The sequence below is a fragment of the Aquamicrobium sp. NLF2-7 genome (assembly GCF_022359935.1).
GTDB classification, from domain to species: Bacteria; Pseudomonadota; Alphaproteobacteria; order Rhizobiales; family Rhizobiaceae; genus Mesorhizobium; species Mesorhizobium lusatiense.
In genome coordinates this window covers 2687577-2743438 of record NZ_JAKSED010000001.1, presented here as the reverse complement: position 1 = coordinate 2743438, position 55862 = coordinate 2687577, and the positions used below count along the sequence as shown (strand labels likewise).

Genomic DNA, 55862 nt, shown 5'->3' with positions numbered 1-55862 from the left:
TTGCTTCTGCGCCAAGTGCGGAGGCGCAATGACGTTGCGCACCGGACGGGGCAGCGCGGGCACGACATATCGCTACTACACCTGCTCGACGAAGGCCCGGCAGGGCAAGACCGGCTGCAAGGGCCGCACGATCCCGATGGACAAGCTGGACCATACGGTTGCCGATTATATCGGGGATCGCCTGCTCCTGCCCAAGCGGTTGGAAACCGTCCTTGCCAGCGTCATCGACCGCCGACAGGAACGCACCGAGCGCCGCCGCGAGCATCTTGCCGAGCTTCAAAGGCGAATCACGGAAGCCGACCAGCGGCTCGGTCGTCTCTTTGACGCCATCGAAGCCGGCATGGTGGACAAGGACGACGCCATGGCAAAGGAACGCATGGTGAGCCTCAAGGCATTGCGGGATCAAGCCGCCGCCGACGCGGAGCGCACGCAGTTCGCGCTCGATAGTTCAGGCAATCAGGGCGTCACACCCGATATGCTCAAGGGGTTTGCCCGCAAAGCCCGTGAACGGATCAGGCTCGACGATGGCGGCTACCGCCGCGACCATCTACGCGCGCTGGCGCAGCGTGTCGAGGTTGCCGACGACGAGGTTCGCATCATGGGATCGAAGTCGGAACTGCTGCGAACGCTGGTCGCCGCTTCAAGCGTAGAAACGGCGGTATTCGGCGTTCATAGTTCTGTTCTGAAATGGCGCGCCCGAAAGGATTCGAACCTCTGACCCCCAGATTCGTAGTCTGGTGCTCTATCCAGCTGAGCTACGGGCGCGCGTCAGGTCGCCTGGGCAACCTGGCGGCTGGCTTTAAGAACCGGCCGCGAACGTGCCGCTTCACTAGCGGCTGATTCCGGGAATTGCAAGCCGGCATTTCAAAGTTTCTTCACATCGCCCACAGCACCGGAAGTTCGCCGCGTTTCAGCCACGCTTGCGTGCACCTTCGACTGTGCGACTGAAGGGCAGCGGGCGATCGGTGATGGTTATGGCAAAGGTGGTGTGGCCGCTTTCGCTGGCGACCAGCTCCAGAACACCGCCATGGGCACGCACCAGCTCATGCGCGATCGCAAGGCCGAGCCCGGTGCCGCCCTGCCGCGCACCACCCCGGAAAGCAGAGAACAGATTTTCCCGCGCCCTGGGCGGCAGACCGGGACCGGTGTCACTCACCATGATACGGCAGACGCCGCCCTGCCGTTCGGCCGACACAGTCAGCCGCTGCACATTGATGCGTTCGGCCTCGGCGATCATGGCCTGTACCGCGTTGCGGACAAGATTCGTCAGCACGCGGAAAAGCTGGTCCGGATCCGCGTCGATCTCGAATCCGGATGGCACGGCGTTGACGAAATCCACGCCACTGTCGGCTCCTGCGATGTCACGAAGATCCTCCACCAGCGGATGCAGGTTGACCAGACGGCGCGCCGGCAGCGGCTCCTGGGTGCGGCCATAGGCAAGCACGCCTTCCGAATAGGACACCGCGCGGTCCAGCGCCCGCAACAGCCGCGGCGTGAAGGACTGCACCGTCGGGTCCTTCGACATGCTCAGACGGTCGGAGATGAGCTGGGCGGAGGCCAGCATGTTGCGCATGTCGTGATTGATCTTGGAAACGGCAAGGCCGAGATCGGCCAGATGGCGGCGCTCGGCCAGCATCTTCTGCAGTCTTTCCTGCATGTGGGACAGCTCGCGTTCGGCAAAGCCGATCTCGTCGGCACGCGCGGCCGGGGTGATGACGCGCGCCGGATCATCGGGGGCTGCCGAGAAGTCCAGCATGGATTGGGCGAGCCTGCGCATCGGGCGCACCATGATGCGGTCCATGGCCGCATAGACGAGCATCGCCGCAAACACCGAGATCAGCAGCGACAGCAGGGCAACATTGCGCGCATAGGTGAGCATGGCCGCGCGCAGGGCGTTGTCCGGCATGATCAGCTCGAATTCGCGGGCATCGTCGCCGGCCGGCCCATAGACGCGCAGCATGCGGTCCCCGCCATTCAGCAACGTGTCCAGCGCCCCGGCGATTTCTCCGAACATGCCCACATTCGCCATGTCGATATGGGTGTCGACCTCCGGCGGCATGTCGGCCACCACCAGAAGGCGCGACACGCCGCCATCGCTGACGGCGATGGCCCGTGCCCCGATGGCCGTCAACACGTCATCCTGTGCCTCGCGCGACAAATCGGCCGGATCGCCCTGCACGAGCACGATGGAAACGGCCGCAGCCGTTGCCAGCCGATCCCGCAGCCAGCTGACGCGATAGCTGGCCACGGAAGGTAGAAAGATGAGAGTTTCCGCCAGCAGCACGAAAACGACCGTCAGCAGCAGCAGCTTGGTGGATAGCCCGCGCGCGAGCGGAACCGCATGCCGTGCCGACATCGGTTCGTCCTGCCCGCTTTGCAGGTTCTCAGTCATCCGTCTCCACATTCAGCGGCTCTGCGGCCACCTTCTCATCATAGTCGAACCCGTCGCCCTTGTCTGTGCTCCGGCATGGCCGGAAAGAGTGATGCGCCGCAAAGCCCTGCTGATTGACTCGATGGCCCCCAGTCCATATAAGCCGCTCACGCTCGGGCCTGCACTCCCGGCGCAACCTTGGTTGTGCGTGCAGGCCGGGCATAGCTCCTGTCTTAACCATGACAGAATCAAGAAGGGCCGCACACCGCGGTATTAAATAAATGAAGCGTACCTACCAACCCTCCAAGCTCGTTCGCAAGCGCCGCCACGGCTTCCGTGCCCGTATGGCCACCAATGGTGGTCGTGCCGTCATTGCTGCCCGCCGCAATCGTGGTCGCAAGCGGCTGAGCGCCTGACGGAAGCGAGTTCGTTGCCCGGCGACTGTAAGCCTTCGGGACCGCAGCCCGGGCGGCTTCTCAAGCGTGCGGAATTTCTGGCCGTGCGGCGTGGTGAAAAGCGCCGTGGACGGTTTTTTCTCGTTGAGGTTCTCGATCGGGGCGATACTGCTGCGCCGCGCGTCGGTTACACCGTTACGAAGAAAGTCGGCAATGCCGTCATACGCAATCGCGTCAGACGGCGGCTGAAAGAAGCCGTGCGCACCCATGCCGCACATGACATGACGTGCGGCAATGATTATGTGATCGTCGGCCGCCTGGATGCGCTCGGCGCGCCATTCGACCAACTCAAGGCCGAACTTTCCCGGCGGATCCGCGGATCACGATAGGGTTCATGATGGAACACAATCGCAATTTCTTCATCACCATTGCGCTGTCAGTGCTGATTCTGGTGCTCTGGCAGGTCTTCTATATGAACCCGCGCATCGAGCAGCAGCGCGAGGCGGCTCAGATCGAGCAGGCCCGGCAGGAGCAGGCGCAACAGAGCGCCGACGTGCCCACGCCCGGCCAGACCTCTGGTCAGGCTTCCCCCGGACAAGGAGCCATTCCCGGCGCCGGCGGCACCGAGGGGCTGGCGGCACCCGCCGGACGCGAGCAGGCGCTGGCCGGCACCCCGCGCGTCAGGATCGAGACGCCCAGCGTGGAAGGCTCGATCAATCTGACCGGCGGACGCCTCGACGATCTCAAGCTCAAGGATTACCGCGAGACGGTCGACAGGAATTCGCCCGAGATCGAGCTGCTCAATCCCGCCGCTCTGCCCAATGGCTACTATGCCGAGCTTGGTTTCGTCGGCAATGAGGCAACCGGCTCCGTGCCGGGACCGCAGACCGTGTGGACGGCACCGGAAGGTGCCTCGCTGACACCGGCCACGCCCGTCACGCTCACCTACACGAACGAAAAGGGCCTTGTCTTCAAGCGCACCTATTCGATCGACGCTCACTACATGTTCACGGTGTCGGACACCGTGGAAAACAGCGGCGCCAGCGACATCACCCTGTTCAGCTACGGACGCGTGACCCGCTTCGACAAGCCGACCACCGCCTCGATCTACGTTCTGCATGAAGGCCTGATCGGCGTGACCGGCACCGAAGGGTTGCAGGAGCACAAATATTCCGCCGTCGAGGACGACAAGCAGTACACGCCCGGAAAGTCCAGCGACGGCTGGCTTGGCATCACCGACAAGTACTGGGCGGTTACGCTCGTTCCCACGGCAAAGCAGCCCTTCCAGCCGCGCTTCGCCTATTTCGAGGATGGCCGGCCGCGCTATCAGGCGGACTTCCTCAGCGATGCGATTCCGGTTGCCGCTGGCCAGTCGGCCACGGTCGAATCGATGGTCTTCGCCGGCGCCAAGGAAGTCGAGACCATCAACGCCTATGAGGAAGAGCGCAGCATCCGCCGCTTCGACCTGCTCATCGACTGGGGCTGGTTCCACTTCATCACCAAGCCGATGTTCTGGCTGATCGACACGCTCTACAAGATGCTCGGCAATTTCGGTCTGGCGATCCTCGCCACCACCGTCGTCGTCAAGCTCATCTTCTTCCCGCTGGCCAACAAGTCCTACGCCTCGATGGCCAATATGAAGAAGGTGCAGCCCAGGATGACGGAGATCCGCGAAAAATACGCGGATGACCGGATGAAGCAGCAGCAGGCGATGATGGAGCTCTACAAGACGGAGAAGATCAATCCGATCGCCGGCTGCTGGCCGGTGCTGATCCAGATTCCGGTGTTCTTCGCGCTCTACAAGGTGCTCTACATCACCATCGAAATGCGCCACGCGCCATTCTTCGGCTGGATTCACGATCTGGCGGCACCCGATCCAACCTCGCTGTTCAACCTGTTCGGCCTGTTGCCCTATACGGTTCCCGCCATGCTGCATATCGGCATCTGGCCGCTGCTGATGGGCGTGACCATGTTCCTGCAGATGCGCATGAACCCGGCTCCGCCGGACCCGACGCAGGCCATGATCTTCAACTGGATGCCCGTCATCTTCACCTTCATGATGGCAGGTTTCCCCGCAGGTCTGGTCATCTACTGGGCATGGAACAACCTGCTCTCGATCCTCCAGCAGGCGCTGATCATGAAGCGTCAGGGAGTGAAGATCGAATTGTGGGACAATCTGGCAGCGTTGTTCCGCAAGAAGCCCAAACCGGCGGAGTAGACCAGTCTGGCAAGATGAGATCAGGGCCCCGTTTTCGGGGCCCTTTCTTTTTGCGCGGTGCCAGTGCGCCTTGCCGTCACTGGAAAGGTCGTCCTATACGGGGTAGGTCTATCCTGGGTGCCGCAGAAGCCTTTTACGGTCCGGATGCATCGCAAAGAGCAGATATGAGATTCAGCAAGGACATCGCCGACCTTTGCAAGGAGCATGGTCTTCGACTGACGGGACCGCGCAAGGTCATCATGCAGGTTCTGGCCGAATCGACGGATCATCCGGATGCAGTGGAACTGCATCGTCGCGTCAGCGAGATCAGTCCCGGCGTCGCGATCGCCACTGTCTATCGCACGCTGTCCCTGCTGGAAGAAAAGGGCGTTCTGGAGAAGCATACTTTCGGCGACGGCCGTGCGCGCTTTGAAACAGCCGATCAGGACCATCATGACCACCTGATCAACGTCGAGACTGGTGACGTGATCGAGTTCCGCTCCGATGAGATTGAAAGGCTGCAGGATGAGATCGCCCGGCAGCACGGTTTCGACATAGTCAGTCACAGGCTGGAAATCTATGTGCGCCCTTCAAAGAAGGCGCGCAAGGGAACCGGCAAGGCTCCCTGAGCGGCCTGAGGCCCTTCTCACCATCATGTTTGCTTCAGTCGCCGGGCACGAAATGTGTCCGCCAGCGAGACGGCACCGTTCGGGCATGGGATCGTCTTTCTTGTCGCACCCCTGAAAACGACGCTTGCGCTTATCCCGATTTCTAGTTTAGAATAATTCTAAATTCGGATACCAAAGCTCAACTTTAAATCCGACTGAAATACCGAAAGAAGGAGATACCCCATGGCCCAGTCCGTTTCGTGCAATAGCTGCGCTTATTACGAAGACCACATCGCCAACAGCACCAAGGTTGCCGAGAATGCCGGCCTGTGCCGCTTCAACCCGCCGGTGACGCAGCCCGAGCCGAACGCACGCGGCCTGTGGCCGGTGGTTACGGCCAGCGACTGGTGCGGCCATTTCTCCACCGAGACCCGCAACTGATTTCGGCGGGCTTCGTAAGCTTTCCACTCAAACGGCGCTTCGGCGCCGTTTTTGTTTTTTTGGAGAACGCATAAAAAAAGGCCGGACCTAAAGGCCCGGCCAAGCATGGAAAGTTAAAACCTTCCAGAGGGGAACGTGCCGGGCGCAATGGGAGGAGAACACCCGACACACCGCCCAGATAGGACTAGCCGGTTCCCGGTTCAAGTGTTTGTCTACGCTTTTTATATAATAAATTGCCGCACCTGTGGAATTTCTTGTTCCGCCACGTGAAATTCATGCTGGCGCACGGTTGTTTGGCGCGGGTCCGATCACCTTCCGCAAGGGAATATGGAAGTCCGGATGCACCGCATTGTTGCGGAACGAGACGCCCGGCCAGACCGGAAAGGACGAAAAGCCCCGGGTCGCACACGCCCTGCCGGAGATTGCCTCAGGCAACGGGCGCGCTGGAGCCTTGTCCTACACGTGAAGATGAAAAGATCTGGCGCGCCGTCAAAGCAGATATGGTGCTGAAGATGGCGCCGGAGAAAATCGGCTTGTCAAAGCGGCTTCAGGACGGCCGGGAAAACACATAGGCAACACCGACCAGCATCAGCGATGCCACCGCCACCATGAGAAGCGGGCCGGGATTGCTACCCAGCCAGAACAGAAGGAAGCCTAAGCTGCTGCCGGCGAGCGACATAAACTTGGCTTTGCGCGGTATGGCGCGGCGCACCCGCCACTCGCGAAGCGTGGGTCCGAAGCGCGGGTGATCGAGAAGCCAGAGTTCCAGCCGCCGCGACGATTTCGCAAAACACGCCGCCGCCAGAATGAGGAACGGCGTGGTCGGCAGCACTGGAAGGAACGCTCCGACAAAGCCCAGCGCCACAAAGAAAAGCCCAAGGGCGAGGAACAGGCCGCGCATCGGTGCCGAAACCGCTGTTGGTTCGCTGCTTTGTGTCTCGTCCGGCAAACTCATGTCGCGCTCATCTCCGGCAGGGAAATGCGCTTTGTCGGCCTGGGTTGCAACGGGCGATGTCATTGGTTGCGTCCTCGGTCTTCCCTGCACCACGTTCCCGCCATGTCGTGAGGACAACTGGCGGCAGTCGATGCTTTTCGGGCCGAACATCGGTCAGGAACGTTTCGCAATCAAGTGGACAAATCAGCTCAAGATTGAACCGATACCGGATCACCTGACATGTCGTCTGCGGGCGACACCGCCTATCGTTCCGGCCGCGTCCCGGAAACGGGAAGTTTTAGCCGGCGGGGCGCTCGTCGGCGATGATCTTGCCGTCATTCGGCAGGCTATCGGGTGGCACGATTTCCACCCTGCCCTTCATCTTGGTCGATGCCTGCAAAGCCTGCTCGAGAATTGCCGGCAATTCCGTGGCCGCCTCCCCGGCTTCTGCCTTCAGCACCATGTGGTCCTGCTCCGCCTCGCGCGTCACCACCAGCCGCAGCCGCCCGAGTTCAGGGTATTTTTTCGCGATCGCGGCGATCTGGGCCGGGTCGACGAACATGCCCTTGACCTTGGTGCGCTGGTCGGCGCGTCCCATCCAGCCGGCCAGCCGCTGGTTGGTGCGGCCGCACGGGCTCACGCCCGGCACAATGCGGGAAAGGTCCCCTGTACCGAAGCGCAACAGCGGATATTCAGCGCTGAGCCGCGTCACCACAACCTCGCCCACCTCGCCCTCGGCCACCGCCTCGTCGGTGCCGGGGCGCACGATCTCCACGATCAGCCCTTCATTGACGACAAGGCCCGAGCGCGCGGACGTCTCATAGGCGATGACACCAAGCTCTGCGCTGGCATAGGCCTGATAGGCATCGACGCCGCGTCCCGCCACCTCCTGTTGCAGGGACGGCGGAAAGGCTGCCCCCGAAACCAGAGCGCGCTTTATGGGGTTTTCGATGCCGGCTTCGGCGATCCTGTCGAGCAGGATCTTGAGAAAGTCGGGCGTGCCGACATAGCCGGACGGCCGCAAGGCGGCGATCGCCTCGATCTGCTGCTCGGTGTTGCCGACACCGGCTGGAATGACCGCGCAGCCCAGCGCATGGGCACCCGATTCCATGATGTAGCCACCCGGCGTGAGGTGATAGCTGAACGCGTTGTGGACGATGTCCTCGCTGCGGATGCCGGCGGCGAACAGCGCGCGCGCCGAACCCCACCAGTCCTTGCCATGGCCTTCCGGATCGAAGATCGGGCCCGGCGAGACCAGCAGCCGTTTCAGCCTGCCGGCGGAAATGGACGTGAGCCCGGCAAAGGGCGGCGCCTTGGCCTGCAAGGCAACAAGATCGCCCTTGCGGATCACCGGCACGCTCTGCAGCGCCTGCCTGTCCGCAATCGCGTCAATAGATATGCCATCCAGTTGCTGCCGCAGGGCGGGCGTTGTCTCGACCACGCCGGCAAGCAAGGTGTGCAGCGCCCCGAACAGGGCTTTTTCACGAACTTCCGGAGCCCGGGTTTCCTCGGCATCGAAATGTGCAGGCATGGGGGACATCGCCTTTCTGACGGCTTCTCTGACAGGGCCTGTGGGATCGGGCCCTGTGCGACTGGTATCGGCTGCTCAGCTCAGCCAGCGCTTGCGGCGCTTGTAGCTCTTGACGTCGCGGAACGACTTACGCCCCTCGCCGCCAATGCCGAGGTAGAATTCCTTGACGTCTTCATTGTCGCGCAACGCATCGGCAGCACCGTCCATGACGATGCGTCCGGTTTCCAGGATGTAGCCATAGGTGGCGTATTTCAACGCCATGTTGGTGTTCTGCTCGGCTACGAGAAACGACACGCCCTGCTTTGTGTTGAGGTCCTTCACGATCTCGAAGATTTCGTCGACCACCTGCGGGGCAAGACCCATGGACGGCTCGTCGAGCAGGATCATCTTCGGCCGGCTCATCATGGCGCGGCCGATGGCGCACATCTGCTGCTCGCCGCCGGAGGTGTAACCGGCCATCGAATTGCGCCGCTGCTTCAGGCGCGGGAAATAGTTGTAGATCATCTCCAGATCGTCGCGCACTGCGGCCCGGCCGTCGCGGCGGGTGAAGGCTCCGGTCAGCAGGTTTTCCTCAATGCTGAGATGGCCGAAGCAGTGGCGGCCCTCCATCACCTGGATGCAGCCGCGCCGCACCAGCTCATTGGGGCTGAGCTTGTCGATGCGCTCGCCATCGAATTCGATCGAGCCCTTCGTCACCTCCCCGCGCTCGGAATGGAGCAGGTTGGAGATGGCCTTGAGCGTCGTCGTCTTGCCGGCGCCGTTGGCGCCCAGAATGGCGACGATTCCGCCTTTCGGCACGGTCAGCGACACGCCTTTCAGCACGAGAATGACGTGGTCGTAGATGACCTCGATGTTGTTGACCGACAGGATCGGCGGCGCCGGATCCGGTTGACGGGAAACAGTATCGGCAGCGGCAGGTTCAGACATGGGTCAGCTCCGGATTGGGGCCCTTCCCCCGACTGGCTGGGCTGGCTGGCGGGGGAAGGGAAGCTGGCAAAAGCGTGAGCCTTACGAGGCGTCGCAGGCCTCGGTGCGCTCCGGCCATGGCGCGTTCTTCTCGGCGTAGGACTTCGCATCCTCGTCGAGCAGCGGAATGACCTTGTCGCTCATCGGCGCGATGTAATCGGTCACCTTCTCGAATGCGGTGCCGTTCCAGCTCTGCACGAAGTTGGACTGATGGCCGTTGTGGTCGTTGCAGGATAGCTTCAGCGGCTGGGTGAAGCCTTCAAGACCGATCTCCTTGAGGCGCGCCTCGTCGATGTTGAGGTTCTCCAGACCACGGCGTACATCCTCGCCGGTCACCACCTTGTTGCCCGTCACCTCCTGCGCGGTACGGATGGCCTCGGCGATCAGCATGGAGTTGTAGACACCGCGGTTGTACAGCACCTGCCCGACCTTGGCCTTGTCCGAGACCTGGCTCTTGCCCGCATCGACGACATATTTCTGGATGTCCTGGATAAGCGGGAAATCCGTGCCGGCGGCATGCCAGTTCAGCGTCTTGAAGCCCTTGGCGCCATCGCCGGCGCCGCGCACGTCATCCTCGCCCGGCCACCACACGGAGATGAACTTCTCCATCGGGAAGTTGGTCTTCACCGCTTCCTTGACGGCGGTGGAGTTGAGCGCGCCCCAGCCGAACAGGATCATGTAGTCGGGCCGGTCGCGGCGCACGCTCAGCCACTGCGACGACTGGTTCTGCATGTCGGCGGCAGCCACCGGATAGAGCTTGGCCTCGAAGCCGAGTTCCTTCGACAGCTGTTCGATGAGCGGCAGCGGCTCGCGCCCGAAGCTGGCGTCGAGATAGATGTAGCCGATCTTCTTGCCCTTGAGCTTGTCGACGCCGCCGCCTTCCTGATCGGCGATGTAGTTCAGGATCTGCGTGAAGCCGTCCCAGTAGGTCGCCGGCGGGTTGAAGATCCACGGGAAGACGTCGCCCTTGGCCGAGGCCGACAGGCCATAGGCCATGGACAGCACCGGGATCTTGTCGACACCGGCCTTCTGGATCAGCGGCAGCGTGATGCCGGTGGACCATGGATTGACCATGACAGGCTTCTTCGGCTTCACGGCCTCGTAGCATTCGAGGCCCTTCTTGGTATCATAGCCGGTCTCGCATTCCTCGATCACCAGCTTGACGCCGCCGATGCCGCCATCACGCTCGTTGAGCATGGTGAGATAGTCGTGCATGCCGTCGGCGATCGGCGCGCCCGAGCCGGCGAAGGCTCCGGTGCGATAGGTGAACAGCGGCACGTAGATCGAATCTTCTGCGTTGGCCGCCTCGATGGCCGGCATGGCCAGCATCGATGCGGCTGAAAGTGCCAGTATCATTTTTTTCAGTGACATTTTCATTCTCCTCCGGTTTCCACTCCCACCACGTGCACCGCCCCTCAGTAAGGGAACGGCCACACGCGAAGCTTCTGTTTTGTTATCTGCCAGAGCCGGGCCAGTCCGTGCGGCTCGACGATGAGGAAGAAGATGATGAGCCCGCCGACGATCAGATAGGTCAGGTGCTCGACAGTGGCCGCAGCCACCGGCAACCCCAGCGATTCCGGCAGGGCGCGGATGACGATCGGCAATATGTGGATCAGCGCAGCGCCCATGAAGGAGCCGATCAGGGAGCCCAGACCACCGATGATGACCATGAACAGCAGCAGGAACGACAGCTTGATGTCGAACGCGGATGGCTCCGCAGCACTCAGCCACAGGAACACCATCAGAGCGCCCGCCACGCCGCAGTAGAAGGACGAGACGGCGAAGGCGAGCAGCTTGGCCGGCAACAGACGGATGCCCATGAGCTGGGCGGCAATATCCATGTCGCGCACGGCCATCCATGTGCGCCCGATGCGTCCATGGACGATGTTGGAGGCAATCAGCGTCATCACCACCACGACGCCCAGCACCACGTAATAGCGGTTGACCGGGGTGGCCATCGGCCCGGTGATGGCGATGCCGAACAGGGTGCGGCCCGACACCTCGATGGCGCCCGACGGATTGTAATTGTAGAGCCAGGCCACACGCACGAAGCACCATTGCAGGAAGAACTGCGCGGCAAGCGTAGCAACGGCGAGATAGAACCCCTTGATGCGCAGCGACGGCAGGCCGAACAGAACGCCGATGCCGGCCGAAAAGAAGCCCGAGCACAGGATCCACACCAGAATGTTCACCTGCGGGAACAGCGTGGAAAGCTTGTAGGTGGCATAGGCGCCCACGCCCATGAAGCCGGCCGTGCCGAGCGACAAAAGCCCGGTATAGCCGACGAGGATGTTCAGCCCGATCGCACCGAGGGACAGGATCAGGAACGGGATCATCACCGAAGCGAGCAGGAACTCGCTGCCGAACATGGGGATCAGGACAAAGGCGATGGCCATGATGATGGCGAGGCCGTAGCGGTCCTGAAGGATCGGGAAGACTGCGGAGTCTGCCGCGTAGCTTTGCTTGAACTGGCCGGTTTCGCGATAGAACATCGTGTCAGATCCGTTCGATTATCTTGTCGCCGAACAGGCCCTGCGGCCGGTACAGCAGGAACACCAGGGCGATCACATAGGCGAGCCAGCTCTCGATGCCGCCGCCGAGCAGCGGGCCCCAGTAGAACTCGCCGAGCTTCTCGCCGATGCCGATGATGAGCCCGCCGACGATGGCGCCGGGCACCGAGGTGAAACCGCCGAGCACGAGAACCGGCAGCGCCTTCAGCGCCACGATCTCCAGCGCGAAGGAGACGTCCGAGCGCGCGCCCCACATGATGCCGGTGACCAGCGCCACGAGACCAGCGGCGAACCACACGATCACCCAGATCTGGTTGAGCGAAATACCGACCGAAAGGGCCGCCTTGTGGCTGTCGGCAACGGCACGCAAGGCACGGCCGATGCGCGTCTTCTGGAAGAACAGCGCCAGCCCCACGATCATCAGCGAGGCGATGACGGCGGCGGCGATGTCGATCTTCTGCAGGCTCACCAGACCGCCCAGCATCTCGATGTCGACGGAACCGCTGGGCAGGAACAATTCATTGGCGATCATCTGCTTGGGGTCGCCGCCGAACACGATCTCGCCGAAGCCGATCAGCACATAGGTGATGCCGAAGGTAGCCATGAACAGGATGATGTCAGGCTGGTTGACCAGCGGGCGCAGCACCACGCGCTCGACCAGCATGGCCAGCACCAGCATGACGCCGGCCGCCAGAAGCAGCGCGAGGAATGCGGCGGCGTGGCCGGAAAAGCCCCATGAGGAGAATTTTGCGTAGAAGCCGACAAGGGTAAGTGCAGAAAACACCACCATGATGCCTTGCGCGAAATTGAAGACGCCGGATGCCTTGAAGATCAGCACGAAGCCCAGCGCGATCAGCGCATAGAGCACACCCGAGACCAGCCCCTCCCACAGGGTCTGCACGAGCAGATCGGGCATCTGCACCATCTGCACGAACGGGTCGATGAATATATTGTAGAGCATCGATCCTCCCTGATCGACGACAGCGCCGTCACGAACGGCGTGGCGTATCCTCGCGTTTCAGTGTCCGACGCCCAGATAGGCGTCGATGACCTTCGGATCCGCCTTCACCTCCTCAGGCGTTCCGTCTGCAATCTTGTGTCCGTATTCCAGAACCACCACCCGGTCGGACAGGTCCATGACCACGCCGATGTCGTGCTCGATGAGGGCGATGGTGGTGCCGAAATGCCGGTTGAGATCGAGGATGTAGCGGCACATATCCTCCTTCTCTTCCATGTTCATGCCGGCCATCGGCTCGTCGAGCAGCAGCAACTCCGGCTCCATGGCGAGCGCCCGGCCAAGCTCCACGCGCTTCTGCAAACCGTAGGGCAGTTTCCCCACCGGCGTCTTGCGGATCGCCTCGATCTGCAGGAAGTCGATGATGTCCTCGACATGGCGGCGATGGTCGATCTCCTCGCGCATGGCGGGGCCGAAGCGCAGCATCTGCCAGAACAGGCCGCGATGCATGCGCAGCGTGCGCCCGACCATGATGTTGTCGAGCGTCGACATGCCGCGAAACAGCGCCACGTTCTGGAAGGTGCGGGCGATGCCCTGGCTGGCAGCCTGATAGGGGCGCATGCGCGAACGGGTCTGGCCCTTGTAGGTGATGCGGCCCTGCTGCGGATGATAGAAGCCGTTGATCACGTTGAGCATCGAGGTCTTGCCGGCGCCGTTGGGACCGATGATGGCGCGGATTTCGCCTTTGCGAATATCGAACGAGACATCGGTGATCGCCTTGACGCCGCCGAAGGCGAGCGACACGCCGTCCACGGCAAGCAGGGTTTCCCCCTTGGCGTTGGTGGTGCTGCTCATGCCGCGGCCTCCAGCGTGCCGGTTTCGACGGTCGCGGCATCGGCAATCTTCACCCGCGCCGAGATCACGCCCTTGCGGCCGTCCTCGAAGGTCACTTCCGTCGAGATGTCGGCGGCTTCGGCACCGTTGTAGAGCGCATCGACCAGCGGCTTGTAGCGCTCGGCGATGAAGCCGCGCCGCACCTTCTGGGTGCGCGTCATCTCGCCATCGTCGGCGTCGAGCTCCTTGTGCAGGATGAGGAAACGGCGGATCTGGGCGGCGGCCATGCGCGGCTCGGTGGCAAGCGAGCGGTTCACTTCCTCCACATGTCCCGCGCAGATGGCGTAGACCTCGGGGCGCTGCGCCAGCTCCTGATAGGAGGCATAGGGAATGTTGTTGCGCTCGGCCCAGTTGCCCACCGCCGTCAGGTCGATGTTGAGCATGCAGGTGACGAAGTCGCTGTCCTGCCCGAAAGCCACGGCTTCCTTGATGTTCGGGAAGAACTTCAGCTTGTTCTCGATGTATTTCGGCGCGAACATCGCGCCAGAGCGCAGACGCCCCACATCCTTGGCGCGATCAATGATGGTGAGATGGCCGTCCTCGTCGAAGAAGCCGGCATCGCCGGTGCGCACATAGCCGTCCTCGGTCACGGTTTCGGCAGTGCGCTCATCGTCCTTGTAATAGCCGATGAACTGGCCGGGCGAACGATACAGAACCTCGCCATCCTCGTTGATGCGGATTTCCACATTCGGCGTCGCCGGTCCCACCGTGCCGACGCGGATATGACCGTCGGGATGGGCGGTCACATAGAGGAAGGCTTCGGTCTGGCCGTAAAGCTGCTTCAGATTGATGCCGAGAGAGCGGTAGAAGGAAAAGAGATCGGGGCCGATCGCCTCGCCTGCCGTGTAGGCCACGCGGATACGGGAAAAGCCGAGCACGTTCTTAAGCGGCGCATAAACCAGCAGATTGCCGAGCCCGTAACCGAGACGCGCGGTAAACGGCACTTTTTCGCCATCGAGAATCTTCTCGCCCCAGCGCCGGGCAAAACCGATGAAATAGTTGAACATGCGCCGCTTCAGCGCGCCGGCATCTTCCATGCGGATGGTGACGCGGGTCAGCAGCGCCTCGAACACGCGCGGCGGCGCGAAGTAGAAGCTCGGCCCGATCTCCTGAAGGTTCGTTTCCACCGTCTCGCGGCTTTCAGGACAGGCGACGCAGAAACCCGACACCAGCGACTGCGCATAGTTGAGATAGTGGTCGCCCACCCATGCCAGCGGCAGATAGGCCAGAACCTCGTCGCGATCCGTGAGCTTGTCGAACGTCACCGTATCGCGCGCTGCCGCGATGGAGCGGCCGGCCGACAGGAGCACGCCCTTGGAACGCCCAGTGGTGCCGGAGGTGTAAAGAATGATAGAAATGTCATCGGCGCTGCCGCGATCGCGCTCGGCATCGATGGCAGCGGCAAACTGCGCATCGGAAGCCAGCAGCTTCCGTCCCTTTTCGATGATGCCGGCAACGGCGTGAAGGCGGCTGTGATCATAATCGCGCAAGCCGCGCGGCTCGTCATAGAGCACCACGCGCAGCTTCGGCACCTGCTCCTGGATCGTCAGGATCTTGTCGACCTGCTCCTGGTCCTGCACCACCGCGAAGCCGACTTCGGCATGGTCGAGGACATAGGCCATCTCGTCTGCAACGGCATCGGCATAGACCGGCACCGGAATGGCGCCCAGCCACTGGGCCGCGAGGATGGTCCAGTACATGGCCGGCCGGTTCTCGCCGATCACGGCAACCGTCGCGCCGCGTTCAAGGCCGAGATCGCGCAGTCCCGCCGCATAGGCGCGGATGGCTTCGGCCATTTCGCGCCATGTCCATGTGTGCCAGATACCCAGATCCTTGTGACGCATCGCCGGGCGGTCAGGTCGCACACGAGCGTGCTCGCACAAGAGCTTGGCAAACGTATCGGGCATTGGCATCTCACTCCCTGGTGCCAAGGCAACTCCTCCTGATGTCCTGCCGGACCGCCCTTCAGCCTGATGGCCGCATGAAGGACGCTCCAGCACTTTGACGAAGCAACGGACGAAACCGAAAAGCGGCTCCTCCTTCGACCCGATGCTTTGTCGCGGGTGCTGATCCCGACTGTTGAACAGAGCTTGCAAGCACAGACGCAGTTTTTCAACTGCCGCCTTGACAGACAGAACGCATTGTTGAATGTATTCTAACGGAGATATGTGTGACTTTTGCGGCTCCGATGAACAAGCTGGTCACATAACTCCTTGAAGGCGATGGATTATTCGCCGTAGAAGCGCAGCTCTTCCAGCTTCAGTATCGTTACCGTGCCGCCCTCGCTCCGCAGCAGGCCGGCTTTTTCCAGTTCCTGCAAAACACGGTTGGCGACCGGGCGCGACACGCCCGCCAGCAGGCCGATTTCTTCCTGGCTGATCTCGATCTGCGTGCCCATGAACGGGCTGATCACCGGGTTGAACAGCGACGCCAGACTGCGCGCCACACGGCCGGCCGAATCAAGTGTGCGGTCATGCTCGACCTGCGCGATGAACTGGCCGAGCCGCTCGTTGATGAGGCGCACCAGAAGCCGGTCGAAGGCGACGCTGTTCTCGTACAGCCAGAAAAAGGTGGCCCGGTTGAGCAGGGCAAGCTGCGTGCGGCGGAGTGCCAGAACGTCATACTGGCGCGGCTCGTCCTTGAGCAGGGAGCCCTCCCCGAACCAGCAGCTCGGCGGCAGGCCGGCATAGGTCACGGCCTTGCCGGAGGTGGTGATCGAACCCAGCCGAAGAAGCCCGCTGACGACGCCGATCCAGTTGTCGATGCGGTCGCCGCGATGAATGAAATAGCGGCCCGATTCGATGGCGCGAAAGGTGATGCCGCGCCGTGCCCGCTCCTGCTCGTCGGGCGGCAGTTCACGCGCCCAGAACACCGACGTCAGAAATTGCTCCTCGCTGATCATTCACGCTCCCGACCGTTATGCAGAACATGTGCGTATCACGGCCCCGCGGCAATAGTCACCTTGGCCGAAAGTCATTGAAGCATGTGCAAAATGCATTACGTACGTATGGAATGAAAATCTGAGTTTGCCGATCAAAATAAGAAAGGTTCACCATGCCGGTATCCAGCGCAATCGTCACCACTGAGAATGGCAGCCGCTACCTGCAGCAATTGTGCAAGCACTGGTCCCACCGCTTCGAGGTGAATTTCGATCCGCAGCAAGGACGTATCAAATTCGCCGAGGGTGAAGTGATCACGCTGACCGCCAGCCCCGACAAGCTCGATGTCCGGATCGAAGCCGACGATGCAGAGCGCCTGCCCGAGCTCAACCGGGTGGTGGAAGCCCATATCGTGCGCTACGCTTTCCGCGAGACGCTCGAATTCAACTGGTCCTGACGGGATCCGCCATGTCCCGCCGCAAGAAAATCGATCGTGACAGGCTGCTCGACCTCGCCGAGGCCATCGTTCGCGAGCGCGGGGCCGCAGCGCTGACCGTGGCGGCCCTTGCCCGCGCGGCGGGCATCACCAATGGCGGTGTTCAATACAGCTTCGCCACCAAGGAACACCTTCTCGCGGCCATGTACGATCGCTGGAGCGAGGACTACGACGCGCAGGTGGCCGCCATGACCGGCGGCAGCACCGACCATGCCACCATACTACGCGCCCAGATAAAGATCATCCAGCAGGAGGAATACGATCAGGCCTCCCTTGATCGCTCCGCCGTCATGATGGCGGTTCTCATGCAGTCACCCGAGCAGATGGAACGCTATCGCAGGGAATGTACTGCGCGCCTCGATGGTCTCGATTTTGCCCGCGAAGATCACCGACGCCTGCTTACGGCACTGATGGCAGTGGAAGGCGCATTCATGATGCGCGGCTTTGGATTTATGACCTTCACCGATGCAGCCTGGAAGGGACTGGAAAACGAAATCGACAGCATGCTGACGAATTTACAAAAGAATGCCTGATTTCCGCCAGATTCGGAATGGATTCAGGCTTCTTATAAATACATACGTATTGAATTAATCAAACCGACTCTTCAGGTGCTCTTATGTCTTCCAGGTGGATCGTGCTGGCTATCGTCTCCAGTGCGCTTTTCATGATCAGCATCGACATGACGGTGCTGCACACGGCGCTGCCGCGCGTGGTGCATGATCTCGACGCGACGAATTCCCAGAAACTGTGGATGATCAACGCCTATTCGCTGGTGATGGCCGGGCTGCTGCCGGGCTTCGGCACGCTCGGCGACCGCATCGGCCATCGCCGCGTCTTCATGTGGGGGCTGGTGGTGTTCGGCGCGGCCTCGCTGCTGGCTGCCTTCGCACCGACCGCCGGGCTGCTGATCGTGGCGCGTTCGCTGCTCGCCGTCGGCGCGGCAATGATGATGCCGGCGACGATCTCCCTGCTGCGCCTTACCTTTCAGGAGGACAGCGAACGCGCCATCGCCATCGGCATATGGGGCTCGATCGCCTCGGGTGCCGCGGCCATCGGTCCGCTGATCGGCGGCGCATTGCTTGGCTATTTCTGGTGGGGATCGGTGTTTCTCATCAACGTGCCGGTGGTGCTGGTTGCGCTGGTGCTGGCCCGCCGCTATGTGCCGGATTACCCCGGCGACCCGGAACGCCACTGGGATCTTTGGACCTCGGCGCTGGTGACCGTCGCGCTGGTCGCCCTGATCTATGGGCTGAAGGAAGCCATGAAGCCGGACGCCGATTTCGTGCAGGCGCTCGCCGCTGCCGGCATCGGCCTGCTGTTCGGCTCGCTGTTCTGCCGGCGCCAGCGGGGGCTGCCTTCCCCGCTGATCGACTTCACGCTGTTTCGCAACAAGCGCTTTGCCGCCGGCACGGCGGCCGCGCTCATCGCCAGCCTTGCGCTGATGGGCGTGGAATTCGTGTTCAGCCAGCAATTGCAGCTCTCGCGCGGTTATTCGCCTTTGCAGGCGGGCCTGTTCCTGCTGCCGATCGCTGTTGCCGCCATCGTGGCCGGCCCCCTCGCCGGGTCCGTGCTCATGCGGGTCGGCATGGAGCGCATGCTGGCCGCAACCATGTCCATGACGGCGCTCGGCCTGTTGCTTCTGGCCTTGTCGGCAGACGCCCCCTTCCTGTGGCAGGCGGCGGTGCTTGCCCTGCTAGGGCTCGGCGCCGGCGGCGCCATGTCGGCGGCGTCTACCGCCATCATGATCAACGCCCCGGAGAACCGTGCCGGAATGGCAGGCTCCGTCGAATCGGTTGCCTATGAGCTGGGTGGCACGCTGGGGGTCGCCATACTTGGCAGCCTAGTGGCGGCGATCTACAGCCTCACGCTGACGACCCCTGCGGAGATCGCGCCGGGTTCGCTCGTGCGCGACAGCATCGATCAGGCGCTGCTTGCAGCCGAAACCTTGCCGGCGGACGCCGCTGCACGGCTGACAGATGCGGCCCGCGCCGCCTTCGACACGGGCGCGCTGGTGGCCTATGGGCTGGCAGCGGCGCTGGTCGCAGCCCTTGCACTGGGCATTGCCCTGATGGCGCGCCGGCAGGGCGAGGAGGCCGCTCCGTCCTCGGGCAAAGCCTGAGAAAACGGCAGCGATCGCCGTTCATGACATTTGCCCGCGCCCCGGTTTCCAGCTAAGACGCGCCGACCCTTCAAGCCATGGGAACTGGACGAATGACGGAACCGGACGCCAACGCCGAAATGCAGGCAGCGCTTCTTTCGCGGGCGCTGCCTTACATGCAGCGCTACGAAAACAAGACCGTGGTGGTGAAATATGGCGGCCATGCCATGGGCAACATCGAGCTCGGCCGTGCCTTCGCCCGCGACATCGCCCTGCTCAAGCAGTCGGGCGTCAACCCGATCGTCGTGCATGGCGGCGGTCCGCAGATCGGCTCCATGCTGGAGCGCATGGGCATCGAATCCAAATTCGAGGGGGGCCTGCGCGTCACCGACCAGAAGACGGTCGAGATCGTCGAGATGGTTCTGGCCGGCTCGATCAACAAGGAGATCGTCGCCCTCATCAACGCCGAAGGCGAATGGGCCATCGGCCTGTGCGGCAAGGACGGCAACATGGTCTTCGCCCAGAAGGCGCGCAAGACCGTGAAGGATCCCGATTCCAACATCGAGCGCGTGCTGGATCTGGGTTTTGTCGGCGAGCCGGTGGAAGTCGACCGCACCCTGCTCGACCTTCTGGCCCGCTCGGAAATGATCCCGGTGATCGCCCCGGTCGCGCCCGGCCGCGACGGCCACACCTACAACATCAATGCCGACACCTTCGCCGGCGCCATCGCGGGCGCCCTCAACGCCACCCGCCTTCTGTTCCTGACCGACGTGCCCGGCGTGCTCGACAAGGACAAGAAGCTGATCGACGAGCTGACCGTGTCGCAGGCGCGCAAGCTGATCGCCGACGGCACCATTTCCGGCGGCATGATCCCCAAGGTGGAAACCTGCATCGAGGCGATCGAGCGCGGCGTGGAAGGCGTGGTCATCCTCAATGGCAAGACCGCCCATTCCGTGTTGCTCGAACTGTTCACAGAACATGGCGCGGGCACGCTGATCGTGCCCTGACAGCTTTTTTGGGAAACGCCACCGGAATTGTTTCAGGTGGCGTTTTTTCTGTCCAGAGCCGTTCAGTGCTTCACGGAATCACTGAACGGCTCGAAGTCTTTGGTTTGTCGCGTTTCCGAACCGGAAAAACGTTTCCACTTTTCCTAGAAACACTCCGGCACCATGCGGCGCTTTCAGGCCGCCTCGGTGTCCTTCTTGTCGGAACCGAAGATCACCAGATTGCGGCCCCGGTTCTTGGCTTCGTAGAGCCGCCGGTCTGCCGCGCGCATCATTTCCGAAACGCTTGCACCCGGCACGCAGACGGTGCCTCCGATGGAGACGGTGAGCGGAATGATCCGGTCGCCTTCGACGCGGAAGCGAATCATCTCCACCTGCTGGCGGATACGCTCGGCAACGCGGGTTGCTTCTTCCGCATTCGCCCCCACGAGAAAAGCCGCGAATTCTTCGCCGCCGATGCGGCCAAGCACGTCGCCGCTGCGCACACCGCCGCGCAGGGCGGCCACGATCTGGAGTAGCGCCTCATCGCCGGCCAGATGGCCGAACCGGTCGTTGATGGACTTGAAATGGTCGGCATCGATGATCAGCAGGGCGCCGGAGTCGGTCTTCCGGCGCGAGCGCTCCAGAACGCCGAAGAAGCTTTCGCGGTTGAGCATGCCGGTCATGTCATCATGGCGCGCCTTCTCGGCCAGACGCCGATGCGCCGCTGCAAGCTGGGCATGTGCGCGCGACAGATCGCGATGGGCCGCCTGAAGCTTCTCGTTCTGCCAGAACATGTGGGCACTCGCCGGCCAGGCGATGACGAGAGGACACACGATGCACATCAAAAGGCCCAGGCTGCCGACGGTGGCGTCGAAAAACGACAACACCAGCGCGGCAACAAGGACGGAGCCGCCCGCCGAGGCGACCGCTACGCAAAAGCCCTTGAAGATTACACGACGCATACCCACCCCTCGATTGCCGGTCTTATGGCAACAAGTTCTGAACTTCAGATTTCCATGCTGGCAAAAACTTGCCCCACCAGTTCGTGTATGGACTTCATCGTGCCTGAACGGTTGATGAATATACACCCAGCAACTGGATTTTATGCCATAAGGCCGATCATGACACAGATTCCAGACGCTTCCAGATTTGCCCACGTCACCGACTGGGTGTTCGACCTCGACAACACGCTCTATCCGCACCACACCAATCTGTTCTCGCAGATCGATGTGCGGATGACATCCTATGTATCGGAACTTCTGACATTGTCGCGCGAAGACGCGCGCGTGCTCCAGAAGGAACTCTACAGGGAACATGGCACCACGCTCAACGGGCTGATGAAGCGCTACAACATCGATCCCGACGACTTCCTCATGAAGGTCCACGACATCGACTATTCGTGGCTCGTGCCGGATCCGGTTCTGGGCGCAGCCATCCACCAGTTGCCGGGCCGCCGCTTCATCTTCACCAACGGAGACCGCACGCATGCGGAACGCGCCGCGCGCCAGCTCGGCATTCTCGACCATTTCGACGACATATTCGACATCATCGCCGCCGACCTGACCCCCAAGCCGGATGTGAGGACCTACGAGAAATTTACCTCGCTTCACTCCGTGATCGGCGACAATGCCGTGATGTTCGAGGACATCGCCCGCAATCTGGCCGTGCCGAAGCAGATGGGCATGACCACGGTTCTCGTGGTGCCAAACAATTTCGAGCCTACCTTCTCCGAAATATGGGAAAGCGATCCGGATCACGAAGACGACGTCGACTATGTCACCGATGATCTGGCTGGCTTTCTGGAAAAAATAATTGCAGCCAGATAGGCATTTCACGGGTCTTGAGAAACGCATCGACGCGGCCGCGCATCGTTTCCTCGCCGGCCTGCCGCGTCATCGCATCAGCGATGCGCTCGTCGAATTTCTGGTGTTCGGCCTGAAACAGGCGTGGGCCTGCCTTTTCGGCGGTGCGATGCTGGGGCTGCTGATCCTGACCCGCTGGCTGTGGCCCGAAGGGGATGCCGGGCTCGTCACCCGCTACGATTTCCTGTTCCTGTCCGCCATTCTCATCCAGCTCGCGATGCTGATCTTCAGGCTCGAGGCATGGGGAGAGGCCAAGGTCATTCTCATCTTCCACGTCGTTGGCACGGCAATGGAAGTGTTCAAGACCCATGCCGGCTCATGGGTCTATCCGGAAGCGAATTTCTTCCGGATCGGCGGCGTTCCGCTGTTCTCTGGCTTCATGTACGCCGCCGTCGGCTCCTACATGGCGCGAATCAACCGCATTTTCGACATCCGGCTGAACCACTATCCGCCGCTGTGGACGACCGTCGTCCTGGCCGGGGCCATCTACGTCAACTTCTTCTCCCACCACTTCCTGTGGGACATTCGCTGGCTGCTGTTTGCGGTCACCTTCGCGCTCTACTGGCGCACGACCATGCATTACCGCGTTTTCCGCTTCCGGCATAAGATGCCGCTGCTGGTCGCCTTCCTGCTGACGGCGCTGTTCATCTGGATCGCGGAGAACATAGGCACATGGTCACGGGCATGGCTCTATCCCAACCAGCACGACGCATGGGTGCCGGTTTCGCTGGGCAAGCTGGGCTCTTGGTATCTGCTGATGATCATATCCGTCGTTCTGGTGACGCTCGTTCACCGGCCGAGGCCATACGTTGCGGAAGACCGGCGGGAGAGCCCCGCCGTCGCCGATATGAAGGAAATGACGTAAGGCCTCAAAGCCTGTAGAATTTCCTGATGATCTCCCAGGCTTCGTCGGCCGTATCCACGAAATCGATAATATCCTGATCGCCGGGGCTGATCGTGCCCTGCTCGGCGAGGAATTCGAGGTCGATGGCTTTGTGCCAGAATTCCTTGCCGAAGAGGATGACCGGCACACGCTCCATGCGACCGGTCTGGATCAGCGTCAGGGTCTCGAAGAATTCGTCCATGGTGCCAAAGCCGCCGGGGAAGACCGCGACGGCCTTTGCCCGCATGACGAAATGCATCTTGCGGATCGCGAAGTAGTGGAAGTTGAAGCACAGTTCCGGCGTCACATAGGGATTTGGCGCCTGCTCGTGCGGCAGCACGATGTTGAGCCCGATCGAAGGCGCGCCGACATCGTCGGCGCCGCGGTTGCCGGCTTCCATCACGCCCGGCCCGCCGCCCGTCACCACCACGAATTCGCGATAGTAGGTGGCCGCCGAATGCTGCGAGCACAGGCGAGCGAACTTGCGGGCCTCGTCATAATAGACGCTGTTGAGTTCGAGATTGCGCTTCTGCGTCTCGTTCTTGGCGGCCCATGCCTCGCCGCCCGGTTCGGGCAGGCGCGCGCCGCCGAAGAGAATCACCGTCGAGCGGATGCCGCGCTCGGCCAGAATCATTTCGGGCTTGAGCAGTTCGAGCTGAAGACGCACCGGCCGCAATTCGCGCCGCGTCATGAAATCCTCGTCGTCCCAGGCAAGACGATAGGTCGCCGCGCGGGTCTGAGGCGTATCCGGGACGCTGCGCATCCGCTCCAGATCCTCGTCTGAGTGCGGCAGAGGCGTCCAGCCTGTCTTTTCTTCTGGATTCATCATCCGATTTCCCAAAATGCCGGCAGTTTCTGAGCACCACCGCAATTGACCCTCTTCATACCTTCAAATAGGGTCCGCCCGGCTTTCCAACCGGTTAAGAACAACCCCTTCAAAGCGCGTGCAGGAGCAATAGATGCCGAAGCCCGATCTGGCAAACCTCGAAAAGACCATAGATCAGGCCTTTGAAGATCGCGAAAACATATCGATCTCGACACGCGGCGAGGTTCGCGATGCTGTGGAAACAGCGCTACGCCTTCTCGATGGCGGCGAAGCGCGTGTCGCCGAAAAGCAGACCGACGGCTCCTGGCATGTCAATCAGTGGCTCAAGAAGGCCGTGCTGCTTTCCTTCCGCCTCAACCCGATGGAGATCGTCAGAGGCGGTCCGGGCGAATCGACATGGTGGGACAAGGTTCCCTCCAAGTTCGACGGCTGGGGCGCGATCGATTTCGAGAAGGCAGGCTTTCGCGCCGTGCCCAACTGCGTGGTGCGCCGCTCCGCCTATGTGGCGCCCGGCGTCATTTTGATGCCGTCCTTCGTCAATCTCGGCGCCTATGTCGACGCCGGCACCATGGTGGACACATGGGCGACAGTCGGCTCCTGCGCGCAGATCGGCAGGAATGTGCATCTTTCGGGCGGCGTCGGCATTGGCGGCGTGCTGGAGCCGATGCAGGCAGGCCCCACCATCATCGAGGACAACTGCTTCATCGGCGCGCGTTCGGAAGTGGTCGAGGGCTGCATCGTGCGCGAAGGCTCCGTGCTCGGCATGGGCGTGTTCATCGGCAAGTCGACGAAGATCGTCGACCGCGCCACCGGCGAGGTGTTCTATGGCGAAGTTCCGCCCTATTCGGTGGTCGTGGCCGGCACAATGCCGGGCAAGCCGCTGCCCAATGGCGAGCCGGGTCCGGGCCTTTACTGCGCGGTGATCGTCAAGCGCGTCGATGAGAAGACCCGTTCGAAGACCTCGATCAACGAACTGCTGCGCGACTGACACGGGGCTTTGCCCCCAAATTCTGGTATTATTTGCACATCATCAGGAGACAAAAATGCAGTTCAGCGACCTTTTCGGGTTTGAAAAGCTGGTGACGACCACCGTCATCAAGATTGTTTACTGGATCGGCATCGTCGTCGGCATTCTGAGCGGCCTTGGCGGCTTTCTCTTCGCATTGTTCAACGGCATGTTGTTCCAGGGTCTGATGTATCTGGTCACGGCCGTGCTCGGGCTGCTGATGTGGCGCGTGCTGTGCGAGCTCTACATCGTCATCTTCGGCATGTATGATCGTCTCGGCCAGATCCGCGACAGCCTTGCCCGTCGCAGCGGCGATCCTCAGCAGCGCATCTGATACCTCAAAACCTCGGACGGTATCCGGACCCTGTGGAGGGAAACCCCTCCACCAGCCACAGAATGGTAGGCAGTGCCTGAAAAACAGAAATTCATCTGGCTCTTCTTCAGCGTCTCCGGGCGTGTCGGCCGGGCTGCCTTTTTTCTCGGCGGGTTGCTGGTTGCGGTTGTGCAGGCTTTTCCGCTCTACCGCTTCCTGCTGTCTCCGGAAGGCTCTCCCGAAAGCGTGATGTGGTCCATGCTGGCTCTCATCGCCTTTGTTGCCTCTCTCTGGTCCAATATAGCGCTTGCGGTGAAGCGGCTGCACGACCTCGACAAGCCAGGCCTCGCGGCCCTCATTCTGTTCGTGCCGGTGATATCGCTCGTGGTCTTTCTGGTGCTGTGCCTGTTTCCGGGCCAGCCCGGTCCCAACCGATATGGCCGGTATCCGGACTCGCCTGCCTGATCATTCCACTTCGGTATAAAATACATTATGGCTGGCGCCATGAAGCTTCCTGTCGATCCCGCTGAAAATCTCGCCGCCCTGCTTCGATGCCCCTCCGTCACCCCGGCGGAAGGCGGAGCGCTGGCCGCACTTCAGGAAATGCTGGAGCCACTCGGCTTCACCGTGGAACGGCCGGTATTCTCCGAAAGCGGTACGCCCGACATTGAAAATCTCTATGCCAGCCGCGCCGGCGAAGGGCCTCACCTGATGTTTGCCGGGCACACCGACGTCGTGCCCGTCGGCGCTGAGAGCGCCTGGTCGCATCCGCCCTTTGCCGCCCATATCGCCAATGGCGAGATGTATGGGCGCGGCGCCGTCGACATGAAGGGCGGCATCGCCTGTTTCATCGCCGCGCTCGCGCGCTCCATCGCAGATGGAAATGCGCCGAGCGGCAAGGTCTCGCTGCTGATCACCGGAGACGAGGAAGGCCCCGCCATCAACGGCACCGTCAAGCTGCTGCAATGGGCTGCCGCAAAAGGTGAGACATGGGATGCCTGCATCGTCGGCGAGCCGACGAACCCTGACCGGCTGGGCGATATGATCAAGGTCGGCCGGCGGGGCTCCCTGTCGGCGACGCTGACCGTTCTGGGGCGTCAGGGCCATGCCGCCTATCCGCATCTTGCCGACAATCCGGTGCGCGGGCTGATGACGCTTGTCGATGCATTGCTGTCTCCCGAATTCGACACCGGCACCGAACGCTTCCAGTCCACCAATCTGGAAGTCACCTCGGTCGATGTCGGGAACGCGGCGACCAACGTCATCCCCCAGCGCGCGACGGCTGCCTTCAACGTGCGCTTCAACGACAACTGGAGCGTCGAAAGCCTGCAGGCGGAAATCCACAATCGCCTCGATGCAGCCAGCCGCCGCCGCAAATATCGCAAGGGCCGCAAGGAGCCCATCGAGTTCGAACTGGTGTGGCGCGACAATCCAAGCCACGTCTTTCTCACCCATGACGAGAAGCTGATCGGCACGCTTGCCCGCTCGGTCGAGAGCGTCACTGCAAACCGCCCTGCCCTGTCCACCTCCGGCGGCACCTCGGACGCGCGCTTCATCAAGGATTACTGCCCGGTCGTCGAATTCGGCCTTGTCGGGCAGACCATGCATATGGTCGATGAGCGGGTGCCGCTGGCCGATCTGGAAACGCTGACGCGCATATACAGGCAGTTCATCGGAAACTGGTTCGGAGAGCACTGAAGACCATGCTGCCGGCAGACGAAATTCAGAGATCGCTTGCCGGTGCATGGCGCCTCATGACGGGCAAGCCGGATGGGTTGCGGCTGCTCGACCTGTCGGCGGAAGGGTTCTGGAACTCTTTTCAGGCTCTGCTGGTTGCGGCTCCGGCCCTGATCATCGGCTGGGTTGCAGTGGCAAACGATATTGCCGACCCGCTTTCCGTTTCAGCCCGTTTTTCGATGGCGATACGATTGGCCATGGTCGACCTGGGAAGCTGGGTCCTGCCTCTGGTGGGCCTGGCTCTGGTGGCGCCTTATGCCGGCATCGGCAACCGCTTCGTGCACTATGTGGTGGCCAGCAACTGGGCGTCGGCCATCATCGCATGGCTGCAGCTGCCCGGCACTCTTCTGAAGCTTTTCATGCCTCGTGCGGTCGATACGCTCATGCTGGCAGCGTTGCTGCTGTTCATCATCGCCATGGTGTTGAGCTGGCGAATGACCAACGCCGCCATTGGCAAGGGAGCTGCGGTCGGCTCCGCTGTGTTTGCGGGCATGTTCGTTGCCTCGCTGATCGTCATATTCACCCTTCAGGCGTTGCTGGGCATCGAGATACCGACCTGAAGCCGGTCGCGGCCCAGGCTCTGCCTGACTTTCAGCTTTCAGGATAATCGACGCCGATCAGATAAAGCCCGTCTGCGGGCGCTACCTGTCCGCAGGCAGCGCGGTTTTTCGCCTCCAGCGCCGCCCTGAGGTCGGCGGCCTTCCAGCCGCCATCGCCGACCCGCTTGAGCGAACCGACCATGGAACGCACCTGATTGTGCAGGAAGGAGCGCGCGGAAGCCCGTATCTCTATCTCGTCGCCGACACGCGTAACGTCCAGCCGGTCGAGCGTGCGAACGGGGCTTTTGGCTTGACACTGCACGGATCGGAAGGTGGTGAAGTCGTGCCTGCCGAGAAGCTCTCTGGCCGCCTCGTGCATGGCATCCGTGTCGAGCAGTTTCGGCACCCACCACACCTTGCCCTTCTCCAGCGCGGGCGGGGCGCGGCGGTTCGAGATGCGATAGAGATAATGCCGCCCGAGCGCAGAAAAGCGCGCATCGAAATCGTCGCTCACCATCTGCGCCCGCAGAATGGCCACCCGCTCACCAGCCTGCTGCAGATGCGCATTGAGCGCATCGCGCACCGTATCCGCCCGCCGCTCCTTCGTCAGGTCGATATGCGCGACCTGCGCGGTGGCATGAACGCCGGCATCGGTGCGGCCAGCACCGCGGATCGACACCTTTTCGCCGCTGAGCCTGAAGATCGCCTCTTCTATCGCCTGCTGCACCGAAGGGTGATCGGCCTGCCGCTGCCAGCCGGCATAGGGCCTGCCGTCATATTCGAGGTCTAGACGATAGCGTGGCATGGCGATGCCCTCAGCCGGCCGCTTCGGCGCCGAAGGAAGGCGCGTAGACAAGCCGGCCTTCAAAGGGGGCATCGCCCCATGCCAGCGCCATCAGTTCCGCGCACTGGAACACGCTGTCGAAAGCGGCCGCGCGTGTGTGGCTGTAGCCGAAGCGCCGATAATAGGCGGGATCACCGAGTACCACGACAAGCGTTTCGCCGCGTCGCTGCAAAAGCCTGTGCGCTTCCTCGACCAGCGCGCTGCCGATGCCTGCATTCCGGAATTCCGGCAGGACGGCCAGCGGCGCGAGCGCCACGGCGCTGATGTCCTGAGCCGCGCCCCTGACCTTCAGACGCGTGAACAGAACATGGCCAACGCTCTGTCCATCCTGTTCCGCAACCAATTCGAGCACATCATCACCGGCGGCAACGAGGGCCTCGACCAGATCGGCTTCGTCATCGCGGCCGAATGCCCTTGCCTCGACAACACGAGTGGCTAACCGATCTTCGGCAACGGCTGGGCGCACCCTGATGGGGCGGATCATGCTCATGAGAGCCTGGTTCCGACGTCCAGCCGCGCTCCGCGCTGGAATTCGCTGGCGGAAACGGCGCGCGAGCCCGCCCGCTGCACTTCGGCAAGCCGTACCGCACCGGTGCCGCAGGCGATGGTGAGGGTATCGTCGAGCACGGTGCCCGGCTCGCCTGCTCCCTCAGCCAGCGTCGAGCGCAACAGCTTCAGCCGTTCCGGCTTGCCGCCCGCTCCGAACTCGCACCAGCTTCCGGGAAACGGCGACAGACCACGAATGTGGTTGTGGACCTCAGGTGCCGGGCGGCTCCAGTCGATCCGGGTTTCGGCCTTGTCGATCTTTCTGGCGTAGAGAGCGCCTTCCTCAGGCTGCGGCACGAAGCCGAGCGTGCCGGCCTCAAGCTTCGCCAGCGCCTCCACCATCAGTTCCGCACTGACCGGCATCATCGCATCGTGCAGTTCACCGCCGGTCATGTCCGCGCCGATAGCAACCTTTCGGGTCAGGGCCACGGGGCCCGTATCCAGCCCCTCCTCCATGCGCATGACCATGACGCCGGTTTCGGTGTCACCTGCCATGATGGCGCGCTGGATGGGGGCGGCACCGCGCCAGCGAGGCAGAAGCGAGGCATGGCCGTTGAGGCAGCCGAAGCGAGGCGCTTCCAGAATGGCGCGCGGCAGAAGCAGGCCATAGGCGACGACGACCGCAACATCGGCATTCAGCGCGTGAAAGGCCTCCTGCTCATCTGCGGACTTGAGCGAAAGCGGCGTGAAAACGGGAATGCCGAGCCTTTCGGCTTCGCGCTGGACCGGCGAAGGCGTGAGTTCCAGCCCGCGCCGACCCGCCGCGCGCGGCGGCTGGGTGTAGACGGCGACGATCTGGTGGCCTGCTTCGGCAACAGCGCGGAGCGTGGGCACCGAAAACTCCGGCGTGCCCATGAAGACGACGCGCAATGTCATGGTTTCAGCCTACGAGCTTCGGAGCCGGCTTGTCACGCGCCAGCTTGCGGAACTTGCGCATCACCATATCGCGCTTGAGCTTTGAAATGTGGTCGATGAACAGCACGCCGTTGAGATGGTCGATCTCATGCTGAAGACAGGTCGCCATCAGCCCTTCGGCCTTGATCTCCTGCTCCTTGCCATCCCGGTCGACATATTTCACCCGCACCGAGGCGGGGCGCTCGACCTCCGCGTAATATTCGGGGATCGACAGGCAACCCTCTTCGTAGACGGAGCGCTCGTCGCTGCTTTCGAGGATTTCGGGATTGACGAAGACATGCGGCGCCGGTTCGTCATCCTCCTTGGCAAGGTCGATGACCAGCAGCCGCATCGGCAGCCCGATCTGGATGGCAGCGAGGCCGATGCCGGGGGCGTCATACATGGTTTCCAGCATGTCGTCGGCCAGCCTGCGCAGCGAATCGTCGACACGCTCGACCGGTTTGGACACCTGACGCAGCAAGGGATCGGGAAGGATGATGAGCGGCTTGATCGTCATCCTGCTCACCTAAGACCTCGCCAATGCGCCGTCAACCGTGAAGGTCGATACTTGTTCACGTTTTGATCTGGTGAAGAGGGGCAATTCTGTTATCATGCCGGCATGAGCGACATCTTTTCTCAAACCGTCATCCAGCTTGGCGCCACCACGATCACGCTTGGTCAGGCGCTGGCCTTCTGCTCGGTTGCGTTCCTGTGCCTGTCGGCGGCGATGATCGTCACGCTGCTGCGGTTTTCCCGGGCCCGTGCCATTGCCGTGTCGGAAGCGGCAGAAAACGCGCGCGAGGCGGAGGCGCGGATGGTCGAGATCCTGCGCAGCCAGGCCGAGATGCAGGGGCGCATGGGCGCCATCGCCGAAGTGTTCGGCACGAGGCAGGCGGAACTGACGCAATCGATCAGCCAGCGGCTCGATGCCATGAGCGGGCGGCTCGGCCAGACCATCAGCGAGCAGACCCGCGCCACGCACGAAAATCTTTCCCGGCTGCAGGAACGGCTGGCCACCATCGACAGCGCGCAAGGCAACATACAGGCGCTGGCCGGGCAGGTCGTGCAGCTTCAGGCCATCCTTTCCAACAAGCAGACGCGCGGCGCCTTCGGCCAGTCGCGCATGGAGGCGATCGTCGCCGACGGGCTGCCGATGGGCACCTACGAGTTTCAGGCCACGCTTTCAAACGGCAACCGGCCGGACTGCCTCGTCAGGATGCCGAACGACGCGCCCTCGCTGGTGATCGACGCCAAGTTTCCGCTGGAGGCGTGGAACGCCATTCGCGCCGCCGAAACGCCGGAGGCGCAGAAAGCCGCGGCGCAGGCCTTCCGGCGTGACGTCGAAATCCACATCCGCGACATTGCCGGCAAATATCTCATTCAGGGCGAGACACAGGAAACTGCCTTCATGTTCGTGCCGTCCGAATCAGTGTTCGCCGAGATTCACGAGAATTTCGAGGCGCTCGTGCAGCGCGCCCACCGCTCCCGCATCGTCATCGTCTCGCCATCGCTGCTGATGCTGTCGATCCAGGTCATACAGGCGATCCTCAAGGATGCGCGCATGCGCGAGCAGGCCCATGTCATTCAGGGCGAGGTGATCCGCCTGATGGAGGACGTCACGCGGCTGGATGAGCGCGTGCGCCGGCTGCAGACGCATTTCGGTCAGGCCACCCGGGACATAGATGAAATCCTCGTCTCGGCCTCCAAAGTGACGAAGCGCGGACAGAAGATCGAGGCGCTCGAACTGAGCAGCAATGCGGGACAGGCCGGCTCCGGTGCCGACGAGGCAGCAACCGCCCCTGCGGCCACATCCAGAACCGGACAACTGCGACTACGCATCGTGGAGGATGCCGACTGAAGCATGTTGCCAAAACGGTTGCGGGCAGGTTTGGGAATGGCATGCGTGAAGATGGAGATCCGGAAGCATGGCGCCCGATTCCGCGTGATCGCGGAGCGCCTCAGCCCTTTGCCCGCGCCCTTCAGCGAAGCGCATTCCCGCCTTGATCTGACAGAACCGAAATATTTTCTTCGTCCGTGTGCAGGATGGCCACACGGCTTTCAGGGCATACCGCTTTCAGCGCAGCACAGCTGGAGCAAGCAAGCCCACGGTCTGAACGGCGAAGCGAGCAGTTTTTTCCCCTCCCGCGGCAAGGCGAACCGCACCTGATATCCGGTCAGCCGGTTTGGGCACCCCGTCATCAGACGGAGCTTTCGATGAGCCGGCTCCTGCTCATTCTTGCCGGTTTCTTTGAAACGGGAAGGGTTTCGGCCCGAAACAAGCCGACGGCTTCACCACACCGCCGCCAACCGTTCTCACCGCTGTTTCCATGATCGGCTGCGCCGTGCTTCCCGGGCCAGCCTAGAAGCATGTCCCTGTCGCTACCGGCTATGCCGGACAGCGGATCGGCACGGTGGGCACCGCGCTGGGCCACATCTCGCTTTTCGTCAAGCCAGAAACAGCAGCCCAAACGGCATGCATGGGACCGAGCGTTTGCAGTATCGTCGGCCTGAAGCTGGTCAGCTGAAGAGATAGAAAAAGGCCGGCCCTGTTGCAGGGCCGGCCTTTTCAATTTCGTTCTGCTGTCTGATCAGCGGCCGGTGAACCCGGGAGGCACGCGGCCGCCACGGGTCTTGCGGGCAGCGTAACGCGCGTCGCGCTTTGCCTTGCGCTCGGCTTCGAGCGCCAGCTCTGCTGCGACCCTTTCAGCTTCCTGAGCTTCACGAACGCGCGCTTCCTCAGCCGCGATACGCTCGGCCTCGGCGCGGGCGGCGGCCTCACGGGCCATCTTTTCCTGCTTCAGCTTGGCCTTCTCGGCCTCGCGCTCAGCACGGGCGGCGAGAATTGCCTCACGCTCGGCCTTGCGAGCCAGTACACGCGGATCATCTTCCGCCGGACGTTGCTTGAAACGCTCAAGAAGAGCCTTCTTTGCATCATTTGCGGCATTGCGCCGCTCGAAAATGTCTTTTTCCCTGTAGATAGCCAACTTTACTTCCCTGAAATCGGTTCGCGTGCCTTACATACGGGCCAAGCGCCAGACTTCAAGCGCCAAAACGGCATGTCTGCCATGAATTCCCGGCATGTTGCGCTGCGACGACACCTGTCTGGCACATTTGCGATGCGCAGGCACGCTCCCTATATCCGACGGCACATGATATGGGAACCCGAGATGACATCACTCTCCGTCCTTGACCTCGCGCCTGTTACCGACGGCGGCACGGTCGCGCAATCGCTCGCCAACACGCTAGACCTTGCCCGCCATGCCGAAAGGCTGGGCTACAGGCGCTACTGGCTGGCGGAGCATCACAACATGCCCGGTATCGCCAGTGCCGCCACTGCGGTGGTGATCGGCCATGTCGCGGCAGGCACGAGCACGATTCGGGTGGGAGCCGGTGGCATCATGCTGCCCAACCACGCACCGCTGATCATTGCCGAGCAGTTCGGCACGCTGTCGGCGCTGCATCCGGGCCGCATCGATCTGGGGCTTGGCCGCGCACCCGGCACCGACATGCTGACCGCTCAGGCGCTGCGCCGCAATCTCGACGCCTCGGTCGACAATTTCCCGCGCGATGTGGTGGAGCTGATGGCCTATTTTGATCCCGTCAGGGAAGGCCAGCGGGTGCGCGCCATTCCCGGCGAAGGCGAAAAGGTGCCGGTCTGGATCCTCGGCTCCAGCCTCTACGGTGCCCAGCTCGCAGCGATGCTCGGCCTGCCCTATGCCTTCGCCTCGCACTTCGCGCCCGCCGAAATGGAACGCGCGCTGGAGCTTTACCGCTCGCGCTTCGAGCCTTCCGAACACCTGCAGAAGCCACATGTCATGCTCGGCCTCAATGTTGTGGCCGCACCCACCGACGACGAAGCGCGCTACCTGTTCTCATCGCTCCAGCAGGCTTTCGTCAATCTGCGCAGTGGACGGCCGGGCAAATTGCCGGCGCCGGTGGAAAACTACACGGCCAGCATCGGCGCACAGGAAAACGCCATGCTCAACAATGCGCTCTCCTGCGCCATTGTCGGTTCGCCCGAAACGGTCAGGCTTGGCCTCGATGCCTTCATCCGCCGCACCGGCGCGGACGAGCTGATGGTGACGGCGCAGATATTCGATCATGCCGCACGCGTCCGCTCATTCGAGATTCTGGCTTCCGTTCATGGCGTGACGGATGATGTGGCCGGCGAACGGCAAGCCGCGAAAGCGTCCAGCGCGGGATTGTAGATATCGGTCTGAACATCCATCAGGCCAAGCACCGTGTCGAACATGTTGTCATGCGACAGCTCTTCGCCCGCACGCGCACGCAGACAGGCGACATCCAGCCCGTCCCGACGGGCGAAGCTGTCTGAAAACCATGCGATGAAGGGTATCCGCTTCTGCTCTTCGGGCGCGAACATGTAGGGCGCGCCGTGCAGATAGAGGCCCTTCTCGCCGAGCGATTCGCCATGGTCGGACATGTAATACATGGCCGTTTCCAGATCATCGCGCTGCTTCAGCAGGTCGATCACCGACGCCAGAATGTAGTCCGTATAGAGGATGGTGTTGTCATAAGCGTTCAGCAGTTCCTGCGATGAGCATTCATTCAGTTCCGAAGTGCGGCAGACTGGTTTGAACCGCTCGAATTCCGGCGGGTAGCGCCGGAAATAGGCCGGGCCGTGGCTACCCATGACATGAAGTATCAGAACCCCGTTGCCGTCATAGGTCACGAGCCGCTCGCGCAGACGGTCGATGAGGACCTGATCGAGGCATTCCCCGCCCGCACACAAGGCCGGATTGGGTGTGTTGGCAACCATCTCGACGGGGATGCGATCAGCGACGTTTTTCGGCCCCGTGTTGTTTTCCCACCATTCGACCTTCAGCCCCGCATGCCGGAGTACATCGGCCAGATTCTCGGAACCGAGAAAAGCGCGCCGCGAATAGTTGTCGCGGCCGAGATGGGAAAACATGCAGGGCATGGAAATGGCCGTCGCCGTGGCGCAGCTGGTGACATTGGTGAAGGCGATGACATCGCGGGCTGCCAGCATCGGGTTGGTGTCGCGGCCATAGCCTGTGAGGCTGAAATTCTGCGCACGGGCGGTTTCGCCGACCACAAGAACCAGAAGCCGCTTTCCCGATCCCTGCGCCACCCTTGACCCCAGCCGCGCGTCGCGGCCATAGGGCTGCGCCACAATGTTGAGATCGCGCAGCTGGCGCTGGGCGTAATCAACGGCGCCCACCAAAGCCATAGCCGGATTGAGATAGGCCATGGTTTCGTGCCGGTCATGTTGCCAGAAGGGAATGAAGGCGCGCAGGTTGCTGCCGATCAGCAGGGCCGCGATCGCCACAAGTCCAAGGCAGACCGCCGTGTTGACCTTGACCTTCTGCCAGAACGGCCGGTGCCTTATGCCCACCCACGCGATCAGCAGGCTGGGCAGCACCCCGGAAAGCAGCATATGCAGAACCATCTGCCCCGTGATCAGGTTGCTCGATTCCGGCAAAGTGGTCTGAACGATGTTCTGGATCATGTCGCGATCCATGACCGCGCCGAACCTGTCGGTATAATAGGATACCGCCGCCGCAATCAGCACCAGCATGATGAACATGGGGCTGATCACATAGGGTGCAGAAAATATGGTCAGGAAAACGACGTAGACGAGCAGCACCGCCGCATTCAGCAGAACCAGATTCAGCGGCTCGTCAGCAAAGCGGGCGCTGATGCGGCTCCAGTAAGTGGCATTGGTGAGTAGCAGGATATAAACGGCAACCAGAACCGACAGCGCGGTGCTGCTGATGACAGGTCGTCTGAAACGCATGGGCGGGCTCGCGGAACTATCCTGTGCCCTCTTCTGGCCGCCCGGATTATGGCTCTGTTATGTCCGCGATGGCGCAACAGTCATTTCAGGGCGCGCACCAGCCCGGCATCGGGGAAACAGGTGGCAGCGCGGCCGTTCTTCGCCTGCCAGTCGCCGATGGAACGGCGCGTCTTGAACCCGGGCAGGCCATCGGCACCGCCGACATCGTAACCCTTCTGTTCGAGCGCGCGCTGCAGGCCTGCGATGTCGGAGCGGTAGAGTTTGTCCACCGATCCCCAGCGGCCGGCAAACCCCTTGTCGCCATAAGCAATGCGATCGCCGGCATGGCCGATGAACAGCGCATAGAGATCGCTCATATTGTAGTCCTTGAGGACGTAGAAATTGGGTGTGACGATGAAGGCCGGGCCGTTGCGGCCGGCGGGCATCAGGAGAAAACCCTCGGCCTTCGCTTCATGCGCCGGGAACGGTTTGCCGTTGACCCGGCGGATGCCCATATCGGCCCATTTCGCGATCGGCCTGCCGATGTCGGGCCCCTCCAGAGCGCAGGACACATTGTCGGGCACGACGACCTCGAAGCCCCAGTCGCGCCCTTTCTGCCATCCGTGGTGCACGAGATAGTTGGCGATGGAGCCCAGCGTATCCGGCACCGAGTTCCAGATGTCGGCGCGGCCATCGCCGTCCATGTCCACCGCATGTTCGAGGAAGGACGACGGCAGGAACTGCGGCTGGCCGAGCGCGCCCGCCCATGAGGATTTCATCGCCCCGCGCGCCACAGTGCCGCGCTCGACCATGGCAAGGGCCGCCAGCACCTCCTTGCGGAACATATCCTTGCGGGTGGCCATGAATGCCTTGGTGCCCAGCACCTCGAAGGCGTCATAGGGCATGCGCGCAGCGCCGAAACCGGACTCGCGCCCCCAGATCGCCAGCACGATCGGACCCGGAACGCCGAAGCGCTGCTCGACAGCGGCCAGCGTGCGGGCATGGGTGGCGGCACGTGCGCGGCCGCCGGCCGTCACCCCACCCACCGTCTTTTCTGCAAAATAGGCACCGGGCGCCCCAAATTCGGCCTGATGCTGGGTTTTCGGCGTCTTCGGCTTCTGGCCCGGCATCACCAGATCGGGCAGCTTGAGGTTGGGCTTCAAGCCGGCGAATGCGGCGTCGAACGTCTTCTTCGATATGCCCTTCGCCTTCGCCTCGGGCCACAGGTCGTTCGCCAGCCAGGCGCGGAACTGGTCATCCACGGGTGCGGCGGAAACGGCGGTGGCGCACAGCAGGGCCGCTACCACACCGGCACAAAGGGAGATGATGCGACGCTTCATGGGAAAGCCCCCGGATCAGAACGCGGTTCGTGACTTCAAAGCGGCGGTGAGCGTGCCTTCGTCGAGATAGTCGAGCTCGCCGCCGACCGGTACGCCATGGGCAAGGCGCGTCACCTTCACGTCGAGATCGGAGAGCTGGTCGGTCAGGTAGTGGGCGGTGGTCTGTCCTTCGACCGTGGCGTTTACGGCGAGGATCACCTCCTTCACCTCGCCGGCCGCAACCCGGTCCACCAGCGTGCGGATGTTGAGCTGATCGGGGCCGATGCCATCCAGTGGCGACAGGGTGCCACCCAGTACATGATAGCGCACATTCATGGCGGCGGCACGCTCCAGCGCCCACAGGTCCGACACGTCCTCGACCACGATCAGCGTGGCGGGATCACGACGCGGATCGCTGCATATGGTGCAGGGGTCGGAGGTGTCCACATTGCCGCAGGTGGAGCAGACGCGCACCTTGTCCAGCGCCTCGCCCATGGCGGCGGTGAGCGGAGCCAGAAGCTGATCCTTCTTCTTGATGAGATGCAGGGCTGCGCGGCGCGCGGAACGCGGCCCGAGCCCCGGCACCTTGGCCAGAAGCTGGATGAGGCGTTCGATTTCGGGACCGGCGATTCGCTTGGACATAGCCGGGTTTTAAAGCATGTCTCCGCAAAGTGGGAGACACGACGACGTGTTGCCGCGCGTCAGTAGCCCGTGGCCTGCGCCTGGCTGACAATCAGCGAGCCGATGGCGCTGGTGTCCTGCGGCGTCTGCTCGAAAGCCATGACCGGCTGGTCCGCATTGGAAATGGAGGCAGTGGTGATCAGGTCGGCATCCGGCTGCGAAGGCTGGACGGGCGTGGCGGAAGCGACAGCGACCGGTGCAGCGGCCGCGGGAGCAATGACCGGCACGTCCTTCTTCGCCGCTGCGATGGAAGGCGGATTGGCGGCTTGCGGCGTTGCCGCGGCGACGAGGAATTCCGAATCCGGCGGCAGCGGCTCGAAATTGCGGCCGCGCTTTTCATAGAAGGCGTTGCCGCCTGCCACCGCCACATAGTGCATGTTGTCGTATTTGAACTTGAGGCCGGCCGTATGGAAGAACATGGCGTCCTTCATTTTCGGATGACGCTCGCCCTTGAGCACGGCATCGGCGGCTTCCACGACATCCGGCAGGGCGCTGGATTTCATCGGCCGGCTCAGAACGCCGGGAGCGAACTGACGCGGCGCGCCGACCACCTCGCAAATTGTGTCGCCGTGCTTGCCCGATTTCAGGCGGTTCATGACCACGGTGCCGACGCCGATCATGCCGTCACGGCTGGAGCGGTGCGATTCGAAGAAGATCGCCCGCTGCAGGCACTCACGGTCCTTTTCCGTGTAGCGATAACTGTAGGTCTTGCTGGCCGAGGTTTCGGATTTCGTCGTCACATCCTGCAAAGCAAGACTTTGCGAGGTCTGACTGCAGCCGGCGAGCAGCATGAATGATCCTGCCGCGCCCAGCAGAGCGGGCATATTCCATCGCTTGACGATCAATAATCGTCCCCTCTTCCTGTCGCCGCCACATCCCCGGAAGCGCCCCAGAATGAGACAGTTTCAGGCGAAAAGATGGCAGCAACGAGATTTAAGCGGCCCGCGCCCGTCGACAGCACGGCTGCGCAAGCCGGTCCGGTGCCTTCCACAGGCCTCAGAACGGCAGCTTCATGCCCGGCGGAATCGGCAGTCCGGCGGTCAGCGCCTTGGTCTTTTCCTGCATGACCTGCTCAACCTTGACCTTGGCGTCGTTGTGCGCCGCAAGGATCAGGTCTTCCAGAATCTCCACCTCGTCCTCTTTCAGCAGCGAGGGGTCGATCTTCAGCGACTTCATCTCGAACTTGCCGGTGAGCGTGACGCTGACCATGCCGCCGCCGGCCTGACCGCTCGCCTCCAGCGTGGCGATCTCCTCCTGCATGGACTGGAATTTGGCCTGCATTTCCTTGGCTTTGCCCATCAGGCCGAGCAGATCCTTCATCGCGATATCCTTTGCGTCTGGTGTTTCCTGTGCCGGCGCGGCTGATCGTGCCGATCCGGCCCAAAGCTCTCAATCGTCTTCGTCGGCTTCCGGTTCCGGCAGCGTGTCGTCTTCTGCGGCTTCGGCCTGCAAAGCGTCGGGAATGCGCACGTCGATGATCTTCGCGCCGGGAAAGCGGGCAAGCACCGCTGCCACGGCCGGATCGCTGCGGGCATCGAGAAGTGCCGTCTCGCGGCGGATCGTTTCCTTCTCGAAGAGCGTCTGGCCACCCTCCTCCTTCGACAGGGAGACCACCCAGTGGCGGCCGGTCCATGTCTTGAGCTTGACGGTCAGGTCGTTGAGCAACGTGCGCGGAGCGTCTTCCGTCAGGCTGACCTGAACGTGGCCGGGCTCGATGCGCACCGGGCGCACATAGCGCTTGATCAGCACCTTGAAGGCAAGCTCGCGATGCTTGTCGGCCAGCGCGACGATGTCGTCGATGGATTTGACGGAAACGGCAGGCTGCGCCGGCTCCGGCTCTGCCTGTGGAGGCGCGAAAGCAACCGGCTCGGGCGTGGTCTCGACCAGCCGCATCGTCTGCGCTCCACCCGATGAGGATGGCATCATTGCGGGCATGGGCGCCTGCGCCATGGCGCTTGCCGGAGCGCTGCTTTCCATGCCGGCGGGACCATTGCCGGAAGGCGTCGGCCGGGATGCAGGCGTTGGTGCGCGCGGGGCGGAAACCTGCTGACCATCGAGCGTTTTCAGCGCTTCGTCCAGCGTCGGCAGATCGGCCGCATGCGCAATACGGATCAGCACCATCTCGGCGGCGCTGACCGGGCGGTTCGAGCTCTGAACCTCCGGAATGCCCTTGAGCAGCATCTGCCAGGTGCGCGACAGCACCTTGACGGAAAGCGCAGCCGCGAATTCGACGCCGCGCCTGCGCTCGGCTTCCGAAAGAGACGCATCGGCGGCGGCATCCGGCACGAAGCGCAGGCGCGTCACCAGATGGTTGAACTCGGCAAGATCAGTGAGCACCGCGGCCGGATCGGCGCCAGTGTCGTACTGGGCCCTGAACTCGCCAAGGGCTGCCGCCACGTCGCCCTTCATCAGATGCTCGAACAGATCAATGATGCGGCCGCGATCAGCAAGGCCCAGCATGGCGCGCACCGCCTCCGCCGACACGGTGCCGCCCCCATGGGCGATGGCCTGATCAAGGATCGACAGCGAGTCGCGGGCCGAGCCCTCGGCCGCGCGGGCGATCATCGCCAGCGCCTCGTCGTCGATGGAAATGCCTTCCTTTTCCGAGATGGCACCCAGATGCTTCACCAGCTGGCCGGCATCGATGCGGCGCAGGTCGAAGCGCTGGCAGCGCGACAGAACGGTGATCGGCACCTTGCGGATTTCGGTGGTGGCGAAGATGAATTTCACATGCGGCGGCGGCTCTTCAAGCGTCTTCAGCAGGCCGTTGAAGGCCTGCGTGGAGAGCATGTGCACCTCGTCGATGATGTAGACCTTGTAGCGCGCGGAAACCGGCGCGTAGCGCACCCGGTCGATGATGTCACGAATGTCGTCGATGCCGGTGTGGGAGGCGGCGTCCATCTCGATCACATCGACATGGCGGCCTTCCATGATGGCCTGGCAGTGCTCGCCCGGCACCGAAAGGTCGACGCTCGGGCGGTCGAGTTCGGGCGTTCTGTAATTGAGGGCGCGGGCGAGAATGCGGGCGGTCGTCGTCTTGCCCACGCCGCGCACGCCGGTCAGCATCCATGCCTGCGCGATGCGCCCGGAGGAAAAGGCGTTGGTCAGGGTGCGCACCATCGGCTCCTGACCGATGAGCTGCGAAAAATCCGAAGGCCGGTATTTGCGGGCCAGCACCCGATAAGGGGCGGGCGCCTTCCCGGCTGCGGAAATATCTGCGTCGCTTGTTCCGGCGTCGTTCATCGATCGGCACTGCTCCAAGCCAGCATCTGGGGACCGCGACCGGAAGCGGCCGTCTGCAAAGCCAGTTTCGCCCGCACGCCCCGACACAGTCAATGAGCATGCCGTCATGAACGCGAAGATGGCGAAGAAAGGCGGGAGGCTGGAACAATGACCCGTTCCGGGCTCGTTAGGGCTGCTTCCTTCCGGACCTGACCCGGTTGGCGAGTGGACCGTCCACCACCAACCTCCCGGTTTCCATATCGGCAATTCGACCGCGAATTGCAAGTGCGCGTGCAAATTCCATGGCACTCTTCCGCCAGAAACGCTTGCAGCGCAAACAAGCTCGCAATACCGTCCGCAGACGCGAAGGCCTGATGCCTTTCCAATCCGCAGTTTTCCGGCCTGTCCGGTTCAAGGGAGTATGCCCATGTTGCGCGGGCTAAACGCCGGATTTGCACTCGATGCGCGTCTGGAAGCCGACAGCGAGCCGCTGATGTGGCTCGGCCTGTGCGAGCTCAGGGTCATGAACGACCGGCGCTTTCCCTGGCTGATCCTCGTGCCGCAACGGCCGGGCGCAGAAGAAATCCACGACATCACGCCGCTTGATCAGGCCATGCTCACATTCGAGACCAATATGGTCGCGCAGGCACTGAAGCGCGTGACCGGCTGCACCAAGATCAACACGGGCGCGCTGGGCAATATCGTGCGCCAGCTTCATGTCCATGTGGTCGCGCGCAACGAGAACGACGCGGCATGGCCGGGTCCGGTCTGGGGTCATGGTGCGCGCGAACCCTATGCGGGCGAAGACCTTCACCGCTTCATCGAAACCGTGAAGGCCGCGCTGTAAGCCGCCCCTTTTTCCACAGCGCCGGACCCTTTGCCGATGAGCTTTCCTTTTTTCGATGCACCGCTTCGCGAGCCCAGCCAGTTCGTCGGCTTCGCCGGCAACCGGATCGATCGCCAGTCGGAGCGCCGCCCCGACGATTGCGTGATTCGGGCACTGACCGCCCAGACTGCGCGAATCATGCTGATCGGCAAAGGCCGTATCCTGCTCAAGCCGGATGGCGAAGGTTTCGATCCCTGGTTCATCGTGGCCGAGTGCAGCCAGCTTGGCTTCGACCCCGCCGCCTCGATCCTGCTTGGCGTCGCCGCACATGGCCCCGCCCTTGCCCTTTACGCGAAACTCGAACCCGAACAGCCTTTCGACGGCCTCGAAATGCTGGAACATCGAACGGTCTATGTTCAGGGGCTGATCCGCGAGGAAACGCTGGGCGCGATGGCGCAGGCGTCCTCGCTGCTGACATGGAACCACACCCATGCCTTCTGCGGACGCTGCGGACAGAAGACCGAGATGCGCGCCGGCGGCTACCGCCGCCATTGCCCGGCCTGCGGCACCGACCATTTCCCGCGCACCGATCCGGTGGCGATCATGCTCACCGTCTCCCCCGAAAAATGCCTGATGGGGCGCGGCCGCCACTTCGCGCCCGGCATGTATTCCTCGCTGGCAGGCTTCATCGAACCCGGAGAAACCATCGAGGAAGCGGTGCGGCGCGAGACCTTCGAGGAGGCCGGCATACGGCTCGGACGCGTCGTCTACCACGCCAGCCAGCCATGGCCTTTTCCCTATTCGCTGATGATCGGCTGCTACGGCGAACCGCTGAACGAGGACATTCGCGCCGATATGGACGAACTGGAGGATTGCCGCTGGTTCAGCCGCGACGAGGTGCTGGCCATGCTGCATCGGACGCATCCGCAGCAGCTTGTCGTCCCGCCCTCCGGCGCCATCGCCCATCATCTCATCCGGGCATGGGCGGAACAGCCATAATATCTGACCTTGGTCAGATAATTATTGCAGCGCCACTATTGTCTGACTAAAGTCAGGCAATGGACAATACCCACATCGCCAAGATCCGCAGCTTCAACCGCTCCGTTACGCGCCGCGTCGGTGTGCTGGAGGAAAGCTATCACAGCCGCGGCCGGCCGCTCAGCGAGGCGCGGCTGCTGTTCGAGATCGGTTCGACCGGGGCCGCCCTTGGCGACCTGCGCCAGCGGCTTGGTCTCGATTCAGGTTATCTCAGCCGCATGCTGCGCTCTCTGGAAACGCAGGAGCTCGTTTCCGTCGGCGCACAGGAGGGTGATGCCCGCGCGCGCTTCGTCACCCTGACCGGCAGGGGCCGCGAGGAACTTCGCGCCTATGACGCCCTGTCGGACAAGCAGGCTCTGGCTCTGCTGGAGCCGCTTTCGCTGGCAGCACGCGAGCGACTCATCGCCGCCATGGCCGAGACCGAGCGCCTTCTCGCCGCCGCCTCCGTTGAAATCGCGGAAGAAGACCCCGACAGCGCCGATGCAAGGCATTGCCTCGATCTCTACGTCGCTGAGGTCGCATCGCGCTTTCAGGACGGCTTCGACACGAGCAGCGGCAGCACGGCCAGCAGCGAGGAATTCATCCGCCCGCGCGGCGCTTTCCTGCTCGCCCGTCTGGACGGCAGCCCGCTCGGCTGCGGCGCGGTGCGCCTGCTCGATAAGGAGACGGCTGAGATCAAGCGCATGTGGGTTTCACCGCAGGCGCGGGGCATGGGGCTTGCCATGCGCCTGCTGCGGCAGCTTGAAGCCATTGCCCGCGACCTCGGCGCGCGCACGGTCTGCCTCGACACCAACCGTGTACTGGCGGAAGCGCAATCGCTCTATGAGCGCGAGGGATATGTGGAAGTCGCGCGCTTCAACGACAATCCCTATGCAGACCGCTGGTATTCAAAGCAGCTCTGAACCGCCGCGTGCTCAGGCATCGGCGTCCTGCGTGGCACGGAATTCGTTGGCCGGATAAACGCCCAGAATGCGCACTTCCTTCGAGAAGAAGCGCAGTTCTTCCAGCGCGTTTTTCAGGCTGCGGTCGTCCGGGTGGCCTTCCACATCGGCATAGAACTGCGTCGCGGTGAAAGCGCCGATCTGGTAGCTCTCCAGCTTGGTCATGTTGACGCCGTTGGTGGCGAAACCACCCATGGCCTTGTAGAGCGCGGCCGGAACGTTGCGCACCCGGAAGACGAAGGTGGTGACCATCGGCACATCGTCGCGGCGTTCCGCCCATTGCTTCGTCTTCGACAGAACAACGAAGCGGGTGATGTTGTTCTCGGTATCCTCGACATTTTCCTGAATGATGTCGAGGCCGTAGAGATCGGATGCCAGGCGCGGCGCGAGGGCTGCCATGGTGCGATCCCTGACGTCCGACACGAGTTTTGCAGCGCCGGCCGTGTCACCGGCCACGACAGGCTTCCAGCCGTTCTTGCGGATGAACTTGCGGCACTGGCCAAGCGCGTGGATGTGGCTGTGGACGGTTTTGATCTCGGAGCGCTGGACGCCCGGCAACACCATGAGCTGGAAATGGATCGGCAGAAAATACTCGCCGACGATATGCAGCCTGGATTCCGGCAACAGGTAATGGATGTCCGCCACCCGCCCGGCGATGGTGTTCTCGATCGGGATCATGGCGAGATCGGCCTTGCCCGTTTCCACCGCGTTGAACGCATCCTCAAAGGTGGGGCACGGCAACGGCTCCATGGTGGGATAGACGTTGCGGCAGGCCGTATCGGAATTGGCGCCCGGCTCGCCCTGGAAAGCGATCTTGTTGGTCTTTTCTGGCATTTTGGGCCCTGTCAGCTGGAAAGAATGGTTCTGGCGCGTTCCAGATCGGCGGGCGTGTCGACGCCCAGCGGAACGGAATTCACGATCTCGACGTCGATGCGCATGCCGGCTTCGAGCGCGCGCAACTGCTCAAGCTTCTCGCGCCCTTCAAGACAGGACGGCCCCAGCGCCACGAAGCGCTCAAGGGCTGCGCGGCGATAGGCGTAAAGCCCGACATGATGATAGAGCGGCCCTTCACCCCACGGCGCGGTGGCGCGGGTAAAATAAAGCGCGCGCATGCGCGTGGCCGACAACGGCGAGCCTACGATCTTGACGACGGCGGGATTGGTTTTCTCCTCCTCGCGCACGATCTCGACGCCAAGCGTGGCGATATCGACCGCCGGATCCTCGAACGGACGCAGCGCCGCAGAAACGATGGCCGGATCGAGCGTCGGCAGGTCACCCTGAATGTTCACCACCGTTTCCACCTGCCCATGCGGGTCCAGCGCTGTCAGCGCCTCGAAGATGCGGTCGGAACCAGACTCGTGATCGGCCCTCGTCATCACAGCCTCGAAGCCGTGCGCGGCCACGGAATCCGCGATTTCGACAGTGTCGGTCGCCACCACCACGCGACCGAGACCGGTCTGTGCTGCGCGGCGCGCCACATGCACGATCATAGGCAAGCCGGCTATATCGGCCAGCGGCTTGCCGGGCAACCGGGCCGAGGCCATGCGGGCGGGGATGAGGACGAGTGTGGTCATGAGGCTGAAACTGCGCGAAAGAGCTGGTGAAAAGTGTCAAAAGGTCTCACTGGAAGCGCCCTTATAGGTGTTGCAAGAGCTGAGCAAAAGACCTAGTTTCCGCCCGATTTGTCGCTCCTCGCGCAGGAGCGTGTATTACCGACGGACGGAGGACGGCATGTCCGCCGGAAAAGGGAGCCTGGGGCGTATGGATTCATTTGAAGTCAACAAGATCCTGGGCGGACTGCTCGGCACCGTATTCATCATCTTCTCTGTCGGCATCGCTTCCAACTCGCTCTTTTCCACACATGCACCGGAAAAGCCCGGCTTCATCATTGAGGCGGCCGAAGGCGATGCCGGTGGTGCCGCCGCCGGTGGCGCTGCCGAAGCGACCCCGATCGCCGACCTGCTCGCCAAGGCTGACGCGAAAGCCGGCGAAGCCGTGTTCAAGAAGTGCGCTGCCTGCCATTCGATCGAAAAGGGCGGCCCCAACAAGGTCGGCCCGGACCTGTGGTCCATCGTCGATCGCCCGGTCGCCTCGCATGAGGGCTTCTCCTATTCCGGCGCCATGAAGGAATTCGCCGGCGGCGGCTCCGAGAAATGGACCTTCGACAACCTCAACCACTTCCTGACCTCGCCCAAGGGCTTCGTGAAGGGAACGGCCATGGGCTTCGCCGGCCTGAAGAAGGACGACGAGCGCGCGAACCTCATTGCCTATATGCGTGAGCAGGCCGACAGCCCGGTTCCGCTGCCTGAAGCCGGCGCCGCCGAAGGAACAGCTCCGACTGAGACGGCTCCCGCAGAACAGGCCCCGGCCGAAGCGGCGCCCGCCGAACAGGCTCCGGCTCAGGAAGCCCCCGCCGCAGGTGAGGCAGCGCCAGAAGGTGAGCCGGCCGAACAGCCAGCCGGGCAGCCAGCCGAATAACGAATTTGTAATCTGAATATCCTTGAAAAAGCCGGGTTCTGCCCGGCTTTTTTGCTACTGTAGGCTGGGCAATGCATTATCGGCACGATGCGATTCCCTCGTCAGGAGAATCCGCTACAGTGCGCGGCTTGTTGTTGTGAAAGGATCGGGATGCGTTTTCACCATATCAGGGCTCCGCTGACGGCCATGCTGTTTTCCGGGGTTGCCGCAACCCTGCTGGTTTTCGGCACCGGCCTCGCAGAGGCGCAGGAATGGCACACCTCCTCCTCGCTGGTCGGCGGCTCCAAATATGGCGAGAACTTCGAGCGCTATGACTATGTGAATCCCGACGCGCCCAAGGGCGGCACGCTGAACACCACCGTTATCGGCACGTTCGACAGCTTCAACCCCTATATCGTGCAGGGCACGCCGGCGTCGGGGCTGGCCGAGTTCGGCGGCGGACTGCTCTACGACACGCTGATGGAGCAGGCGACCGACGAAGGCAGCGTCAGCCATCCGCTTGTCGCCGAAGCCTACAAATATCCGGACGATTTTTCCTCCGCGACCTTCAGGCTCGATCCCGATGCGCGCTGGCATGACGGCCAGCCGATCACCGTCGACGACGTGATCTGGTCATTCGGGGTGCTGAAAGCCAACAGTCCCATGTACAATCGCTATTACGAGAACGTCACCGAGGCGGTGAAGATATCGGATCGCGAGGTCGAATTCCGCTTCGACCAGAAGGGCAATCGCGAACTGCCCAAGATCATGGGCGATCTCGTGGTGTTGCCGAAGCACTGGTGGGAAGGCGCCGACGCCAAAGGCAAGAAGCGCGACATCACCCGCCCGACGCTGGAAGCCCCGCTCGGCTCCGCCGCCTACCGCATCAAAAGCTTCAAGCCCGGACAGGAGATCATCTGGGAGCGCGTGCCGGACTACTGGGGCGCGAAGCTGCCTGTGAAGATCGGACGCGAGAATTTCGACCAGCGCCGCTACCGCTATTTCCTCGACAACAATGCCGCATGGCAGGCCTTCACCAAGGGCGGTTTCAAGGACATCCATTCCGAAAACAGCGCACGACGCTGGATGACCGCCTATGATTTTCCCGCCGTCAAGGCTGGCGACGTGATCAAGAAGGAATTCGTGTCCAACGCCCGCGCCAACATGCAGGGCTTTGTCCTGAACACGCGCCGGCCCTTGTTCCAGGATCGGCGCGTGCGTCAGGCGCTGTCCTACGCCTTCGATTTCGACACGATGAACCGCACCCAGTCCTTTGGGCTGAACACACGCATCACCAGCTATTTCATGGGCGGCGATTTTGCCTCCCGGGGCCTTCCGGAAGGCAAGGAGCTGGAGATCCTCGAACAGTACCGCGACAAGCTGCCGCCGGAAGTGTTCACGACGGAATTCTCTCTGCCGCGTTTCGACAATCCGCAGGCCGAGCGCAAGATCCTGCGCGACGCGGTGGCGCTGTTCAAGGAAGCGGGCTGGGAAATCCGCAACGGGCGGATGGTCAATGCCGAAACCGGCCAGCCTTTCAGCTTTGAAATCCTCGATTTCAGCCAGGATTCCGGCCCCACAATCAGCCCGTTCATCGAAATGCTGCGCAAGATCGGCGTGACCGTCACCCACCGCATCGTCGATACCAGCCAGTTCGTGAACCGGGTGAACGATTTCGACTACGACGTGATCACGCAGGTGCTACAGCAGTCCGATTCGCCCGGCAACGAACAGCGCGACTACTGGAGCACTCGCGCTGCCGGCACGCCCGGCTCGCGCAACTATTCCGGCATCAAGGACCCGGTGATCGACGCGCTTGTCGACCGGGTGATATTCGCCACCGACCGCGACGACCTGATCGCCGCCACCCGGGCGCTCGACCGTGTCCTCTTGTGGAACTACTATGTCGTGCCGCAGTTCACCCGTCCGAACCTGTGGGTCGCCTACTGGAACAAGTTCGGCATGCCGGACAAGCAGCCCGAATATATCGGGGCCGACGTCGAGTCCTGGTGGATCGACCCCGAAAAGGAAAAGGCGCTGGCGGCCAAGTACCAGAGCGCACAGTGATGAGCGCCTTTTCACGTCGCGATTTCCTCATGCTGGGGAGTGCTGCGGCCGCATGGCCGCTGCTCCCCCTCCCGGCCTTCGCCACCGCGCCGACAGGCGTGAAGCTTCACGGCCTCTCGGCCTTCGGCGAGCTGAAATATCCGCCCGGCTTTGCCCATTTCGACTATGTGAACGCAGACGCGCCCAAGGGCGGCACCTTCAATTTTCCGCCGCCCAACTGGGCCTTCAACCAGAACCCGCTCACCTTCAACACGCTGAATTCCTTCACGCTGCGCGGCGATGCGCCGCCGCGCATGGAGTTCTGCTTCGATACGCTGATGGCCCGCGCACTGGACGAGCCGGATGCGCTCTACGGGCTGCTGGCCGCAAGCGTCACCATCTCGCAGGACCGCAACAGCTTCGACTTCCACCTTCGCAGCGAAGCGCGCTGGCATGACGGCACGCCGCTGACGGCCGAGGATGTCGCCTTCACGTTGCTCCTCTACAAGGACAAGGGGCATCCGCAACTGGCGCTGCCGCTTGTCGAACTTGCCACCGCAGAAGCGCTCGATCCGCAGACGGTGCGGCTGACCTTTACGGGCAGGCAGCCGCCGCAGACCATTCTCACAGCCGCCGAAATGCCGGTCCTGTCGAAGGCCTACTATACGCAAAACGAGTTCGACGCCGGGCGCATGACGCCGCCGCCGGGCTCCGGGCCCTACAAGGTCGGCCGGGTCGCCGCCGGACAGTTCATCGAATATGAGCGGGTGGCCGATTACTGGGGCCGCGACCTGCCGGTCAACCGGGGCCTGTACAATTTCGACCGCCTGCGCATCGACTTCTACCGCGACCGCAATGCCGCCTTCGAGGCCTTCAAGAAGGGTGACACCAATTACCGCGAGGAATTCGTCGCCCGCACCTGGGTCTCGGAATACAATTTCCCCGCCATTTCCGACGGACGCGTTCTGAAACGTGAGTTCGACGGGGAGAAATGGCCCGAAATGCAATCCGTGGCGCTCAACCAGCGCCGTCCCCAGTTCCGCGACGTGCGGGTGCGGCGCGCCATCGGGCTGTGTTTCGATTTCGAGTGGACGCGCCGCACGCTTTTTTCCGGCGCCTATGAGCGCTCGCAGTCCAATTTCGAGAAATCCGAGTTCAGGGCGGAAGGCCTCCCCTCTCCCGATGAACTGGCGTTGCTGGAGCCACTGCGCAAGGACCTTCCGCCGGAGGCATTCGCGGAACCTGCCATCCAGCCCGTTTCCAACGGATCGGGACGCGACCGGAAACTGCTCGGGGAGGCCATGAAACTCCTTGGCGAAGCCGGATGGCGTCGCGACGGCGCCTTTGTCGTCAACGATAAGGGCGAGCGCCTGAAGACGGAAATACTGGCCGACGACGATGGGCTTGCCCGCATTTTCCTGCCGTGGGCTGAAAACATGAAAGCGGTTGGCATCGACGCATCGGTGCGCGTGATCGATTCCGCGCAATATCAGGCGCGCCAGAACGATTTCGATTTCGACATGATCCTGATGCGTATCTCGGTCGGCGCAACACCCGCCCATGCAGCACTTGAAGCGCTCTACCATTCCCGTGCCGCGGGGCGGCCCGGCACCCGTAACTATCCCGGAACGGAGAGCAGCGCCGTCGATGCGCTTGTCGACGCGGCAGGGCGCGCTGAAACCCGCGAAGAGCTGGTTACGGCGTTGCGCGCGCTCGACCGGGTCTTGCGCGCAAGGCTCGACTGGATTCCAACATACTATGTGGCGAATCACCGGGTCGCGTATTGGGACATGTTCGGATTTCCCGAAACCAAGCCCGACTACGGCTTTCCGGTCGAGACGCTATGGTGGTTCGAACCTGAGAAGGCTGCGAAGATTGGCAAGGGCTGACGTGAGAAGAAAAGGGAGCAGCGCCTGATGGGTGCCTATATCCTGCGCCGCCTGCTGCTGATGATCCCGACCCTTTTCGGCATCATGGCGATTTCCTTCGTCGTCATCCAGTTCGCGCCCGGCGGCCCGGTGGAGCAGGTGATTGCCCGCCTCACCGGTCAGGGGGGCGATTCCAGCGACCGCCTCGGTTCCGGCGGCGGTGGCGACATGGGCATGGCCGGCGGCTTCGAGGCCGGGGGCGGCAACATCTCCAGCAAATATCGCGGCGCGCAGGGCCTCGATCCCGAATTCATCGCCAAGCTTGAAAAGCAGTTCGGCTTCGACAAGCCCCCGCTGGAACGCTTTGGCCTGATGCTGTGGAACTATGCCCGCTTCGACTTCGGGGACAGCTATTTCCGCGACATATCGGTGGTCGACCTGATCCTCGAGAAAATGCCGGTGTCGATCTCGCTGGGCTTATGGATCACGCTGATCTCCTACATGATCTCGATCCCGCTCGGCATCCGCAAGGCAGTGAAGGACGGCTCGGCCTTCGACACATGGACGAGCGCCATCGTCATCGTCGGCTATGCGATTCCCGGTTTCCTGTTTGCCATCCTTTTGATGATCCTCTTCGCCGGCGGCTCGTTCTGGGACTTGTTCCCGCTGCGGGGTCTCACCTCCAACAACTGGTCGCAGATGTCGTGGCCGGACCGCATCATCGATTATTTCTGGCACCTGACCCTGCCGCTGACGGCGATGGTGCTGTCGGCCTTCGCCACCAACACGCTGCTGACGAAGAACTCCTTCCTTGACGAGATCCGCAAGCAATATGTGGTGACGGCGCGCGCCAAGGGCCTTTCCGAGCACCGGGTGCTCTACGGACACGTCTTCCGAAACGCCATGCTGATCGTCATCGCCGGCTTTCCCGGAGCGTTCATCTCGGCCTTCTTCACCGGCTCGCTGCTGATCGAGAACATCTTCTCGCTCGACGGGCTGGGCCTCCTCGGCTTCAAGTCGGTGGTCGACCGCGACTATCCGGTGGTGTTCGCCAACCTCTATATCTTCTCGCTGATCGGCCTGTTCGTCAGCCTCATCTCCGATCTCACCTACACCTGGATCGACCCCCGCATCGATTTCGACCGGAGGGATGTGTGATGGTCGAGGCCACCATGAAGACGGGTGCTGAAGGCGTCGCTCCCCAGCCTGTCACGCCAAGACGGCGCAGGCCGTTTCTGTCACCGCTCAACCAGCGGCGCTGGGCGAACTTCAAGGCCAACCGTCGCGGCTACTGGTCGTTGTGGATTTTCCTTTTCCTGTTCGTCGCCTCGTTGTTTTCCGAGTTCATCGCCAACGACAAGCCGATCATCGCCTCCTACAAGGGCGAAATTCTCTTCCCCGTCCTCGTCGCCTATCCGGAAGAGAAATTCGGCGGCTTCTATGCCGTCACCGATTATCGCGATCCGGTGATCCGCGACGAGATCGAGGCCAATGGCTGGATGATCTGGCCGCCGATCCGCTATTCCTACCGCACCGTCAACAATGCGGTGCCGCAGGCAGCCCCCGCCAAGCCCTCGTGGAGCTACGATGTCGCCACGCGCTGCGCCCAGTATCCGCAGGGCGCTGCTGATCCCGACTGCATCGTCGGCAACTGGAACTGGCTCGGCACCGACGATCAGGCCCGCGATGTCATGGCGCGCGTCATCTACGGTTTTCGCGTCTCCGTGCTGTTCGGGCTGACGCTGACACTGGGCTCGGCCATCGTCGGTGTCTCCGCCGGCGCGATCCAGGGTTATTTCGGCGGCTGGGTCGACCTGCTGTTCCAGCGCTTCATCGAAATCTGGTCGGCCATTCCGGTGCTCTACCTGCTGCTGATCGTGGCGGCGGTGCTGCCGCCCGGCTTCTTCATCCTGCTTGGCCTCATGCTGTTGTTTTCATGGGTGGCGTTCGTCGGCGTGGTGCGGGCGGAGTTCCTGCGGGCGCGCAACTTCGAATATGTGAACGCGGCGCGCGCGCTCGGCGTCTCCAACCGAACCATCATGTTCCGCCACCTTTTGCCCAACGCCATGGTGGCGACGCTGACCTTCCTGCCCTTCATCCTCAACGGCTCGATCTCGACGCTGACCTCGCTCGACTTCCTCGGCTTCGGCCTGCCACCGGGCTCGGCCTCGCTGGGTGAAATGCTCAAGCAGGGCCAGCGCTATCTCAACGCGCCATGGCTCGGCATCACGGGCTTCATCACCCTTTCGATCATGCTCTCGCTGCTGATCTTCATCGGCGAAGCCACGCGCGACGCTTTCGACCCGAGGAAGACGTTCAGGTGAACACGCCCCTCCTTTCCGTTCGCGATCTCTCGGTCGCCTTTTCGCAGGGCGGCAAGACCTCGCTCGCCGTCGATCACGTGTCGTTCGACATCGGCAAGGGCGAGACGCTGGCTCTGGTCGGCGAATCCGGCTCGGGCAAATCGGTCTCGGCGCTGTCGGTGCTGAAACTTCTGCCCTACCCGCCGGCCAGCCATCCCTCGGGCGAAATCCTGTTCGGCGGCAAGGATCTGATGCGGCTTGGCGAGAACGAGTTGCGCAAGGTGCGCGGCAACAAGATCACCATGATCTTCCAGGAGCCGATGACCTCGCTCAACCCGTTGCACACCATCGAGCAGCAGATCGTCGAGGTGCTGAAGCTGCATCGCGGCATGAGCGACGCGCAGGCCCGCAAACGCACGCTGGACCTGCTCAACGAAGTGGGCATCCGCGAGCCGGAAAAGCGTCTCGACGCCTATCCCCACCAGCTTTCAGGCGGGCAGCGTCAGCGCGTCATGATCGCCATGGCGCTCGCCAACGAACCGGAACTGCTGATCGCGGACGAGCCGACGACCGCGCTCGACGTGACCGTTCAGGCCCAGATCCTGCTGCTGCTCGACACCCTGAAGAAGAACAACGGCATGTCGATGCTGTTCATCACCCACGATCTCGGCATCGTGCGCAAGATCGCCGACCGGGTCTGCGTGATGACAAAAGGAAAGGTGGTCGAGACCGGGCCGACGAAGGAAATCTTTGCCAATCCGCAGCACGAATACACGCGTCATCTTCTGGCGGCTGAGCCCCGGGGCAAGCCGCCGGCCGCCGACCCCGCCGCCAGACCCGTGATGCACGGCGAGGACGTGAAGGTCTGGTTCCCGATCAAGCAGGGTTTTTTCCGTAAGACCGTGGACCATGTGAAGGCCGTGGACGGCATCGACGTTACTGTGCGCGAGGGGCAAACGCTGGGCATCGTCGGTGAATCCGGTTCCGGCAAGACCACGCTCGGCCTTGCCCTGGCGCGCATGATCTCTTCCACCGGCAAGATCCGTTTTGACGGGCGCGACATCGACGCGCTGTCGTTCAACGAGATGCGGCCGCTGCGGCGCGAATTGCAGATCGTGTTCCAGGACCCTTACGGGTCGCTCAGCCCGCGCATGTCGGTGTCGGAGATCATCGAGGAAGGGCTGAAGATCCACGAACCGAAGCTCTCGCCCGACGAGCGCGACGACCGTGTGGTCGACGTGCTCAGAGAAGTCGGCCTCGATCCGGAAACGCGCTTCCGCTACCCGCACGAATTTTCCGGTGGCCAGCGCCAGCGCATCGCCATTGCCCGCGCCATGGTGCTCAAGCCGCGCTTCGTCATGCTGGACGAGCCGACCTCGGCGCTGGACATGAGCGTGCAGGCGCAGGTGGTGGACCTGCTGCGCGACCTGCAGGCAAAGCACAACCTCGCCTATCTGTTCATCAGCCATGACCTGAAGGTGGTGCGCGCGCTCGCCAACGAGGTGATCGTCATGCGCAATGGTAAGGTGGTGGAAGCAGGCCCCTCGACCCAGATTTTCGAGGCACCGCAGACCGATTACACGAAGGCGCTGATCTCGGCCGCCTTCCGCATCGAGACGGCTCCGGAGGGCGTCGTTTCGGAATAGGGGCGAGGAGGATATTTTGAGCACATCAGGTACGGGCCGCGTTCTGCTTGCGGTCAACGCGTTCCATCCCCAGCGCTGGCACGATCTGGTGGCTGCGGAGCGCGACGTCGTTCTGGAGCGCGAACCCGGCACCGATCCGTCCATCACCTATGCTGTCGTGTGGAAGCAGAAACCGAACCTGCTTGTCGGGCTGCCGAACCTCAAGGTCATCTTCTCGGTCGGCGCGGGCGTCGACCACATCATGGAAGATTCCACCATCCCCACCGATGTGCCGGTGGTGCGCGTGGTTGCGGAAGACCTGACGCAGCACATGGTGGAATATGTCGTGTGGCGCGTGCTCGATCACCATCGTCACGGCCGGCAATACCGGGAGCAGCAGCGCCTGCGCGCCTGGCGTGATGTCGAACAGCGCAATGCCTGCGATGTCTCGGTCGGCATCATGGGCTTTGGCCATCTCGGCCGGGCAGCCGCCAGAGCGCTGATGCCGCTCGGCTTCCGCATCAATGGCTGGTCGCGCTCCGAACGCAGGATGGATGGCGTGGCCAGCTATGCCGGTGATGCCGGGCTCGTGCCGTTCCTCAACGCCACGGACATTCTGCTGGTTCTTTTGCCATTCACGCAGACCACCAAAGGCATCATCGACTACAAGCTTCTGAAGGAACTGCGCCGGCGCAACGCGCTGGGAGGCGCGGTGCTCATCAATGCGGGGCGTGGCCGGCTGCAGAAGGAAGCCGACATCCTGCGCGCGCTGGACGATGGAACGCTGAAGGAAGCGAGCCTCGACGTGTTCGAGATCGAGCCGCTGCCGAAGACGAGCCCGCTGTGGAGCCACCCGAAAGTGTTCGTCACGCCGCATGCGGCGGCCACATCCGATCCCGTGCATCTGGTGCCGGTGATGCTTGCGCAGATGGCCGCCTATGAGCGGGACGGGACGCTGGAAAATCTGGTGGACCGCGAAGCCGGCTACTGAGGCAGGACCGGCGCGGGCTCCACGCATTTGCGGCGCGTCAGCGACCTGTTCATGGCGTCGATCTCGCCGCGCGCGGCCTCGGCCTTGCGGCGGCGTTCGGAGCGCACATCCGGCGTCAGTGGCCCGATGCCGTAGGGCTGGCGCACGAAGACGGGTCTGGCGTCCAGCGGCAATCCGTACTGGGCGGCGAGCGCATCGCGATGCATGAACAGCGTGTCGCACGGCACGCTGTCATAAGGCAGCGCCGACGCCACCACCTCATCCTGCCGTTCCACGATGGAGTTGCCGCATCCCGCCACGATGAGGCACGCACCCATGATGCAGGTGCGGGCAATGCCCTTTCGGATTGTCGAGACCGCGCCGTTCAAAACCGCCTCCGGAACGTGATACCTGGCTGACATATGGCAGGACTTTGACGAAGTGTAGGCCATCGGCGTGAAACAGTGCCCACAAGCACAGGATAATGCCAAAAAAGCTGTGTCCGGTTTCGGCTGCGATGCTATAGGCACCTCAAATGTTTCCCGGGTCATCCGCACCCGGCTCAACCCTACAGGCAGGAGTGCAGGCATGAGCGCAAGAACCCTGATCGCACCGTCGGTTCTGTCGTCGGATTTCTCGAAACTTGGCGACGAGGTCGAGGCGATCGTCGAAGCGGGCGCGGACTGGGTGCATCTGGATGTGATGGACGGCCACTTCGTGCCCAACATCACCTTCGGCGCGCCGATCATCAAGGCGATCCGCAATCGCACCGACGCCTATTTCGACGCCCATCTGATGATCGCGCCGGTCGATCCCTATCTGGCCGCCTTCGCGGAGGCCGGTTGCGATGGCATCACCGTTCATGCAGAGGCCGGCCCGCATCTCGACCGGTCGCTGCAGACCATCCGCAACCTCGGCAAGAAGGCCGGCGTCTCGCTCAACCCGGGCACACCGGAAAGCGTCATCGAATATGTGCTCGACCGGCTCGACCTTGTGCTTCTGATGACCGTGAACCCCGGCTTCGGCGGGCAGGCCTTCATTCCCTCGGTGGTCGAGAAGGTGAAGCGCGTCAGGGCGATGATCGGCAACCGCCCCATCGA

The 55862-nt window shown here is 62.6% G+C and carries 57 protein-coding genes, 1 tRNA gene and 1 other RNA gene (2 of these 59 cut by a window edge); 31 read left to right on the top strand and 28 right to left on the bottom strand.

Translation table 11 applies throughout. The annotated features are described in order from the left end of the window. Positions 1-718, top strand: the end of a protein-coding gene (locus MIC97_RS13500) for a recombinase family protein (RefSeq protein ID WP_239800444.1). 941 nt of this gene lie to the left of the window's left edge; the window shows 718 of its 1659 coding nt (coding positions 942-1659); the start codon falls outside the window, past its left edge; it ends in the stop codon at positions 716-718. Here the strand turns inward: MIC97_RS13500 and MIC97_RS13495 are convergent. Both MIC97_RS13495 and MIC97_RS13490 read right to left on the bottom strand, forming a co-directional pair. Continuing rightward, positions 689-765, bottom strand: a tRNA-Arg gene (locus tag MIC97_RS13495). The two genes, MIC97_RS13500 and MIC97_RS13495, sit on opposite strands and share 30 nt — an antisense overlap. Positions 766-910: 145 nt before the next feature. Beyond that, entirely contained in the window at positions 911-2392 is a 1482-nt protein-coding gene (locus MIC97_RS13490; protein WP_239800443.1) for a HAMP domain-containing sensor histidine kinase, read from the bottom strand. Between the two features lie 260 nt (positions 2393-2652). On the opposite strand from MIC97_RS13490, the gene rpmH reads away from it, so the two are divergent. The 5 genes from rpmH (at position 2653) to MIC97_RS13465 (ending at position 6012) form a co-directional block, all read left to right on the top strand. After that, positions 2653-2787: a 50S ribosomal protein L34 gene (gene rpmH / locus MIC97_RS13485; protein WP_035029411.1), complete on the top strand. Its 135-nt coding sequence runs from the start codon at positions 2653-2655 to the stop codon at positions 2785-2787. A 14-nt stretch (positions 2788-2801) separates the two neighbouring features. Next, on the top strand, positions 2802-3155 hold the full coding sequence (rnpA, locus tag MIC97_RS13480; protein ID WP_183827029.1) for a ribonuclease P protein component: 354 nt from the start codon (positions 2802-2804) through the stop codon (positions 3153-3155). Between the two features lie 8 nt (positions 3156-3163). After that, positions 3164-4984 carry a membrane protein insertase YidC gene (gene yidC / locus MIC97_RS13475; RefSeq protein WP_239801135.1) on the top strand — a complete coding sequence of 607 codons (1821 nt, stop codon included), beginning with the start codon at positions 3164-3166 and terminating at the stop codon, positions 4982-4984. Positions 4985-5148: 164 nt separating this feature from the next. Then, positions 5149-5592: a Fur family transcriptional regulator gene (locus tag MIC97_RS13470; protein WP_239800442.1), complete on the top strand. Its 444-nt coding sequence runs from the start codon at positions 5149-5151 to the stop codon at positions 5590-5592. A 222-nt stretch (positions 5593-5814) separates the two neighbouring features. Beyond that, entirely contained in the window at positions 5815-6012 is a 198-nt protein-coding gene (locus tag MIC97_RS13465) for a hypothetical protein (protein ID WP_183827023.1), read from the top strand. A gap of 547 nt (positions 6013-6559) precedes the next feature. Here MIC97_RS13465 and MIC97_RS13460 read toward each other — a convergent pair. From MIC97_RS13460 to MIC97_RS13420, 9 genes are all read right to left on the bottom strand, one after another. After that, positions 6560-6913 carry a YbaN family protein gene (locus MIC97_RS13460; RefSeq protein WP_239801134.1) on the bottom strand — a complete coding sequence of 118 codons (354 nt, stop codon included), beginning with the start codon at positions 6911-6913 and terminating at the stop codon, positions 6560-6562. 331 nt (positions 6914-7244) lie between these two features. Next, a complete protein-coding gene (locus tag MIC97_RS13455; RefSeq protein WP_239800441.1) occupies positions 7245-8477 on the bottom strand; it encodes an AMP-binding protein in 1233 nt (410 codons plus the stop codon). Positions 8478-8552: 75 nt separating this feature from the next. Beyond that, positions 8553-9404: an ABC transporter ATP-binding protein gene (locus MIC97_RS13450; RefSeq protein WP_239800440.1), complete on the bottom strand. Its 852-nt coding sequence runs from the start codon at positions 9402-9404 to the stop codon at positions 8553-8555. A gap of 81 nt (positions 9405-9485) precedes the next feature. After that, positions 9486-10814 (bottom strand): ABC transporter substrate-binding protein, encoded by a 1329-nt coding sequence (locus MIC97_RS13445; protein WP_239800439.1) that lies wholly within the window; start codon positions 10812-10814, stop codon positions 9486-9488. Positions 10815-10858: 44 nt separating this feature from the next. Next, the gene (locus MIC97_RS13440; protein WP_183827011.1) at positions 10859-11935 is read right to left on the bottom strand and encodes a branched-chain amino acid ABC transporter permease; all 1077 of its coding nucleotides are present in this window, start codon (positions 11933-11935) and stop codon (positions 10859-10861) included. A gap of 4 nt (positions 11936-11939) precedes the next feature. Then, on the bottom strand, positions 11940-12914 hold the full coding sequence (locus tag MIC97_RS13435; protein ID WP_183827008.1) for a branched-chain amino acid ABC transporter permease: 975 nt from the start codon (positions 12912-12914) through the stop codon (positions 11940-11942). A 57-nt stretch (positions 12915-12971) separates the two neighbouring features. Then, on the bottom strand, positions 12972-13763 hold the full coding sequence (locus MIC97_RS13430) for an ABC transporter ATP-binding protein (protein ID WP_183827005.1): 792 nt from the start codon (positions 13761-13763) through the stop codon (positions 12972-12974). Then, positions 13760-15709, bottom strand: coding sequence for an AMP-binding protein (locus MIC97_RS13425; protein WP_239800438.1), 1950 nt, complete (start codon positions 15707-15709; stop codon positions 13760-13762). Before MIC97_RS13425 ends, MIC97_RS13430 begins: the two co-directional genes overlap by 4 nt. Before the next feature lie 320 nt (positions 15710-16029). Further along, complete coding sequence (locus MIC97_RS13420) at positions 16030-16704, bottom strand: Crp/Fnr family transcriptional regulator (RefSeq protein ID WP_239800437.1); 675 nt, start codon at positions 16702-16704, stop codon at positions 16030-16032. Positions 16705-16856: 152 nt separating this feature from the next. Between MIC97_RS13420 and MIC97_RS13415 the strand changes: the two genes are divergently transcribed. From MIC97_RS13415 to argB, 4 genes are all read left to right on the top strand, one after another. Beyond that, the gene (locus MIC97_RS13415; protein ID WP_239800436.1) at positions 16857-17138 is read left to right on the top strand and encodes a DUF2218 domain-containing protein; all 282 of its coding nucleotides are present in this window, start codon (positions 16857-16859) and stop codon (positions 17136-17138) included. Positions 17139-17149: 11 nt separating this feature from the next. Next, on the top strand, positions 17150-17710 hold the full coding sequence (locus MIC97_RS13410; RefSeq protein ID WP_239800435.1) for a TetR/AcrR family transcriptional regulator: 561 nt from the start codon (positions 17150-17152) through the stop codon (positions 17708-17710). A gap of 83 nt (positions 17711-17793) precedes the next feature. Then, positions 17794-19296 (top strand): MFS transporter, encoded by a 1503-nt coding sequence (locus MIC97_RS13405; RefSeq protein WP_239800434.1) that lies wholly within the window; start codon positions 17794-17796, stop codon positions 19294-19296. A gap of 92 nt (positions 19297-19388) precedes the next feature. Beyond that, a complete protein-coding gene (gene argB / locus MIC97_RS13400; RefSeq protein WP_183826990.1) occupies positions 19389-20282 on the top strand; it encodes an acetylglutamate kinase in 894 nt (297 codons plus the stop codon). Between the two features lie 173 nt (positions 20283-20455). On the opposite strand, the gene MIC97_RS13395 is transcribed toward argB, so the two are convergent. Beyond that, on the bottom strand, positions 20456-21223 hold the full coding sequence (locus MIC97_RS13395) for a GGDEF domain-containing protein (RefSeq protein WP_183826987.1): 768 nt from the start codon (positions 21221-21223) through the stop codon (positions 20456-20458). A gap of 159 nt (positions 21224-21382) precedes the next feature. Between MIC97_RS13395 and MIC97_RS13390 the strand changes: the two genes are divergently transcribed. Next, a complete protein-coding gene (locus MIC97_RS13390; protein WP_239800433.1) occupies positions 21383-22087 on the top strand; it encodes a pyrimidine 5'-nucleotidase in 705 nt (234 codons plus the stop codon). After that, on the top strand, positions 22074-22988 hold the full coding sequence (locus MIC97_RS13385) for a DUF817 domain-containing protein (RefSeq protein ID WP_239800432.1): 915 nt from the start codon (positions 22074-22076) through the stop codon (positions 22986-22988). Before MIC97_RS13390 ends, MIC97_RS13385 begins: the two co-directional genes overlap by 14 nt. A 4-nt stretch (positions 22989-22992) precedes the next feature. Here MIC97_RS13385 and MIC97_RS13380 read toward each other — a convergent pair whose 3' ends face one another. After that, positions 22993-23832, bottom strand: a complete 840-nt coding sequence (locus MIC97_RS13380; protein WP_239801133.1) for an LOG family protein — start codon at positions 23830-23832, stop codon at positions 22993-22995. A gap of 133 nt (positions 23833-23965) precedes the next feature. Between MIC97_RS13380 and dapD the strand changes: the two genes are divergently transcribed. The 5 genes from dapD (at position 23966) to MIC97_RS13355 (ending at position 27448) form a co-directional block, all read left to right on the top strand. Then, positions 23966-24820 (top strand): 2,3,4,5-tetrahydropyridine-2,6-dicarboxylate N-succinyltransferase, encoded by an 855-nt coding sequence (dapD, locus tag MIC97_RS13375; RefSeq protein WP_239800431.1) that lies wholly within the window; start codon positions 23966-23968, stop codon positions 24818-24820. Between the two features lie 55 nt (positions 24821-24875). Continuing rightward, a complete protein-coding gene (locus tag MIC97_RS13370; protein WP_239800430.1) occupies positions 24876-25172 on the top strand; it encodes a DUF4282 domain-containing protein in 297 nt (98 codons plus the stop codon). A gap of 72 nt (positions 25173-25244) precedes the next feature. Then, positions 25245-25616: a DUF805 domain-containing protein gene (locus MIC97_RS13365; RefSeq protein ID WP_239800429.1), complete on the top strand. Its 372-nt coding sequence runs from the start codon at positions 25245-25247 to the stop codon at positions 25614-25616. 39 nt (positions 25617-25655) lie between these two features. Beyond that, positions 25656-26849, top strand: coding sequence for a succinyl-diaminopimelate desuccinylase (gene dapE, locus MIC97_RS13360; RefSeq protein WP_239800428.1), 1194 nt, complete (start codon positions 25656-25658; stop codon positions 26847-26849). A gap of 5 nt (positions 26850-26854) precedes the next feature. Next, positions 26855-27448 carry a transporter gene (locus MIC97_RS13355; protein WP_239800427.1) on the top strand — a complete coding sequence of 198 codons (594 nt, stop codon included), beginning with the start codon at positions 26855-26857 and terminating at the stop codon, positions 27446-27448. 31 nt (positions 27449-27479) lie between these two features. Here MIC97_RS13355 and truA read toward each other — a convergent pair whose 3' ends face one another. Genes truA through def form a run of 4 tightly spaced genes read right to left on the bottom strand, consistent with a single transcriptional unit; the run spans position 27480 to position 30228 of the window. Then, positions 27480-28232 (bottom strand): tRNA pseudouridine(38-40) synthase TruA, encoded by a 753-nt coding sequence (gene truA / locus MIC97_RS13350; RefSeq protein ID WP_239800426.1) that lies wholly within the window; start codon positions 28230-28232, stop codon positions 27480-27482. Positions 28233-28242: 10 nt separating this feature from the next. Further along, positions 28243-28761 (bottom strand): N-acetyltransferase, encoded by a 519-nt coding sequence (locus MIC97_RS13345; RefSeq protein ID WP_239800425.1) that lies wholly within the window; start codon positions 28759-28761, stop codon positions 28243-28245. Further along, positions 28758-29693, bottom strand: coding sequence for a methionyl-tRNA formyltransferase (fmt, locus tag MIC97_RS13340; protein WP_239800424.1), 936 nt, complete (start codon positions 29691-29693; stop codon positions 28758-28760). Before fmt ends, MIC97_RS13345 begins: the two co-directional genes overlap by 4 nt. A gap of 4 nt (positions 29694-29697) precedes the next feature. Continuing rightward, a complete protein-coding gene (def, locus tag MIC97_RS13335; RefSeq protein WP_183826954.1) occupies positions 29698-30228 on the bottom strand; it encodes a peptide deformylase in 531 nt (176 codons plus the stop codon). Between the two features lie 102 nt (positions 30229-30330). Between def and MIC97_RS13330 the strand changes: the two genes are divergently transcribed. Both MIC97_RS13330 and MIC97_RS13325 read left to right on the top strand, forming a co-directional pair. Further along, positions 30331-31569 (top strand): DNA recombination protein RmuC, encoded by a 1239-nt coding sequence (locus MIC97_RS13330; protein WP_239800423.1) that lies wholly within the window; start codon positions 30331-30333, stop codon positions 31567-31569. 45 nt (positions 31570-31614) lie between these two features. After that, positions 31615-31878 carry a hypothetical protein gene (locus MIC97_RS13325; protein ID WP_239800422.1) on the top strand — a complete coding sequence of 88 codons (264 nt, stop codon included), beginning with the start codon at positions 31615-31617 and terminating at the stop codon, positions 31876-31878. A gap of 421 nt (positions 31879-32299) precedes the next feature. Here MIC97_RS13325 and MIC97_RS13320 read toward each other — a convergent pair whose 3' ends face one another. Further along, complete coding sequence (locus MIC97_RS13320; RefSeq protein WP_239800421.1) at positions 32300-32695, bottom strand: DUF6481 family protein; 396 nt, start codon at positions 32693-32695, stop codon at positions 32300-32302. 183 nt (positions 32696-32878) lie between these two features. Between MIC97_RS13320 and MIC97_RS13315 the strand changes: the two genes are divergently transcribed. Continuing rightward, positions 32879-33919 (top strand): LLM class flavin-dependent oxidoreductase, encoded by a 1041-nt coding sequence (locus MIC97_RS13315; RefSeq protein ID WP_239800420.1) that lies wholly within the window; start codon positions 32879-32881, stop codon positions 33917-33919. On the opposite strand, the gene MIC97_RS13310 is transcribed toward MIC97_RS13315, so the two are convergent. The 7 genes from MIC97_RS13310 to ffs form a co-directional block, all read right to left on the bottom strand. Continuing rightward, positions 33853-35487: a phosphoethanolamine--lipid A transferase gene (locus tag MIC97_RS13310; RefSeq protein ID WP_239800419.1), complete on the bottom strand. Its 1635-nt coding sequence runs from the start codon at positions 35485-35487 to the stop codon at positions 33853-33855. The two genes, MIC97_RS13315 and MIC97_RS13310, sit on opposite strands and share 67 nt — an antisense overlap. A gap of 80 nt (positions 35488-35567) precedes the next feature. Then, positions 35568-36806, bottom strand: coding sequence for a lytic murein transglycosylase (locus tag MIC97_RS13305; RefSeq protein ID WP_239800418.1), 1239 nt, complete (start codon positions 36804-36806; stop codon positions 35568-35570). Positions 36807-36821: 15 nt separating this feature from the next. Then, the gene (recR, locus tag MIC97_RS13300) at positions 36822-37427 is read right to left on the bottom strand and encodes a recombination mediator RecR (RefSeq protein WP_183826938.1); all 606 of its coding nucleotides are present in this window, start codon (positions 37425-37427) and stop codon (positions 36822-36824) included. 59 nt (positions 37428-37486) lie between these two features. Further along, positions 37487-38311 carry a cell wall hydrolase gene (locus MIC97_RS13295; protein ID WP_239800417.1) on the bottom strand — a complete coding sequence of 275 codons (825 nt, stop codon included), beginning with the start codon at positions 38309-38311 and terminating at the stop codon, positions 37487-37489. Positions 38312-38462: 151 nt separating this feature from the next. Next, positions 38463-38786: a YbaB/EbfC family nucleoid-associated protein gene (locus MIC97_RS13290; protein WP_183826932.1), complete on the bottom strand. Its 324-nt coding sequence runs from the start codon at positions 38784-38786 to the stop codon at positions 38463-38465. 69 nt (positions 38787-38855) lie between these two features. Next, on the bottom strand, positions 38856-40709 hold the full coding sequence (locus MIC97_RS13285; RefSeq protein ID WP_239800416.1) for a DNA polymerase III subunit gamma/tau: 1854 nt from the start codon (positions 40707-40709) through the stop codon (positions 38856-38858). 131 nt (positions 40710-40840) lie between these two features. After that, positions 40841-40937, bottom strand: an RNA gene (gene ffs, locus MIC97_RS13280) — signal recognition particle sRNA small type. A 178-nt stretch (positions 40938-41115) separates the two neighbouring features. On the opposite strand from ffs, the gene MIC97_RS13275 reads away from it, so the two are divergent. Genes MIC97_RS13275 through MIC97_RS13265 form a run of 3 tightly spaced genes read left to right on the top strand, consistent with a single transcriptional unit; the run spans position 41116 to position 43454 of the window. Then, positions 41116-41535: an HIT family protein gene (locus MIC97_RS13275; RefSeq protein ID WP_183826924.1), complete on the top strand. Its 420-nt coding sequence runs from the start codon at positions 41116-41118 to the stop codon at positions 41533-41535. 36 nt (positions 41536-41571) lie between these two features. Beyond that, complete coding sequence (gene nudC / locus MIC97_RS13270; RefSeq protein ID WP_239800415.1) at positions 41572-42513, top strand: NAD(+) diphosphatase; 942 nt, start codon at positions 41572-41574, stop codon at positions 42511-42513. A gap of 59 nt (positions 42514-42572) precedes the next feature. Beyond that, on the top strand, positions 42573-43454 hold the full coding sequence (locus tag MIC97_RS13265) for a helix-turn-helix domain-containing GNAT family N-acetyltransferase (protein ID WP_239800414.1): 882 nt from the start codon (positions 42573-42575) through the stop codon (positions 43452-43454). A gap of 12 nt (positions 43455-43466) precedes the next feature. Here the strand turns inward: MIC97_RS13265 and MIC97_RS13260 are convergent, their stop codons facing one another. Next, on the bottom strand, positions 43467-44327 hold the full coding sequence (locus tag MIC97_RS13260) for a prephenate dehydratase (RefSeq protein ID WP_183826915.1): 861 nt from the start codon (positions 44325-44327) through the stop codon (positions 43467-43469). An 11-nt stretch (positions 44328-44338) separates the two neighbouring features. Next, the gene (locus MIC97_RS13255) at positions 44339-45067 is read right to left on the bottom strand and encodes a 3-deoxy-manno-octulosonate cytidylyltransferase (RefSeq protein ID WP_239800413.1); all 729 of its coding nucleotides are present in this window, start codon (positions 45065-45067) and stop codon (positions 44339-44341) included. 187 nt (positions 45068-45254) lie between these two features. Between MIC97_RS13255 and MIC97_RS13250 the strand changes: the two genes are divergently transcribed. The 7 genes from MIC97_RS13250 to MIC97_RS13220 all read left to right on the top strand — a co-directional run bounded on the left by MIC97_RS13250 (position 45255) and on the right by MIC97_RS13220 (position 54783). After that, positions 45255-45971, top strand: coding sequence for a cytochrome c family protein (locus tag MIC97_RS13250; RefSeq protein ID WP_239800412.1), 717 nt, complete (start codon positions 45255-45257; stop codon positions 45969-45971). A gap of 150 nt (positions 45972-46121) precedes the next feature. Further along, entirely contained in the window at positions 46122-48017 is a 1896-nt protein-coding gene (locus tag MIC97_RS13245; RefSeq protein WP_239800411.1) for an extracellular solute-binding protein, read from the top strand. Further along, complete coding sequence (locus MIC97_RS13240; protein ID WP_239800410.1) at positions 48017-49885, top strand: ABC transporter substrate-binding protein; 1869 nt, start codon at positions 48017-48019, stop codon at positions 49883-49885. The genes MIC97_RS13245 and MIC97_RS13240 overlap by 1 nt, the downstream gene beginning before the upstream one ends. Positions 49886-49912: 27 nt before the next feature. After that, entirely contained in the window at positions 49913-51022 is a 1110-nt protein-coding gene (locus MIC97_RS13235) for a microcin C ABC transporter permease YejB (RefSeq protein WP_239800409.1), read from the top strand. Further along, on the top strand, positions 51022-52188 hold the full coding sequence (locus MIC97_RS13230; protein WP_239800408.1) for an ABC transporter permease: 1167 nt from the start codon (positions 51022-51024) through the stop codon (positions 52186-52188). The genes MIC97_RS13235 and MIC97_RS13230 overlap by 1 nt, the downstream gene beginning before the upstream one ends. Beyond that, positions 52185-53813 (top strand): ABC transporter ATP-binding protein, encoded by a 1629-nt coding sequence (locus tag MIC97_RS13225; protein ID WP_239800407.1) that lies wholly within the window; start codon positions 52185-52187, stop codon positions 53811-53813. The genes MIC97_RS13230 and MIC97_RS13225 overlap by 4 nt, the downstream gene beginning before the upstream one ends. A 16-nt stretch (positions 53814-53829) precedes the next feature. Then, a complete protein-coding gene (locus MIC97_RS13220) occupies positions 53830-54783 on the top strand; it encodes a glyoxylate/hydroxypyruvate reductase A (protein WP_239800406.1) in 954 nt (317 codons plus the stop codon). On the opposite strand, the gene MIC97_RS13215 is transcribed toward MIC97_RS13220, so the two are convergent. Further along, positions 54777-55151, bottom strand: a complete 375-nt coding sequence (locus tag MIC97_RS13215; RefSeq protein ID WP_239800405.1) for a hypothetical protein — start codon at positions 55149-55151, stop codon at positions 54777-54779. The two genes, MIC97_RS13220 and MIC97_RS13215, sit on opposite strands and share 7 nt — an antisense overlap. 199 nt (positions 55152-55350) lie before the next feature. Between MIC97_RS13215 and rpe the strand changes: the two genes are divergently transcribed. Further along, a protein-coding gene (rpe, locus tag MIC97_RS13210; RefSeq protein ID WP_239800404.1) for a ribulose-phosphate 3-epimerase crosses the window boundary here: on the top strand, positions 55351-55862 show its 5' portion. 166 nt of this gene lie beyond the right edge of the window; 512 of the gene's 678 nt are visible here — the first part of the coding sequence; the start codon lies at positions 55351-55353; the stop codon falls past the right edge of the window.

Bases quoted from the DNA above. Each gene is read 5' to 3' on its own strand.
- MIC97_RS13490 (WP_239800443.1), bottom strand. From the start codon at position 2,392: ATGACTGAGAACCTGCAAAGCGGGCAGGACGAACCGATGTCGGCACGG.
- rpmH (WP_035029411.1), top strand. From the start codon at position 2,653: ATGAAGCGTACCTACCAACCCTCCAAGCTCGTTCGCAAGCGCCGCCAC.
- yidC (WP_239801135.1), top strand. From the start codon at position 3,164: ATGGAACACAATCGCAATTTCTTCATCACCATTGCGCTGTCAGTGCTG.
- MIC97_RS13470 (WP_239800442.1), top strand. From the start codon at position 5,149: ATGAGATTCAGCAAGGACATCGCCGACCTTTGCAAGGAGCATGGTCTT.
- MIC97_RS13465 (WP_183827023.1), top strand. From the start codon at position 5,815: ATGGCCCAGTCCGTTTCGTGCAATAGCTGCGCTTATTACGAAGACCAC.
- MIC97_RS13460 (WP_239801134.1), bottom strand. From the start codon at position 6,913: ATGCGCGGCCTGTTCCTCGCCCTTGGGCTTTTCTTTGTGGCGCTGGGC.
- MIC97_RS13455 (WP_239800441.1), bottom strand. From the start codon at position 8,477: ATGCCTGCACATTTCGATGCCGAGGAAACCCGGGCTCCGGAAGTTCGT.
- MIC97_RS13450 (WP_239800440.1), bottom strand. From the start codon at position 9,404: ATGTCTGAACCTGCCGCTGCCGATACTGTTTCCCGTCAACCGGATCCG.
- MIC97_RS13445 (WP_239800439.1), bottom strand. From the start codon at position 10,814: ATGTCACTGAAAAAAATGATACTGGCACTTTCAGCCGCATCGATGCTG.
- MIC97_RS13440 (WP_183827011.1), bottom strand. From the start codon at position 11,935: ATGTTCTATCGCGAAACCGGCCAGTTCAAGCAAAGCTACGCGGCAGAC.
- MIC97_RS13435 (WP_183827008.1), bottom strand. From the start codon at position 12,914: ATGCTCTACAATATATTCATCGACCCGTTCGTGCAGATGGTGCAGATG.
- MIC97_RS13430 (WP_183827005.1), bottom strand. From the start codon at position 13,763: ATGAGCAGCACCACCAACGCCAAGGGGGAAACCCTGCTTGCCGTGGAC.
- MIC97_RS13425 (WP_239800438.1), bottom strand. From the start codon at position 15,709: ATGCCCGATACGTTTGCCAAGCTCTTGTGCGAGCACGCTCGTGTGCGA.
- MIC97_RS13420 (WP_239800437.1), bottom strand. From the start codon at position 16,704: ATGATCAGCGAGGAGCAATTTCTGACGTCGGTGTTCTGGGCGCGTGAA.
- MIC97_RS13415 (WP_239800436.1), top strand. From the start codon at position 16,857: ATGCCGGTATCCAGCGCAATCGTCACCACTGAGAATGGCAGCCGCTAC.
- MIC97_RS13410 (WP_239800435.1), top strand. From the start codon at position 17,150: ATGTCCCGCCGCAAGAAAATCGATCGTGACAGGCTGCTCGACCTCGCC.
- MIC97_RS13405 (WP_239800434.1), top strand. From the start codon at position 17,794: ATGTCTTCCAGGTGGATCGTGCTGGCTATCGTCTCCAGTGCGCTTTTC.
- argB (WP_183826990.1), top strand. From the start codon at position 19,389: ATGACGGAACCGGACGCCAACGCCGAAATGCAGGCAGCGCTTCTTTCG.
- MIC97_RS13395 (WP_183826987.1), bottom strand. From the start codon at position 21,223: ATGCGTCGTGTAATCTTCAAGGGCTTTTGCGTAGCGGTCGCCTCGGCG.
- MIC97_RS13390 (WP_239800433.1), top strand. From the start codon at position 21,383: ATGACACAGATTCCAGACGCTTCCAGATTTGCCCACGTCACCGACTGG.
- MIC97_RS13380 (WP_239801133.1), bottom strand. From the start codon at position 23,832: ATGAATCCAGAAGAAAAGACAGGCTGGACGCCTCTGCCGCACTCAGAC.
- dapD (WP_239800431.1), top strand. From the start codon at position 23,966: ATGCCGAAGCCCGATCTGGCAAACCTCGAAAAGACCATAGATCAGGCC.
- MIC97_RS13370 (WP_239800430.1), top strand. From the start codon at position 24,876: ATGCAGTTCAGCGACCTTTTCGGGTTTGAAAAGCTGGTGACGACCACC.
- dapE (WP_239800428.1), top strand. From the start codon at position 25,656: ATGAAGCTTCCTGTCGATCCCGCTGAAAATCTCGCCGCCCTGCTTCGA.
- MIC97_RS13355 (WP_239800427.1), top strand. From the start codon at position 26,855: ATGCTGCCGGCAGACGAAATTCAGAGATCGCTTGCCGGTGCATGGCGC.
- truA (WP_239800426.1), bottom strand. From the start codon at position 28,232: ATGCCACGCTATCGTCTAGACCTCGAATATGACGGCAGGCCCTATGCC.
- MIC97_RS13345 (WP_239800425.1), bottom strand. From the start codon at position 28,761: ATGAGCATGATCCGCCCCATCAGGGTGCGCCCAGCCGTTGCCGAAGAT.
- fmt (WP_239800424.1), bottom strand. From the start codon at position 29,693: ATGACATTGCGCGTCGTCTTCATGGGCACGCCGGAGTTTTCGGTGCCC.
- def (WP_183826954.1), bottom strand. From the start codon at position 30,228: ATGACGATCAAGCCGCTCATCATCCTTCCCGATCCCTTGCTGCGTCAG.
- MIC97_RS13330 (WP_239800423.1), top strand. From the start codon at position 30,331: ATGAGCGACATCTTTTCTCAAACCGTCATCCAGCTTGGCGCCACCACG.
- MIC97_RS13315 (WP_239800420.1), top strand. From the start codon at position 32,879: ATGACATCACTCTCCGTCCTTGACCTCGCGCCTGTTACCGACGGCGGC.
- MIC97_RS13310 (WP_239800419.1), bottom strand. From the start codon at position 35,487: ATGCGTTTCAGACGACCTGTCATCAGCAGCACCGCGCTGTCGGTTCTG.
- MIC97_RS13305 (WP_239800418.1), bottom strand. From the start codon at position 36,806: ATGAAGCGTCGCATCATCTCCCTTTGTGCCGGTGTGGTAGCGGCCCTG.
- recR (WP_183826938.1), bottom strand. From the start codon at position 37,427: ATGTCCAAGCGAATCGCCGGTCCCGAAATCGAACGCCTCATCCAGCTT.
- MIC97_RS13290 (WP_183826932.1), bottom strand. From the start codon at position 38,786: ATGAAGGATCTGCTCGGCCTGATGGGCAAAGCCAAGGAAATGCAGGCC.
- MIC97_RS13285 (WP_239800416.1), bottom strand. From the start codon at position 40,709: ATGAACGACGCCGGAACAAGCGACGCAGATATTTCCGCAGCCGGGAAG.
- MIC97_RS13275 (WP_183826924.1), top strand. From the start codon at position 41,116: ATGTTGCGCGGGCTAAACGCCGGATTTGCACTCGATGCGCGTCTGGAA.
- nudC (WP_239800415.1), top strand. From the start codon at position 41,572: ATGAGCTTTCCTTTTTTCGATGCACCGCTTCGCGAGCCCAGCCAGTTC.
- MIC97_RS13265 (WP_239800414.1), top strand. From the start codon at position 42,573: ATGGACAATACCCACATCGCCAAGATCCGCAGCTTCAACCGCTCCGTT.
- MIC97_RS13260 (WP_183826915.1), bottom strand. From the start codon at position 44,327: ATGCCAGAAAAGACCAACAAGATCGCTTTCCAGGGCGAGCCGGGCGCC.
- MIC97_RS13255 (WP_239800413.1), bottom strand. From the start codon at position 45,067: ATGACCACACTCGTCCTCATCCCCGCCCGCATGGCCTCGGCCCGGTTG.
- MIC97_RS13250 (WP_239800412.1), top strand. From the start codon at position 45,255: ATGGATTCATTTGAAGTCAACAAGATCCTGGGCGGACTGCTCGGCACC.
- MIC97_RS13245 (WP_239800411.1), top strand. From the start codon at position 46,122: ATGCGTTTTCACCATATCAGGGCTCCGCTGACGGCCATGCTGTTTTCC.
- MIC97_RS13240 (WP_239800410.1), top strand. From the start codon at position 48,017: ATGAGCGCCTTTTCACGTCGCGATTTCCTCATGCTGGGGAGTGCTGCG.
- MIC97_RS13235 (WP_239800409.1), top strand. From the start codon at position 49,913: ATGGGTGCCTATATCCTGCGCCGCCTGCTGCTGATGATCCCGACCCTT.
- MIC97_RS13230 (WP_239800408.1), top strand. From the start codon at position 51,022: ATGGTCGAGGCCACCATGAAGACGGGTGCTGAAGGCGTCGCTCCCCAG.